Consider the following 55,390-nt stretch of genomic DNA (forward strand, 5'->3'; position numbering starts at 1 on the left):
ACCGATCGCCCCGCCAGCGCGAGGTAGATGGCTTCTCGCGTCGATTGTGTGTGCGATGGATGCCCGCATTCGTGGTGGTGCATGTGTGCGTACTCGTGTAACGCGAGTTCACGGGCCATTGCGCTCGTGGCGGCCTGACGGGAGATCGTCAGCTTATGGGCGTCGTCGCTGTGGCTGACGCGGGTGCGCTCGTCAGGGTCCTCCCGGACCCGGACAGTCACTGGTCGTTTCAGGTCGTGTTCCGTCGAGAAGAGGTCCCTCGCTCCGAGAAACGGTTCGGCTGGCCCACCCTGCACGTGCACGTCCATGTGTCACTATCTCACGGGGCGAAGCGCTATTAATGCACGGGTGGGGGCAGCGTTCGCACGCAGCGCTCAGGACTCGAACGCCGCGAAACCGCGCTCTAGATCGGCCCGGAGGTCCTCGACGTCCTCGATCCCCACCGAAAGGCGGATGAGTGTATCGGAGATGCCGAGGTCGTCCCGCGCCGCCGGTGAGAGCGGTTCGTGTGTCATCGCCGCCGGAAGCTCCGCCAGGCTTTCGACACCGCCGAGGCTGACTGCCAGCGTCACTGTCTCTAACGCTTCGAGAAAACGCTTGGCGTCGGCCATCTCTCCAGCCAGTTCGAACGAGAGCACGCCGCCAAAGCCCTGCATCTGCTCGCGAGCGAGGTCGTGCTGCGGGTGGCTCTCTAACCCCGGGTAGTGGACTGTCTCGACGCGCTCGTGGTCCTCGAGGTACTGCGCGAGGGACATGGCGTTGTTCTCGTGGCGAGTCATCCGGACACCCAGCGTCTTGATGCCCCGCGAGATAAGGTAGCTATCGAACGGGGCAAGCATATTCCCGAGGGCGATCTGCTGACGGAACTCTACCCGTTCGGCGACCTCGGGGTCGTCGGTAATCAGCGCGCCGCCGACGGCATCGCTGTGGCCGTTGAGGTACTTCGTTGTGCTGTGGACCACGAGGTCCGCACCGAGCGACAGCGGTTGCTGGAAGTACGGACTCGCGAAGGTGTTGTCGACCCCGACCGTCGCGTCGTAGTCGGCGGCGACGGCCGCAATCGCGTCGATGTCACAGAGTCTGATACCCGGGTTCGTCGGGGTCTCGACCCAGACTAGCTCTGTTGCCGGTGTCATCGCGGCCGCTACAGCGTCGACATCGGTCGCGTCGACGAACTCCACGTCGACACCGAGCTGGTCCCGGAACAGCGTTTCAAACATTCGTCGCGTGCCCGCGTAGAGGTCGTCAAACGCAACGACGTGATCGCCCGGCTCGACCAGTGAGAGCACCGCTGTTGCGACGGCTGCCGTCCCCGAACTGAAGGCATAGGCCCGCTCTCCGCCTTCGAGCGCGGCTAACTCCTGTTCGAGGCCGTGTCGTGTCGGGTTCGACAGCCGCGAGTAGAGGAATTCTCCCTCCCCGGGGTCGATGTCCTCTAGAGACAGGTCCGTGTCGAGCCCGGCCAGTTCGTAAGTCGAGGAGAGGTGTATCGGGAGCGTGACGTCCCCTGCTGCTGACGTCGTCTCGGTATCGACTGCGATCGTGTCGAGGTGTGGACGCCGAGTCATACGCTTCCGTCTGCTGGCTGGCGCTAATACCTTTGCAATCATTACTCATTCGACTGCAAATAATTATAATCGCTGAGCATACGCCTTTAGCTATCCATCGGTCGGAATGCCAGACCATGCCACGCGAACGGCCGGATTTCGAGCGGTCACGGCCGTAGTGAAACACTATCCTTTTGACCCTGCTGTTGATAGAAAGCTGTATAATGGGCCGACGTAAGAAAATCGTCCAAGAATGTGAGACACTGATGGACGATCCGGAGCACATCCGGAACATCGCCATCGCTGCTCACGTCGATCACGGAAAGACGACGCTGACAGACAATCTGCTGGCCGGTGCCGGCATGATTTCCGACGACACTGCCGGCGAACAGCTGGCGATGGACACCGAGGAAGACGAACAGGAACGTGGGATCACCATCGACGCGGCTAACGTTTCGATGACCCACGAGTACGAGGACCAGAACCACCTCATCAACCTCATCGACACCCCTGGCCACGTCGACTTCGGTGGCGACGTGACCCGCGCAATGCGTGCCGTCGACGGCGCGCTGGTGGTCGTCGACGCCGTCGAGGGCGCGATGCCCCAGACCGAGACGGTGCTCCGGCAGGCGCTCCGCGAGGGCGTCAAGCCGACGCTGTTCATCAACAAGGTCGACCGCCTCATCTCCGAACTCCAGGAAGGGCCCGAGGAGATGCAGAAGCGCCTGCTCGCGGTCATTCAGGATGTCAACGACCTCATCCGCGGCATGACCGAGGAGATGGACGACATCGAGGACTGGACGGTCTCCGTCGAGGAAGGGACCGTCGGCTTCGGCTCCGCGCTGTACAAGTGGGGCGTCTCGATGCCGTCGATGCAGCGTACCGGCATGGACTTCGGCGAAATCATGGAGCTTGAGCGCAACGATAACCGCCAGGAACTCCACGAACGCACGCCGCTGTCCGACGTGGTGCTCGACATGGTGTGTGAACACTTCCCCAACCCTGTCGACGCCCAGCCGATGCGCGTTCCGCGTATCTGGCGTGGTGACGCCGAATCCCAGCTCGCCGATGACATGCGACTGGTCAACGAGGACGGCGAAGTCGTCCTGATGGTTACCGACATCGGTGTCGACCCTCACGCCGGCGAAATCGCCGCCGGCCGTGTCTTCTCCGGCACGCTGGAGAAGGGCCAGGAACTGTACGTTTCCGGGACTGCGGGCAAGAACCGCATCCAGAGCGTCGGCATCTACATGGGTGGCGAGCGCGAGGAAGTCGACCGCGTCCCCGCCGGGAACATCGCCGCCGTCACGGGCCTCAAGGACGCCATCGCTGGCTCCACTGTCTCCAGCGAGGAGATGACGCCGTTCGAGTCCATCGAGCACATCTCGGAGCCGGTCATCACGAAGTCCGTCGAGGCACAGAACATGGACGACCTGCCGAAGCTCATCGAGACGCTCCAGCAGGTCGCCAAGGAAGACCCGACCATTCAGGTCGAAATTAACGAAGACACCGGCGAGCACCTCATCTCCGGTCAGGGTGAACTCCACCTGGAAGTCATCGGCCAGCGTATCGAGCGCAACCAAGGTATCCCGATCAACACCGGTGAGCCGATTGTTGTCTACCGCGAGGCCCCGCAGGAAGACAGCCGCGAAGTCGAAGGTCGGTCGCCGAACAACCACAACCGCTTCTACATCAGCATCGAGCCGCTCGGCGAGGACATCGTCGAGACGATCAAGATGGGCGAGGCGTCGATGGACATGCCAGAACTGGAGCGCCGTGAAGCGCTGCAGGAGGCCGGCATGGACAAGGACGACTCCCAGAACATCGAGCACATCCACGGGACCAACATCCTGCTTGATGAGACGAAGGGTATCCAGCACCTCAACGAGACGATGGAGCTCGTCATCGAAGGTCTCGAAGAGGCCCTCGACGACGGTCCGCTCGCGTCCGAGCCGGTACAGGGGTCGCTCATCCGTCTCCACGACGCCCGCCTCCACGAGGACGCCATCCACCGTGGTCCGGCCCAGGTCATCCCGGCCGTCCGCGAGGCTGTGCACAACTCCCTCATCGACGCCAGTATCAAGCTGCTGGAGCCGATTCAGCAGGTCCGCATCGACGTGCCCAACGACCACATGGGCGCTGCGAGCGGCGAGATTCAGGGCCGCCGTGGCCGCGTCGACGACATGTACCAGGAAGGCGACCTGATGGTCGTCGAAGGCGTCGCGCCGGTCGACGAGATGATCGGCTTCTCCTCCGACATCCGCTCCGCGACCGAGGGCCGTGCCTCTTGGAACACCGAGAACGCCGGCTTCCAGGTCCTTGCCGACAACCTCCAGCCTGACAAGATCAGCGAGATCCGCGAGCGCAAGGGGATGAAGCAGGAACTGAACCCGGCTATCGACTACTTCTAAGTACCTTTTTACCTCACCCCCTCTCCTCGCGCGCTTTGTGAGCGCGCTGCGGGGAGCGGGTTCGTAAAAATCTACGCTAAAAACGACCTCCGAGTCGCGTTCTGCGAACGCGCTCGGAGTGAAACCACGCTCGCTCCGCTCGCGCGGTATGCGTGTCCGCTCCGCCTCGTCTGATTTCACTGCGTCTGTACTCGTTTTCGGCTATTCCGCTTCTGCCTGCGCCCGCAATCGGTCGATTCGGTTCCCCAGCGGCGGCGATCTCGAGAACGGGTTCGCGAGTCGTCGTCGGGACGGTTCAATGCCGTGGACGTCGGCGTACCGTTCGAGAGCGTCCGCGACGGTCTCCGGGCCAACGCGCTCGGCCGCGTAGTCGTCGGCTGCCCGGACGCCGCGGCGAGTGACCCACAGGCTTGCGATGGCGAGTCCGAGACTCACGCCGACGAGAGGCCACAGCGGGCCGATATCGGCCAGTGCCACAAACAGCGGGACGACTGTAATAAGCAGCCCCACCATGACCCGGGCAAGCACTCGGGCGTTCTGGCGGCCGGCCTGAACCGCAAGGAGAGCCGCTGCCGTTTCGTCGTCGAACATGTCGAGGAATGTGCTCGTCACGAACAGGCGACGATACCCAGAAACGCCGCGAACGGTCAGGTTCGCAGTCCTCTCTTGTTCGGTGTCGAAAATTCGAACGTCTCGGACAGTAAGTCCCGCACCCTCTTGGAGTCGCTCTAATGTCTCCGCTGTCGGTTCATCCGGTCTATCGACCGACCGAATTAGCGGGATGAACCACGGGGAGACGGCCTGTACGGTGACAAGGAAAACGGTAACGAGCGCCAGCAGCCCGACTGACGACAGTCCGAGTTCAATGGGAACCACGGCGACAGTCACCAACGCAGTGATTCCGAGGACGTACCGTCCCATTCGGATGACCGCACGGCCAGTTGAGAGTTTGATGTCCCGAACGTTGCGGACGCCCGGGACAGTTGGCGCGTAGGCGGCCAGCCAGATGATGCCGGCGGCGAGCAACTCGGTGAACGTCGCCAGCACTGCTCCAACGACTCCGGTCCGTCCGCCGGGAACCAAGTGGCCGAGTCCGAGCGACAGAAAGACGACCCACGACAGCAGTGCGAACGGGAGCAAAACGCAGAGATATAGCTGCCGATATCTGGTGACCGGATTCGAGAGGCGCCGTACGACTGCGCTTCCGAGTGCGCCGAGGACGATTCCAATGACGGCGAGGACACCGACGAGGAACACCGCCGTCCCTATCGCTATCGGTGATGACTGGAGGGCGTACACATACGACACGCTTCACCGGTGAGGAAAAAACGTAGCGTTCCCCTGCCAGTGATTGTCTCGACGGAGGCAGGCCCCACGCTTAGGTCGTCCGGCGTCGAACGGCCAGATATGAGCGACCGCCTGCATCAGATTGTGGACCTTCTTGTGGCTGCTGTCATCGCCGGCACGTCGACGTTCATCTGGAGTTTCGTTCTGCCGACGGGGCTAGCGCTGACGCTTGCGGGAATGTTCGCGGCGATGTACTACTTCTCACGTAACCCCTGGGGGTCGCCCCGCGGCGAGGCGTACAACGAGTGGATCGACGATCTGTACGAGCGGTTTCTGCCCTGAGACCAAACGAACGGTTTCTTATACGTGCCCCTGCTGAGTCATCCACAATGAGCCGAGATACTCAGGAGGTGAGCGGGCGATGAGCGACTCGACCGACGAGGTACGGTCCTACACAGTTCGGCTGGAACTGGTCGACGAACCGGGCGAACTGTTGCGGGCGCTCGAGCCCATCGCCACAAGCGGCGGGAACCTCCTCTCTATCTTCCACGAACGGGGGAACGTGACCCCGCGGGGCCACATCCCCGTGGAGGTCGATCTGGAGGCGACCCCCGAGCGGTTCGACGGGATCGTCGACGCACTCCGGGACGCGGGCATCAACGTTATTCAGGCCGGGGCCGAGCAGTACAGCGAGGCGCTGACGATTATTCTCACCGGCCACCTCGTCAACACTGACCTTTCCGACACACTCTCGCGGATCCACGAATCCACAGACGCGACCGTGACCGACCTCTCGCTGTCGGCACCGGGGGGAACGGACGATGCCTCCAGCGCGCGCATCCGACTGGCGACCGAGGAGGGAGCGGTCGACGAGGCGATGCGGTCCATCCGTACCGTGGCCGACGAGAAGGGGCTCCACGTCATCGAACCCCTCGCTGCGGGAGGTGACGCATGAGGCTCGCCGTCATCGGAGCCGGTGCCGTCGGCTCCGCCGTCGTCGAACTGGCGAGCGACCACGGCCATTCGGTTACTGCGTTTGCCGATTCCAGCAGCGCCGTCATCGATAGCGCCGGTATCGACACTGCTGCGGTCCTCGACCGGAAGCGAACCGACGGTGTCGTCGGGAGCGACGCACCCGAGGACGCGCTTTCGGCCGAGTACGACGTGCTCGTCGAGGCGACGCCGACGACGCTCGGCGACGCCGAACCGGGCTTTAGCCACGTCCAAGCCGCCCTCGAACGGGACCGCCACGCCGTGCTGGCGAACAAAGGCCCGGTCGCCGAACGGTACGCGGACGTTCGCGCGCTGGAACGCGAAAGCGAGGGATCCGTGCTGTTCGAGGCGACCGTCGGCGGCGCGATGCCGATTCTCTCGACTATCGACGACTTCGACCCGAGCCACATCACCGCCGTTCGCGGCGTGCTCAACGGCACGGCGAACTTCATCCTCTCGCGGATGGCGACCGAGGGTCTGGATTACGAACACGTCCTCGCGGAAGCACAGGATCTGGGCGTCGCCGAAGCCGACCCGACCTTCGACGTGGACGGGACCGACGCAGCGCTGAAAGGCGTAATCATCGCGAACGTCCTGTCAGACGACGAAACGGAGTACACGCTCGACGATGCCGAGGTCGAGGGAATTCAAGAAATCTCTGGCAGCGCGCTCGAACTCGCCCGGGCGGACGGCCGGACTGTCCGACTCATCGCTGAGGTCGTCGAGGGCTCTGTCCGTGTCGGCCCGCGACTTGTGCCGGACAATGCGCCGCTCGCTGTCTCTGGAACCCGGAACATTGCCCAACTGGAGACCGAGCACGCCGGCCAGCTCAATATTTCCGGTCGCGGCGCTGGCGGTCCGGAGACGGCGAGCGCGGTGCTTGCCGATATCGGCCGGCTGTAACAGGACAGCAGGATTTCTAACGCGGCCGCGTCGTTTCTCGCATTCGCTGCCTTTCCCACCCACCAGTTCCGTTTGTCACTCCGAAAGACATTGATCCGGTTGTGACTGCCGGTATCAGCAACCTCTCAGACCAAGTCATCGGGTGTCACACTACCATGGCATGGCGTGCCGAATCGCAAGAAAGCGACGGGCTGACGCTTACACGCTTTCGAAATCGTTTTATGAACCACCAGCTAATAAACCCGATACAGCGCCTCTGCGCGTGAGAGATAACAATGAGCGACGAACAACACCAGAACCTGGCCATCATCGGTCACGTCGACCACGGGAAAAGCACGCTCGTCGGCCGACTCCTGTACGAGACAGGATCGGTACCGGAGCACGTCATCGAACAGCACAAGGAAGAAGCCGAAGAGAAGGGCAAGGGCGGATTCGAGTTCGCCTACGTCATGGACAACCTCGCCGAAGAGCGTGAGCGTGGTGTCACCATCGACATCGCCCATCAGGAATTCAGCACTGACGCCTACGATTTCACCATCGTGGACTGTCCTGGTCACCGCGACTTCGTGAAGAACATGATTACCGGCGCGTCCCAGGCCGACAACGCCGTCCTGGTCGTCGCCGCCGACGACGGTGTCCAGCCGCAGACCCAGGAGCACGTGTTCCTGGCCCGCACCCTGGGCATCGGCGAGCTCGTCGTCGGTGTCAACAAGATGGACCTCGTCGACTACGGCGAGTCTGAGTACAAGCAGGTCGTCGAAGAGGTCAAGGATCTCCTCACTCAGGTCCGCTTCGACCCTGACAACGCCAAGTTCATTCCGCTCTCGGCGTTCGAAGGCGACAATGTCGCCGAGGAGTCCGAGAACACGGACTGGTACGACGGCGAAATCCTGCTGGAAGCACTCAACAACCTGCCAGCTCCGGAGCCGCCGACGGACGCGCCGCTCCGACTGCCGATTCAGGACGTCTACACCATCTCTGGTATCGGTACGGTCCCGGTTGGCCGTGTCGAGACGGGTATCCTGAACACCGGCGACAACGTCAGCTTCCAGCCGTCTGACGTCTCCGGTGAAGTGAAGACTGTCGAGATGCACCACGAGGAAGTCCCGAAGGCCGAGCCCGGTGACAACGTCGGGTTCAACGTCCGCGGCGTCGGCAAGGACGACATTCGACGCGGTGACGTCTGTGGTCCGGCTGACGACCCGCCATCGGTCGCCGAGACCTTCCAGGCCCAGATTGTCGTGATGCAGCACCCGTCCGTCATCACCGAGGGGTACACGCCGGTCTTCCACGCTCACACGGCACAGGTCGCCTGTACCGTCGAGTCCATCGACAAGAAGATCGACCCGTCCTCCGGTGAGGTCGCCGAGGAGAACCCCGACTTCATCCAGAACGGGGACGCTGCCGTCGTGACGGTCCGCCCACAGAAGCCGCTCAGCATCGAGCCGTCCTCCGAGATTCCGGAGCTCGGCTCCTTCGCTATCCGCGACATGGGTCAGACCATCGCCGCCGGCAAAGTCCTCAGCGTCAACGAGCGATAACGTATGTCCCAGCAGGCACGCGTTCGGCTCGCGGGCACAAGCCCCGAGGACCTCGACGACATCTGCGCCGACGTGCGGGAGATCGCGAACAAGACCGGTGTCGAACTCTCCGGTCCGGTTCCACTCCCAACCAAGACGCTGGAGGTTCCCAGCCGCAAGTCCCCCGACGGTGAGGGGACTGCGACGTGGGAACACTGGGAGATGCGCGTCCACAAGCGGCTCATCGATATCGACGCCGACGAACGGGCACTGCGCCAGTTGATGCGCATCCAGGTTCCCAACGACGTCTCCATCGAGATCGTCCTCGAGGACTAATCTCCGGGGGCTGTCGCTTCGCGACAGCGTCGGTGTGCCACCCGTCCGAACCGCTGGCCGGGACAGTGTGAATCGCTATCGAAGGCCGCTCTCACGCGCAGGGTTTTTATAACTCCGCGTTCGAGTGGCAGACCACGCGGGCTCGTAGATCAGTGGCAGATCGCTTCCTTCGCAAGGAAGAGGCCCCGGGTTCAAATCCCGGCGAGTCCATAGCGGTATCTCGTCCTGTCGAACTATCCCGAAAAGCGACTGCTACGCGCTTCTACTGCAATATTACTCGCAGACCCATCTGCGTATAAACTCAAAATCAAATCGAACCACGAACGGTTACGCATCATCTGGGGTGCAGTCTTGCGATTTCGCGAAGGAATTGGCCGATTCCCGAACGGGGGTGGTTTCCCTTGAGTAACCGACTTGTCGGGAGCACAACTATCGAGAAGTCGAACTGCCAGCACTGCGGGGCACACGTTTCGCGTGACTTCCGGCGGACCTTCGGCGACGGCGATGATATCGCTCATCGCTGTCCAGCCTGCGACTGTATGCCCCGTATCTCGCGGGGAACTGCAGCTGGGAAAGAACTCGACTATCCCGATCCGGAAGACCAGCCACAGCGGAATCAGGGCGGTCGAGTGGAAGCCCGGACTGACGGGGGTGAGAGTCTGTGAGTCCACAGTCTTCGCTCTTCGATTACGAACCAGACCTGTCGCCGCTGACTGACGCCGAGCGAGAGGTGTACGAGGCCGTGGGCATGGGCCAGTATGGGCCACGGGAGTACGCCCGCAAGACTGGCCGTTCACCCGGTACAGTGGNGCTGACTGACGCCGAGCGAGAGGTGTACGAGGCCGTGGGCATGGGCCAGTATGGGCCACGGGAGTACGCCCGCAAGACTGGCCGTTCACCCGGTACAGTGGGCAACCTCCTCGGTCGTGCTCGCGAGAAACTGGAGGTGGTTCCGGCGTGACTGGATTCGTTCGCGCCTCAGAACTGTACGATGTCGAAGCGGGTGAACCCCTTCAGTTCGACTGGACGAATCTCAAACCACTTTCGGAGAGTCAAGCCGAGGTCGAGCGGGCGGTGGCCGCCGTCAAGACCGACGGGGGGCGATGCGAACGATAGGGCTGGCCCCTCACGAACTCCACGCCAATCTCCTGTTCAATAGCGACGGCCTTGCGCCGTTTTTCGCACTGGACAGTGAGGTCAAGGCTGGTGAGGGGTCAAAGAGCAGCGAGTTTCTGCAGGATGGCGAGCGGTGGGTCGTTCGCCTCTCCTATCAGGACAGCAATATCGTTCACCCCGGCGAGCGGACGCCACAGGGAACGGACTGGCAGCTGCAGAATATGCGTGAGTACCGGCTCAAGGTCGCCCGCCATCCAGATGAGGATTCGGTCGGCCAGCAGGATTTCGTCGCCCACGCTGCGCCACGCTGGCCCGGGATGCAAGGCGAGCGTGATGATGGAAGCCGTGTCGAGATTCCTGTTCCAGACGGGTTCGGCGAGGGTGTGAACGTCCGCGTGAAAGGCTCGAATATCGAATTCCACCGATATCCCGAGCTACTGCAGCGGGCGGCCATTGAGGTCGGCGTCACCGGCCGGTACTTCGAGGAGCCACATCCCTACAGCAACGTGCAGGACGCAGAGAAGTACGCCCGGGTTCATCGGGACGCCAGTGGGCCAGTCCATGCTCGCGATGGGCCGATTGCGGCGATGGGTCACCTCCTGGAGTCGGACCGCCGTGGCTATCGGAAGATCGTCCAGAACGATGACGATGAGCGCGGCCGGAACCTGCCAGGATACTACCACACGGCCACACTCGGCCCGAAGCGGATTCGAGAGGCATTCCCCGACCACCACCTCCCCAAGGAGGTGAAACACTACTACGCCCGTGAGGCGCTGTCTGTGCCCGATGATCATCCGCTATCGCACCCGAAAGTCGGTTCATCTTTGCAAGCATCGCTGCTGGATGATGATGAGACTGTCCGGTGGCGCGACCTGGAGACGCTGGAACGAGAGTTAGATCAGACTGTGCTGTCGGTCCTGGCCGATGCCGGTATCGATATCGCACCGACGGGTTCCGGCCCATTCGTCGAAGATTCATACTTTGAGCCGAAGGTGAACCACTCCGGCCCCGAGCCGGTCGGGCTGGACCTGACCCGAGTCGAGCAGAAACAGGAGAGTGTTGTTGTGCGCCACCTTTCAGATGGGCTCTCGCCGGTACAGTGGGAAGCCTTGGAGATGTTGGTAGCAGACGGTGGGCAGGTTGCTCCGGCGGATATCGCAGACGAGTACGGCCGTCATGTCGAAAGTGTCCGGCGGGCGCTTCGAGAGATGGAAGACTTGGTGATATCGGACTATGCCGACGTGTCGCTCCGGTCGGAGTACGTCGCGGAGATGGTTCACGAAGCTGTTGACGAGGCGCGTGAAGCCACTCGCCGTGCTGTTGACACCGCGGCGAAGGCCGCCGAAGCTGCCGAGCGTGGGCTGGAGAACACGATGAGCGCGTTCATCGCATGGGCCGCTCGCCACGGTGTTGATGTGAACGACGCTCGCGAGGCTCAGATGACCCTGCGGTTCGGGGAGATCGAGAAGCACGGGAAGGCGATTCGCGAAGGCTTCCGGGTATGGAAAGACGCAGGAATGCCCGAAGAGCGCTACCGGCAGGCCCGGGTGCAGCTCGCGGACGGCTCGCGAGGGACGGCCTGGCGCTGGCTCGCCACCGGGTAGCGGCCCGCCTGCTGAGAGGCATCACTGTCCAGCACCACGAAAGTACCACTTGCTTTGCCGATTTCTCCCCCTGCCCGGCACGGTCGCCGATGTGATCGAGGGTCGACCGGGCCAATGGCCCGGCCGTCGTCCGAACGGAATCAAACCCGGGGGGTTGTGATTCCGTTTAGAGGTGTGGCTAAGGCCACATCATCAAAATACACCGCATTACTCTTTCGACCACTCAACGAGTAAAGGGATGATCAAATTCCATCTGCGGACGGTGAGTTCAGTGGGACTTCATCTATAAAATATGGGACACGAGTTGATAGGAATGTACGACTTCGTTTGACCCCATCCATAGAACGAATCCTGTCAGTTATATTATCCAAATGATCGATCGATTTGAAGTTTAGTTCTATCGCTATATCTGCCCAATTAAAACCGAGTCCAGAGAGTATATAAGGAACATATAATGGATTCTCGGTTTGTAGATTATCAACGACGTCGTCATATCTCCCACGTTCGGTTGAAATACCGAAGAATGCTCGATACCACCCATCGGTCAAACCTGGATCAATTCGTACCGAGAATTTTCGGATCACCTCCTTATCTATAAGATAGTCAATAGCTTTTGCCACCTCATCTGGTGAGCTAATCATATCTATTTTATCTGAAAGGTCACTTGGCCGGTTCCGGAATGACGCATCTGACTGGAGTTCATTAAGAACAATTCTCTGAAGATCGTTTAAATCGACTGTACGACGATCACGCTGTTCTCCCTTCTTAAAATCAGATCCCCGCCATCTAATCCATTGCTGAATAGTGAATGTTTCCATAGAATAGAACTTAGAGTCTATATCTGGTTTACCAGAGCCCCTATCTGGTTGAATAAAGACATTTGTAGAAAACCGATCAACTTCGGGACCACTTTTGCTTATTTTCCTGATAATCACATCATAATCACCTAATGTGATCATTGCCACTTGACTTCCTTCCCACTGACCAATCTTTTTCAATCCTTCGTCAATTATGCCATCATAATTCCTCTCGAGGTCGACCAAATGGTACGAGGGAACCGAGTATCCTACCCTAGCTGGATCAACAACGGCGATTTCTGAGCCAACTTTCCCCTCTTCACGCAGTTCATTGATTTTGTGTTCTACTTCAGTGGGCGTAGCATCAATTGACCCAGCAATGTCGTCTGAGGTTTGGGTAGAATCTGTATAGAGTTGCTCAATCACTCGGTCCTCTATTGTATTAGTGTTTGACATAGTCACACATGGCACTGATATCATCTGTAACTATAAATATGTATTGCAGAAATGCATTGTAGATATACAATTCAGATAAGTATAATATCAACATTCAACCTATCAACATTCAACCTATCAACTTCATCGGCTACTTCTTCGGTTACGTTTGACGTCACTATAGTAAACCTATCAATAGGGGTTTCGTCTATTCTATCCGCTGTCTGTCTGATGTTTGCTATCGTGTCTGTATTTATGTCTTCAATAACAGTGATGCCAACTTTTTCACCCTGACTGGTAGCCCCGACAAAATCCATTTCAACTTTGTATCCCTCCGGTCGATACGCTTCATTCTCCTTTCGGATTTCATATGATGAATCAATATTCCGATTTAATTCTAATGTTTTCATCAACTCTTTTTTCGAAATGTTTTCTCCCTTTTCTCTCAGATTTCTCTTGCTTTCCCGAATGTCTCGATATGTTTGATACTTTTCCAACACATATATGATTAAAATAATTCCAATAAAAAATAGCAATATAAAAACAACCTCTTGTTGCAGATTTTCTGGAACTCCTATTTGTATAATGGTTAATACAGTTACACTAAAAAGTGAGAGAAAATATAAAACCGGTAACACAAACTCATTCAATTTGGTTACTTTGCTGCTTCCCAAACTGTACTGTATAGTAAGAAAACCGATCTTGAGTACCAGAAATACTCCGGATATTGCCGCAAGGGCAGCAAGGTATCGTACGGGTGTTTTATTAGGAATTGTATTTATCGGATAGTTTGTGATATACCACCCGAGAGCTCCAATCGCGAATAAAACTTGAACAGACTCAACCCGCCGTCTACTTCCTGCTTGCCTAACATATTCAAAATAATCTTGTATAATATCTGAATCTGATGCTTTATCGTCACCCTTCTCAGATTGAGTCATGATCTTAGTATATGTAGAGTAGTATACCTTATGTTGTTCAGGGTCTGGCCATAGTGTCAGGCTGAATCAAAAATCATATTTATTTTTATTTTACTTTGTTCTGATCTGCGATGCTCACCACCGCCGTGCCAATCTAATGGAGGCAGCCGAGAGGAATGTCGCATTTTCCATTTTAACACTTCCACACCTAGCCCACGTACTCTATACACCCCGAAAATATACCACCCATTTACTGTCCGTAACTTCTTGTGGTACCGGTCGTAGATTTTGAATGTTCCAGGCCGTCCATCAGCGTGTCGGTGCATCGCGGCCTTAATTTCGACAGGTGTTCCATCCGGTCGCTTCGCGTCGTGCCAGCTGCACCGATCTAATTCGAGGTTGTACCGCTCGGCGGCTTTGCGCTCGACGAGCGTTCCGTAGTGATTCGCCTTATGACTTCGACTCATTCGCGCACCTCGTGTGCGTCATATATAGATACTCCTCCGGGCTGTTTTCGGTCGTTGCCCATGGCTCGCGCGTGCTCGCACCGCGAGCGCACGCCATGGGCCATTAGCAGGGCTACGTCGGGGGGTTGTTTGTTGTTGGGTTGCTCGAATTCCATCGCTGTCATGCGGTTAGATCCGTCACTTCACCAACCACGTTCCGGTGCTTTCCATCGTCCTGATACTCGTTCCAACGCTGGCGGACCCATTCGGCGCTGTACGGCACGAAATCGGCAATTTCGTGGTTTGGTCTGTCCGGCTCAGACTCCTTGGCGGTGATGACTGTGTAGATCGCGAGCTTCCGAGAGAGGTCTTCCGGGTCCACCTCGTCACCGTCATCCTCGCCGCTCGACCACGACCACGTCGTCGGTTCCTTGTCGTCGTAGCGCCAGTCCGTCTCGGGAATACCAGATACGGAGAAGATCGGGTTGACGCCCTTCCGGTTCCGCACGTCTTCGTAGAAGGTCGCTTCTTTCAGCCCCTCTTTGTGGACACAGACACCGAGTTCCCGAACCAGCGGGTGGACGTCCCGGCCGTCGTGACCGATGATGATGAGCGAACCGCCGTACTTGCGGATCTTGTACGTGAGCGGTCCAAGTTTCGTCTTCGTCTCGTAGCCGTCCGACCCACTCCCACCGGCGTTGCTGCTGGCCTCGTCGAAGATGAACAGTTTCGGGACCTGCTCGTTGTGCATGGGATCGCCGTCCTGTTTCAGCCACTCGTTCAGCGCGCCGTAGTTCGCAAGCCAGCCATCCCGACGGTCGCCGTCCGAATCGGTCCACTCGTCGGTCTCTTCGAGCGTGCGGATGTTCGAGGCCACCAGCGCGTCCGAAGAGTGTTGTTCCTTCCAGAGTTGTCCGAGTAGACAGGCGAAGTTCGACTTCCCTGTACCGGGTTCGGCCCACTCGTAGAACATCGGTGCGGGGCCAGTCATCTGTGCCCGGAGTTGGTCGATAGCCTTGATACCGGAGATATCGGCCCGCTGGCCGGCGTCTCCAGTGAAATGCTTGAGTGACTGCATATCGCCGTTGGCCATGGCCCGCCGTGCCGTTTCGGTTCCCTCGATGCGGACGATCTCCCGAACGTGAGAGAGATCCTTCGCTTGACCTGGCATCTTCTCCGGCCGGTCACAGTGTCGCGGGTCGTAGTGAGTTTCAAGAATCGAGAGGTAGCGGGATAGCTTCTCATCGCGGACGATTCCGGCGTGCTGGTGTACCTCGTCAGGATTGCGCTGGCCGTAGCCGTCCTGATACTCGCGGAACTGTGCGGGCGTGTAGAGATCACTGTCGTCAGTCATCGTTTAGTCGTGGCTCCTGTGATTGCTGATCGGCCGGTTCGTTCTGCCCATAGCCCACAGCGGCGTCTGCGGTGGGATCGGGCGCGTCGGTGAGGTCGTGAATCGTGGGTGCGTCTTCGGGGTCTTCGCCGTCTTCGATGAGGTCGCCGAAGGTCTCTTTCGCCGCTGTTTTCTGAATCATCTGACCGCGTTCGTTGGCTTCGGCGTCAGCAGTGACGAGTTTCTTTTGTAGCTCGACACTGCCACGACTCCACCGGCCGCGGATCGCGGCGAGTTCCTCGGCGCGGTCGATGAGCCAGCCGTGAATGTCCTGCATCTGCTTCTTGCTGGTCATCAACTGCGTATCCTGACAGCCTTCGAGCCAGACGCCTTCGACGCGGAGCTGGTCGATATCTTCCAGATACTCGTATTCGCGGACGGCCCATGCACTGCCGCCGTTGACAGGGTACGGGTCGGGGCCGTCGATTTCTTTCTCGCGCCAGAGTTCGGGCGGGACGTAGTACTTCTCGGTTGTATCGTCGACGGCGTTGATGTGATGGACTTCGACCCAGTTACGACGACGGAGCCAGCGGGCGATTTTCGCACCGACGAGATAGCAGGGAATCGCCAGCACGAGCCAGCCGACGGCCACCGCGGGAATCCACGTCGGCAGGGTCGGTAGTTGGGGCTGGTAGTAGGCGAACAGCACGACCGCGCCGACGAGCATCCCGCTGACGAGTAGCTTGTACTCGGCCAGCAGATAGGTGAAGCGGTCGCGGTTGTCCGCGAAGGTGGGCGCGGGCATTTACGCCACCTCCGGCCGCCCATTCTCGCTACGGATCACATTGTAACCGGCGATGATCATCCAGACGAACGCGACACCGGCCCCGGCGAGCCACGCCTGCAACGACGACAGCGCACGGAGTATGTCGAGTCCATCACCAGAGGGCTGCTGTACGATCTCGGCGTACAGTGGGGTGTTCTCGGTGGAGATGGCGACACCAACGTAGCCGTCCTTCTCAGTGACGGGAATCTCGACAGTGGCGGTGTCATCAGAGCGCATGGCGACGGTGCGAACGGGAATCTTCCTGCCTTCTTGGAAGCGGCCGGCGTCGGAGATTGTCACGGTCTGGACCGCGCTCGACTGAAGGGTGATCCGAGCGATACCCTCGTTCGGCAGGTACTCCGAACCGACTATCTTAGTTTGTCCGTCGATGCGGGTGGTGTCGGTGGCGTTGGCTGTGGGCTGTGGGCTGGATGTTTCGGCGGGGAGGTTCCCCGCAGACTGTGCGGCGGTCGGGGCGCTGACGCAGCCGAGGCTGACCACGAGCAGCGCGGCGAAGAAAAGTGAGCGCATGGGTGATTAGTCCTGAAGCACGACGATACCGAGCAGCGTGCCGATGACAGCCAGCGCCACAACAGGGCTGACACTGCCGCCACCGAGCAGGCCACCGCCGGCAGACTGTTTCATGGCCTTCTCACGGGCTTCGATCTGTGCGCGGCGGTACGCTAGATCCTCGTACTGCTGTTTCAGTTCGGTGACGTTGCTCGTCTCGTAGGTGGTTTTCTGGATAGTGACATTCTGGACGTTCTCACCGTTTGTCGTGGTGATTCTGTCGATGGTGAACGTCCCATCTAATTCTACGACTCGGTCGCTGGTGACGACGTACTGCGTGCCGCCAATCTTACTCGTGTTGTAGGTCGTTCCGTTCTCGAACTGGCCGCTGGCAGGGTTCTCCTGACTGAATAGGACACCTTCGTACTGCGTCCCGGATTCAGTAGTGACATTGAAGCTCCCGATCTGGTCGAAGTTCTCAGGGGAGTTCGTGCCGAGTAAGGTGAGCTGTGCGGCGGTCCAGCCTTGGAAGTCGTCGCCCGCGGACTGCTGGTTTGCCAGCACGTAGGGGTCAACGAGGTCGCTACTGTTGATTTCGCCGTTCTGGTACTCTGTGTACGTGTTTGAAGCCAGTGTCTCCATATCTGACTTCACTGTACTGGACTCGGACTGAATCTGTTGCCAGCGGGTGTTGTAGTCGTCAGCGGTTGGGGTCAGCAGTTGGTCGTAGTTCGAGTTCGGTGCAGGAACAATAACCCCCTTGACATCACCGGACCCAGCCTCTCCCTGAACACCAGTTGTGGGGTTGTAATAGGTATCGCTCCCATCGCTGATACCGCGCTGTGCGACAGTGATGGAGTCTCCGTTTTGGAGTGTCACCGTCGTCGTGCTGCCGAACATCCGGTAATATCTGTCCTGGCCGTTGTCGTTGACATAGTAGACCGTCGCCACTGAACTCCCGACAGACTCGTTTGCAGCTATCTCTGAGAGGCGTTGCTGATTATACACTGAGCGGGACCAGTCGTTGAGTAAGGCCCGCTCGTAGGTGGCGTAGTACTCCGCGACAGCCTCTTTGGCGGAAGTGGTGGCCGCGGTTTGTGAAGATCCGTTGTTGAGTGCCCGGATATAGGCGTTCTTGCCTTTGACGCGGGCGACGGTCTTGGCATCGGCCAGATTGTTGTCAATCGTCGTTAGCTGGTTCTCAGTGGCTGAAAGGTCGTTCTGAGCAGAGCCGTAGATATCAATCTGCAACTGTTCGGCATCAGTTTCGGTAGTATCCACGGTCCCAGTGTCTGGCAGGCCGGTTCTGTCCAGTTGGACAATAGAGGGCATGACTGCTTCCCCGATTTGCTCACTCATGTCGTAAGTGAATCCCGGGTCTCCACCCGTGTCTCCAAGGAATTTGCCGTTATCACCCGGTGTCCATGCGGCGGTTGGTCCGCCCTTGCTGAATGATACCGGCCCATCAGCGCCCTCGACCTTCACCGTGAACGACTCATACGCACCTGCATTTCGGAAGTGGGCGCTGTTGTGAGAGCCGCTAACGGTCTTTTTGAGAATCGCCGTGTTGTTTCCAGCGGGCGATTCGTCGGTAATGACGGTGATAGTCGTCTCTGACGAGACATCGAACAGGTCAACCTTGATCTTGTGCGGGCCTGTCTCGAAGGTTTTCGTCACTGGCCCGCTGTCGGTGGCCGTTTCGGTCGACTGTGCCAGCGCGGGACCGACGGCCCCGACGACGGTGGAACAGACGATGAGGGCGGCGAGCAGGACCGAACGGGCGCGGGTCACTGTTGACGCCCTCCGTCAGTTTCGACTTGATCGACGCTGGTACGAACGTCTTGATCGTCAGCGCCAGCTGCGGTGTCTCGTTCTTTGACGTGGTGCGCCCCGATCACACCGGCCGCGACAATGGCCGGAACGACGACGGGGAAGGGATCACCGACGACAGCTGAGGCAATCGTGGAGGCAGAGACGCCGATAGTGCCCACAAGCCCATAGCTGAGAATACGGTCCATTGGATTCACCCCAAGTAGCTGATGACGTAGTAGCCGGCGGCCTCGACGGCGACGACAGTGAGACCGATAGCAGCCGAGCCGACCACGATATCCTGCGCACCGAGGATGTTCAGCCCGGTGAATAGGACGATGACAAGCGTCCCGAGCGCGAGGTAGGTTTCGACAGTGGCCGATCCTTTGGCGATTTCGACGAGATCGGTATCGAGCTGGTAGTTCTTGTTCCGACTCTCGTTGACGCGATTGGTGGCGTAGGCCATCGCCAGGGCGGCGAGCGACAACAAAAATGCGAGGTCAATGCTCGTACTCTGAACCGTGAACACGGACGCGCCGAGGTCGTAGCCGAGCATACTGATCGAAGCGATACCGTTGGTGACGAATGCGCTGGCGGTGAAAATCACACCGGCCAGAGCGTCTTCGATGTCTATCTTTCCGAACATGGGTTGTACCGGCCGTGAGTACGACCGTATTCCGGCCGTGCAGTCTGCTGGCTAGAAAGCACCGAATCGCGGTATTCCCGGGACTCAGTAAATTTTAGTATCGGGACTGCACCGCCGGTGGCATGGAGATGCGAAAACTCTCCCCGGCAGGTGGCTGTGTGACCGTCTCAATACCGATAGATGATCTCCGCGAGCGCGGTGTCGTCGACGAGGATGGCGAGTTGGTGGGCAACCACTGGGCGAAGGTCGAGAGTCTTGATCAGGACGACGAGGGCGACTACCGGTTAGAGTTGGTCAGCCCATGATGCGAGCCCGACCCCGTGGGGTTCGAGCCAGATGTAACGCCAATCCTCAATGTATGCACCTGTGGGCTGTGGGCCGTGGGCTACGGTGCATAGAATCAGGGCGGTCGGGACAGGGGTTCGGCACGATCACACCAACGATCCGACCCCTCTTTATCAAGAACCACCCTGTCGCTCACTCCAAAACGACGCGAACCAACCCCTGGTACATACACTCGTTTAAACAATGACCCGACGCACCAGTCTTAAGATCACTGACGAACGGCAACGACTACTGGATAAGGCAAGTGCGATTGTCGCAAGTGACCAGCACGACGACCCGCCGATGTCCGATGTACTGGATGCGGCGCTGACGCATCTTGTCGAGAGTGAGGAAAATATCCAGAACGCGCGTGAGGAGCTAGACCCCGAGACAATCCAACACTTCAACACAACCGTTCTTGGACTTCGCTACCGGACGAGTGTCAAGAGTAGGTGGCGATAGTATTTCTTGGCCATAGTCCAAATATTCACCAGAATTACCAGATTATATACATACATCGCTAAAGTTACATTTTAAGAGTCTATTCTTTTACCGTCAGATTAATTTCAATCCAAAGTGACGAACACGTATGAAGGCAGGAAAAATTTCTCTGGTTGATTCGGATACAGAATCATTAGAATCATTTCATAAAACATACCCCACAGACAAGGGATCACCATTCGATGAAATCGCGGAGTCATTGGATGTGAGAGAAGAGATTCCCTTGCCTGGCGACCGTACCGGCTACTCAGGTCGTGCTGCTGTTGAGCAAATAGAAAGCAAAGAAAAGTTGGAGATAACTGAAGATGGTTCTATTTCTGTGGGTGAAACTCTAGAAAAGCAAGTTGCATACACAGAATTCATTTTTGTCCCAGATTCGTTTTTGGCTGTAGATAGTTCTGCTGGTGAATTTTTGGACCCACTATTAAATAGACACACGCAGCACACAAGCTTCCCTGCTAAGATTAATCTTGATTCTGTATTAAAGAACTCTGGCGAGCCGAACGTCTGGAAGATCGGATTCGAAGATCGGGGAGAGGAAGCAGAGAATGGTGTTGTCCACGGAGTAAACCTACTAAATGACCCTGAATTTGGCGACCTGCTGGGCGTTTCCTCAAAAAATCAGTTGGGGCTTGAACTGCAGATTAACGACGACATGGCAAATGTGTTTGTCGCCAAAAGTGGATATGTCGAAATATATCAACCCGAACACTTTGACACAAAAGAATATATCCAATACGTTGAAGAGTACATTCTTCCAAGCTCTGAAATACAGTAGACAAGACACCTAATACCGAAAGTAATAATATATACCATATAAACTAGTCTGTCATGGTAACTTCATGCGCGGTTTACAATATAACTAGAGATATTGATATTGATGACGTTTACTCTCGTTTCACGAGCGGCGGAGCGTCATACAACCGACCTCCATCTCATGTTGATGATCCCCTGTTAACCGACGTATCAAACGTACAAAGGACTTCTGAGGGGATAGAATGCACTGTCAGGTACGATATTGAGGATACTGTCCCCGTGCGGGAAGGCGAAGATCCGTGGATTGACACTCTAAAAACAACGACAGTACGTATATCTGAGAACAATTTTATTTTGAACAAATTCGACAGCAAGACGAAGGCCGCACGTGAAGTGGGCCGTGTTTTGGAGATCGGCACTGATGGATATGACCCAGTTGAATTTTCTTCTGCGACTATACTCGGCGTCGTCGCTGAAGACAGTGAAGGAACAAATCAGGAGACCTGGAAAAACCCGACAGAACACGCTGACACAGCTACACTCTATGGGGATATTAGCGACTCAGCACTAGCAGCTGATTTCGATACAGATGGACGACCATCTTGGGTCAGATTCGAATCTAGTCAATATCCTCAGCGCGAAGTAGGTATCTCTTCCAACAAAGATAGCGTTGTATTTGTCGGTGATTGGGACTTTCCGGAGATGGAGAGCTATATCTCTAATGTCGTCATTCCGAACAATAGCTAACTAAACTGACTGCAATCCCTATCGCCTATAACTCCACGGAAATCTTCAATTGCTTTCTCAATTTTATGTGGTGATATATTCCCTACCCTGAAATTACTACGGAAGATCTCCAAACGATAGCTATCCTTTCTTACTCTTACCACTTCGTCTGAAATCACATCATCGAAACGGCAGGTTAAGCTCAACTCACCCTTGTTGTCCCACAACGATTCAAATTTTGCATCAAATTCGGACTTTATAGATAGCAGCATCGAGAGGTTTCTAACTTCTCCATCTGGCCGTATATTCTCACTCTCAATCTTCAGGCGTATTCTGTCCGACTGCCTCTGTTCCACGGGTTCAATGTCTTCCGCGTGGTCATTGGCCCCGATCTGATTTACCGAAAATTCACCATCAAACTCATAATTCCTTCTATAGAATTCGAATTCTACTTTACTGACACGGCGATTAACGATTTCACAGTTCTGCAGTTTTTCGAAAATCAAATCTAAAAGGCGGCTGGATGCCACGGACTCGTCTAACGTGTACGTTGACGTGAGCATGACTGATGCTACATCTGGAGTATCAGTAGCATCGATTTTCTTGGAGATATCCGGGTGAGAGAGTCCCATAAGTGTGCGAAATACCTGTTTCAGCCTATTCTTATAATCCGTGCAACCCTAGTAACTCTTGTGATTGACTCAGCATGAAACTGTTGTTTCAATTTAATGAACGGAGTGTGTTATCCATCTCTTCAGCGTAAGTCATGGCAGCCTCCTTGCAGTCCTCAATTTCCTGTAATGTGCTATGGTATGCTTGTAAGTCACCGCTTTCGTACAAATCCCATAGTGTTTCTGCCCAGTCTTCGTGATCCGACTCCTCCTCCCAATATCTGATTGTTTCAATTCTCAAAGATTCTGCACCTGCAGATCGAGCCAATGCTTCAATTTCGGTAATCAGGTGTCGTTCATTATCTGCTGCTTCAAAAGCTTGCCATGTGTCTATCAACCATTGGTCAAAATCACCTTGTTCTCCGACCATGTGTGGATGATGATTAGGGCCTGGTTGTTCATGGACTTCTCTAAGAAACAGTACATCGTTGCCATCGACTTCACCGTCTGGAAGCCTTGTGATAAAACGATCCGCTAATCGAATCCGCTTCCGTTCTGCTGTTTCAAGATTATCTAATGCTGTAGTGTAGTTATCGGCTGCTCCTTTTAGAACCCTTGGCGCTCTGTCTTTTGTTGCCTCTGGAATCTCTTCCCACTCTGAATGTCTCTCTTGGTACTCATTCGGAAGATTACCCTCTGCAGCAGCTGCTGTTTCATCCATGAGTGGTCTGGTAAGCTCGTTATAATTCCACTCTTTCCTGCCTCGCCACTTCTTTCTAACATATTTTACTCCCTTACCAGCCCATCTAAGCACTCCCATAGTTAACGAATCTTCAACCTGTATAATGACGTTTCCGCCTCCGTAATCTGGTCTTTAAATCTGATTTCAGCATTGACCCCTTTCGCCATCTTCTCTATCGAGAAACCGCCGTTGACCACCTATCCCGAGCGTAGGAACCAGAGATTCAGTTACCAGCTGACTTACGTCCCTGATTTGAACTATGGTCTATACGTTCGATCCACCTCCCAATTCAACCTCCCACCGGAAGATTTCAGTTTGGCTTCCTCCATCACGGGCATACGCAACGAGTTCAGCACCCTCTGGAAGGGGGTTGAGTGTATTTGACGAAGTTCCAGAAGCAATGACTTCCGTTTCACCGCTTGCAATTCGCTCTACCTCCTCACCCTGATACTTGATTATAATTGAGTCCGCTGCACCCCACGTATTTACTCCGGCTTCAACATAGTATCCCTCACCACTCTGTGACCGCTGGGAATAGAATGCAATCTCGGGGCCTGGAGTTGAAACCGGCTCAGGCGATTTAATTTCAATAGAGTCATCTGAGCCAGATGTTGGCGTAGCGGTCTGGACCGTACTCTGTGATGCGGGTGTATCTGTCGATGGTTGTGGGCTACCAGAAGTAGTAGGAAATACATCTGCAATAACTAATCCCCCCACTGCCAGCCCGGCACCCAGGGACATGGCAATCCCGAAGCCGATTACATAAACAGTTCGACGTTTCACAGACAGGACAACGAGAAATAAGAACTTGAAACTATTCGTTGTCTCACGGTTTTGAATCGAACCTTTCGCAACAGCCCATATAACAGCCAACAATCAAATCACCGTAATCATCTGCCTTCACAGCAGAACTCCGCCATGCGAGCATGGCGAATCACTTGATTTCTCCCGGAAGTGTCGCACCAGTTTATATCCCTGTCTGTTCTCACCCTCACCCAAGATGATCGCAGACCCCGCTGTCTTCGATGATGAACACCTCCCGCGTCGCCTCCTCCATCGAGAAGCCGCCGTTGACCACTTATCTCGTGCGTGGGAACCGGCACTTGGTGGCGATCAAGCCCACGACGTACTGATACACGGCCCACCAGGCGTAGGGAAGACAGCGCTGACCCGACATTCTCTACGGAAGCTCACTGGACACGCCGATGTTCAAACGGCCCATGTTCGTTGTCTTGGCAAAACGACCGCCGGTGTAGTCCGCTCAGTTCTTCACGATCTCCCCGGCAGCGACCCATCGGTGAACGTCCCTCGCGAAGATCTGTGTATCCAACTGCAGGAGCGCGTCACCAGTCCGGTGATCGTTGTCCTCGACGAGGCTGACGGCCTCCCGTCCACTGACGCACTCGACCGGCTGGTGGATGTCGAAAATCTGTCTGTCGTCGTTATCTGCCACGATCCTGATGAATGGCTATCCCGACTCGACGGGAGACTGCGGCGGCAGCTGTCATTCGCGGAGTTTGGATTGGACCGCTACCATGTCGACGAACTGGCGGACATTCTTGAAGCACGGGCGAACCTTGGGCTACCGTCGGAATCGGTCACCCGCGAGCAGTTGGAGACAATAGCTGATGAGGTGGCCGGTGTTGCACGGAACGGTATACAGGCACTTCGACAGGCCGCACTTCGGGCGGAAGAGTTGCAACATGATCGAATCACCAACGAGGATGTGAGTGAGTCGTTCGAGCGGGCGAAGCGACATATCCGCGAGCTGAATCTGGATTCCCTACCGTTCCATCACCAGGTGCTCTACGAACTGATCCGCATGGGCGATGGGCTGGGGGCAGGTGAGCTACATGACCGGTACGACGCCGTCGCCGACCGCGCGTACCGTGGGCGCGAGCAGACGCCGATCTCGGAGCGAGGCCGGCGGACGAAGTTATCCAAACTGGAAGAGTACGATCTGATTGAGGTGGAGGGAGAGAATCGGCATCGGGTGTATCAAGTTTGTGATGACGATGTTGGCGCACTTGATGATCTGAACTGGACATTCGAAAATAGTCCTTGCAGAAGATTATGATTCGAGACCTTGATTCTGGGAAGAGACAGTGCAGGTGAATTAATGACAGCTCAGCGTCGTAAACTCATTATGTGCTCCGAAAATGACGGAAAGTCTCAAAGAGAACTTCAACGTGCCCATGATGAAGTAGAGAGACACATCAAACATGGTCATGAAAGGATAGTCGGTTGGTATATTGACAATCATGAAGTCGGCCAAGGAACTGAGCAAAACGAAATCTGCAGAGATGAAGTGGAGCGATTAATCGATGATTATGAACAACCACCCCATCAATCTATTATAAATAAAAGCATTCTATTCTTGGAAAAGGCTTTAGACCGATATGAGGATGATAATACGGTAAAACTTGGATATGAAGAAACGCTGACTCCTGATCTATACTACCTTTATTTATCTATTGGGACTGAGATTCTAATGAACGGGATCATTCTCAAAACGCGGCCTGAGTTCTTTAGGGAAACATACCTGAAGCACAACCGATCTTTAGGTCTTGGTGCTATCCTTTGTGATACGCATCAAGGTAAGCAAGTCAAAAATGAATTACGAGATCACCTATTCGCTGAACTGAGTGAGGAACAGCAGAACCTAATTGATGATACTCTTGCACTAATTCATCTCCAGCGGAACAACTTGGTCCACCTTGGATATCACACGTTCAGTCAACCCAAAAATTGGGAGGCTTTCCATCATGTCCTTGCTTATCTGGTATCGGAGTTTACTGACCAGAACTCAGTAGCACAGCGGCTTATTGAACACGGAGATCTTGAATTGATAGATACCGAAGGATACAGTCTGTTACCTGTAGATCACTGATAACTCTGCTATCAGTCGAAAACTCCCGGAAGTATAGCACCTTTTTAACCTGTTTCTTCCCCTCGGTCCAAAGTGTATGGAAGAAACAATGGAAGTCTACACTGGTGAGGAGGTGACCGTTGAACACATCAAAGCCCTCGGAGATGGTGGTGCACGCTTCGACATCACCGCTGAAGATGGCCGAAAGTGGCGGATTGACCTGACCCGAGATGGTGACACAGAGATCGTGACGAGCTGGCGCGACGACAAGTTAGCGGATCTCGAATTACCGGAGTGGGCCGGTGATGTGACGGCACGACTCGCGAGGGTCTAAGAGAATGTCAGTCGGTGTCTTCGACAGGATCGAGTTTGCTTGCGTCGAGTTCCTCGTCGAGGAACGCACGCCCATCATTGGTCAGTCGGTAGAGACCGCGCCCGATCTTCTCGACCAGACCGTATCGAGTAAGCTCAGAGAGTCGATCACGTGCATAATTGGCAGCGGCTATGTCGAAAGTATCATCGAGAGCTTGGGGAGTCATGTTCCCTTCATCTCGAATCGTCTCCAGAATGGCTTCGTCAGTCTGAGTCATCCAATCAGCACGCTGCCTGGGCACATCAAGCGGTGTGGCTGTGGAACTCATAGGTGTATCGGTGCATTAGACATCTATTTGCAATCACTTGTATCTCAGCGTAGTAGCACAGATTAATCTGTGTAATTCACAGAAAACTATTTCAGTAGAGGCGTTATACAGGTGAAGTGACCCGCCCATCGGACCAGAAAGGTCCGGCGTGCTGGCACACGCCGGGTGGGTCGTTTCCCGTTTGAGGCTTAGACGACCCATGAAGTACGAGAGCAAGCGGGCTATTGAAAGTAGCCCAACGACCAGCAGTATAGCCAGTCGACCAGCCTGCGGAGACCGGTCCGTCCCGTCTGGAGGTGCACGTGCGTGAGCGACCGCGTCATCGAAGACGTGGACAAGTGCGAGACGGACGGCTGTGAGGAGTTCTGCTACCCCGGCCAGTCACACTGCCTGGGTTGTCATCGAAAGCGAAGCCGGGGGAGAGCATGAGCGAGGATCTGATGGATCTCTCGCCGGAGGACGGTATCGAGCGGTTCCTCCGACACCGTGAGCCGTCCGTCCGCGAGAGTACGATGCGGAACGCAAAGACGCGGCTCCGGTTCTTCAGAGAGTGGTGCGAAGAACGGGATATTGAGAACCTGAACAACCTCACCGGCCGCGACTTAGCTGATTTCGTGGCCTGGCGACGAGGTGACATCGCGGCGCTAACTCTTCAAAAGCAACTCTCGACGATTCGTGAGGCACTACGTTACTGGGCCGACATCGAGGGCGTTGACGATGGGCTGGCCGAGAAGGTCCACGCACCCGAGCTGCCCGACGGGGCTGAGAGTCGTGAAGTCCACCTGAGCGCAGACCGGGCACACCGCATACTCGAATATCTTCACGAGTATCGATACGCGAGTCGGGATCACGTCGTTTTCCTGATTCTGTGGAAGACGGCGATGCGCCGGTCTGCCTTGCGGTCATTGGATGTTGACGATCTCCGTCCCGACGACTACGCGCTGGTGCTTGAGCATCGAATCGATGAGGGAACGAAACTCAAGAACGGTGAAGACGGCGAGCGGTGGGTCTACCTCGGCCCAAGCGATTACCAGGTCGTCGACGACTATCTCGACAACCCCGACCGCTACGAGCGAACCGACGATTACGGCCGCGAGCCACTCGTCACCTCGATGCACGGCCGACCCGCGGGTGATACCATCTACAAGTGGGTAAACAAGCTCACCCAGCCGTGCGTTCTTGGAGGGTGTCCCCACGATGCTGATCCGTCGGACCCGTCGACCTGCGAGGCATTGGGAGCGCGTGCGGCCCACAGCAAATGCCCGTCTTCCCGGTCACCCCACGGACTCCGGCGTGGCAGTATCACCTACCACCTGAATAGCGACGTGTCTCCGGAGATCGTCAGCGAGCGATGCGATGTATCGCTCGAAGTGCTGTATGAGCACTACGACGTTCGGACGAATCAGGAGAAAATGGCGGTTCGAAAGAAGCAACTGGAGCGAATCTAACATGACCGTTACCAAACACAACCTCCCGTCGTCGTGTAAATTTCAGACTACTACCCGGCGAGTCCATAACAATTTTGGACATTTCCGAAGGACCTATTTTCGACGGTTTCAGCCACCAACTAACATGTTTCACAAAGAGTTTTCTGAAAACTACCGCGACTTTTGAGTGAATTACTTACTGTGCGGGATTCACCCCGTCGCCGTCTGCGACTCTGGCGAAGGAAAACGGGGGTGTTTGCTCATGAGACGAGCCGAGCGCAGCTGGCAGCCGAGCGACGACCCAGCAGCCAGCGACAAGCGGCGAAAATTGAGGCAATTCCATGATAATCCTCCTCATTGCGGCATTAGCAGCGGCGGCAGCCTATTTCAGCCAGCAATGGGCTTCCCGCATCACACCGTGCTAGATTAGGTCCACTTTTTGAATATAGCGGATTAATCTATCAAGATATTAGATAAGGGAGAAAATCTCCCAGCAACTATCGGTACTATTAAATTGGATTTACAAGCCTAATGATGTAGATGTTGTCAAGAGACAGAGTGCAAGAGTTGCTCGCCCTCTTTGTAATTATATCGGGCCTCCTTATTTGGGCTTTCAGATTAGCACAAAGCCCGTTACCCGAACTCACAGGCGATCCACATAATATCATGCAACGATCAATGACCGTAGCACAAACAGGTAACATTTTTGCGACTGTTGACCCGCCATTCCGTTATATCCCTGTAGCTACGCTTTTCGAGTTGTTTGGTATAACCACTGTTGGCGATCAAGCTGCATATATAACACATTTGTATTCGACGACGACCACGTATGTCATCATACCAGCAACACTCTATTTGCTTGTTCGATTAACCGTTGGCAGGAAGACAGCATTGCTCACGCTGCTTGGTGTCGTGTCGTGGCGTGTTTTCGGTATCGGTCTTAATGCCTACGTAGATGGTTATTGGATGTATGATTACACAATTCCGCTGATTTTTCTGACTATTTATTTTGGCCACAAATGTGTCTCTGGGCAGTCGCCGCGATCCTCAGTCAAACTCGCTGTTGGAACGGGTATTGGCATTGGAAGTGTTGGATTAAATGAATATATTTTGGGAGCTTATACTGCTGCAATCATTACGGTCTTATTCATATACCATCGGAAGTACTTAGAGCTGGCAACATCAGGGACTATCGGATCGTTGATGGCATCCTCTCTTATTTTCATGACAGATTATGCTAAAGATTTTATACTTTCTTCGGGAGGTAATAGGTTAGAATTGCTTCCAGTGTCTTTGGTAGTGCCTAATGCGATTTCTATCTTGACCACACCAGCCTATCTATTTCCGGTATTCCTCACTTTCCTCGCTGTTTTGCTGTATTACTGGAATCAGTCGACACCGACCGATACAAACGTGTTGGTCATTTCGTGCAGTGTTCTGGCGGTTGCATGGCTGTCACAATTTATTCTTGCCACAGGCTGGTTCGCGTTATTGGCGCAGTACACCGGACAATACCTTGTCTTGACGCTTCTAATGCATCAAATGGTAAAAGGCGCAGAATTGTTTAATATTATTTAGAAGTCCTTCTCAGTGGAAGTCAGGTCAGCCTTGCACCAGCGAAATTGGTTCCATGACTGCTTAGTCGGAACGGATCAGCAACTTTCACGCCTCTATAGAAATAAATCGTGTATTCTATTGCATCCGTGTCCGGTTCTCCATTTCGACCCGGATACATTCGCCCCAATTTTCCCGCCTGACACCCCGAAATCACTCCAAGATTCTAGGATATTGACCGCAAATCAGAATTCACGGACACCGGATGAACTTAGAGAACTACGACGACCAAACGGGATGAAAGCATGGCTCTCCGAACAAGAGGTTCGGCAGCTACTCGACAAGTTCGACGACACTGAGAAGGGGATAGCGGTCTCGCTCGATGTGCTGTATCAGCACTACGACGCCCGAACCGAGCGCGAGAAGATGGACGTACGAACTGACCACCTACCAGAGGAGTAACCGACCAATGTTCAGAAAATACCCAAAACCACACGACGGCACCATAGATAACCTGCCCGGCGAGTCCATAACAATTCTTCTACAGTAGAACACACCAGATTAGCGACAGCACTGCGCCTGAATGACAGTTATCGACGCAGAGATGGGGCATGAGAGTCTTGCACCGATTTCATACAGTTGCTGTCTCGGATACTCGGCCCTCTCAGCACACCTGGCGTGGTAATCTGGTATTTTTTCGCAGGAATACTCTCTCCAAGACTCAGCTATCGGAACGACCGCTTTCGGTCTAAGGTTCTCACCGTGCAGAATATGGTGGAAACAACTGACTATCTGGAGTCGCGACTCATTGCTCCCCGTTCCGTCGATAGCCGAGCCAGCCAAGCAACAGCGATAGCGAGACGACAACGGCAGTGAGATCGAATCCGGGGCCGGAGCTATCCGTTGTTGTCGTCTGCGTCTCTGAGGCGAATGTCGATGTGACAGTCCCAGCGTCCGAAGCTGTGGTCTCTGTGCCAGTCTGCGTTGTGGTGTCGGTCACAGTGGTCGACGCTGTCGAATCTGGTGTCGATGAGACAGTCGCAGTTGTTGTGCCACTTATCGTCTCGTTTCCAGTTGTGTTCATCGTCCCGTTCGTGGTGCTGTTGGCCGTTCGAACGGTCACGTTACCCACATTGGTTGTGTTGAGCTTCACGGCGTGGACACCGGATGAGTTGAACCGGACCGTGAGGTTCACCTGACGCTGTTCACCCTCCGGGATTTCGAGGCTTGCGTTCGTCCCCGTCACTGTTCCGTTATCATAGACACGCGCCTCGAACGTCCCGCCGTCGTCGCCATCATTCTCGATGGTTCCGGACACCATGACTGACTGTCTAGGCGCGACCGATGTTCTGTTGAGCGACGTGTTTACGACCGAGAATGATGGTTCAGTGGGGGAGATAGCACCGCCTCCACCCCCACCGCCCCCACCGCCGTTGTTATCATCATCGTCGTTATCGCTGTTGTCATCATCGCTATCATTGCTATCGCTGTCGTTGCTGCCGTTAGAACCGTCGGTCTCGTTTCCTGCTCCATCGTCAGTATTGGTCGCTGTTTCCGTAGCCGTTGGCGTGTCCGTTTCCGATGGTGTCGCCGTGTCTGTTGAGGTCGATGAACCAGCGTCGACGCGTAGCTCAATACTGTTGTAGGCTTCGGGTGTGACAGTCTCGCCGTCGCTGTCAGACAGTTTCGTGTCCGCGTCGACGAAGTCAAGCTGTGTGGACCCAGACGCATTTTCCGGGACTGTGAACGTGATTTTGGCGAGAACAGGGGCGTCCGTCTCCCCGGACCGAAGCTGATTGAACGCAACCCAGCCGGCCTCGTTGTTCACGTTTGTGACGGGGTCGTCGAAGTCGTCGCTGCCGGCAACGCTGTCGATCTCCGCGACAGTTGGGTCGAACGTGACATTGGTCTGGTAGCCACGCACTGCCGTTGCGTTGGCCCAGACCTGCACGGTGACTGTTTCACCGGGAGCAACGGCGAGGCCGTCGCCGGACGCTCCCGAGACGGTGGTACCGACCGAAATCGCGCTTGCTGACCCCGGTGCTATGGCAGCGACCGCCACCGGGAGCGTGCCGACTACGACTGTCAGGGCAACGGCGATAACAAGCGTTCGGCTGGCTCTCATTGGTTATCCCCTGCCAAGTTCCGGGCGGCAACGGCATCGCCGATGTCGACGTCGCCGTCGCCGTCGACGTCTGCTGCGTCCCGGTCAACGTTGACGTCTTCGCCGGCAATCGACCGCTGGAGTCGGCCTACGTCGTCAGTGTCGACGTCACCGTCGCCGTCGACATCACCGGCCACCGTTTCGCTTGGAGTGTAGCTGACAGTCAGCGTCGGTGGGATGGCGCTGTCGGCGCTCTGGATGTCCCAGTCGTCGTTCCCGAGCGGGCGAAACACCCATCCGGCGTTCTGTGCGCCGTTTGCCCACGCCTGCACGCTCGTCGTCACATCAATCGAAGTCTCATCCGTCTCTACCGTGCCGGTTCGTGTGACCGCCTCGGCAACGGCCTGGGAACCATCTGCCTGGATGCCACCGTCGAACGACGCCCACGTCGAATCGGCGCTCCACTCCGTTCGCAGTCGATGGACCGCTGCGCCATCCCCCCCGTCCGACGTTTCAAGCGCTACAGTGGCCTGTTTCACGTCTGACCCGGGCGGTATCTGCCCGCCGTCTGTCCCGATGATACCGTCAAAACGGAGGAGAACCTGCGTGGTACTGCCCGACCCCTCCGGATCGCTGCTGTCGATAGACAGTGTCTCGGCGGTGCCGTAGCTCGCCTCCGGTTCGGCGGCGCGTATCTCCGTGTCAGTCGTCCCGCTGTAGCCGTCCGTCCCCTGCTGGAACGTGACAGTCGGTATGTCTGGCGTGTCCGGTGTCGCCGTCGGTGTCGGCGTCCCGGGTGACGACGAACTGAACCGAGCGTCGAAGTCGAGGTCGAATCCGAACTGCGAGTCGTCGTCGGTCTGTTCCTCATCCGTGCTCGGCGAGTACGTCCGGACCTGGATCCGATCCGGTTCGTCAGAACCGTCCCCCGGACGGAACTCGATGCAGCGAAGCAGGCCGTGCCCGCCGTCGTCTCGGAACTGGTAGTTCGCGAGCAGTTCGTACACCGACGAGCCGGCGTTGTTTGTCGACACCTGATGGGCCTCCCCGCCGCTCTTGCCAGTCCCATCGTGCCAGTGACCACAGAGAACCATGAATATCTGGCCGTTCGGTGAGACGAGGTCTTCCCAGACAGTCTGACCCGTATTACCGATCTCGCTCGCTTCCTGCAACTTCCGGGTCCGTCGTTGTGGTTCGTCGCGGAGATACGAGTGCGTCGTGAGTATCGTCGCCCGGTCCGGATACTGGTCGAGGACACTCTGTGCCCAGCCCAGCGTTGTCGATGGGTCGTCTACGGTTCCCGGTGGCTCCCACTCTAAAGCGAGATGCAGGAAGTCGTAGCCACCGGCCGAAAACAGCTGGTAGGTGCTGAGGTTGTCTCGACCTTCGTCGCCGTTAGTCGGGCCCGCCCCGCCGAACCAGTCCCGTCCCTCGTACCGCGACGGGCCGAAGTACTCCCGGTACTTGGCAACAGAGGAATTCCGGTCCCATAGTGTCGCGTAGTCGTGATTACCCGTCACGGTGGCGTAGGGGACCACTCCGTCGAGCGTGGCCATGGCTTCGTCCATGTACTCCCACTCCGCGTCGTCGTCGCCGTGATCGACCACATCACCTTCGTGGCTGACGAATGCGATGTTTTCGGCGTCCGCGTTGTCAGCGATCCACTGCGTCTGGTCCTTGCCGTAGGGCGTTCCCTCTTTGGCATACACCTGCGTGTCCGGCAGTGCAACGACTGTCCAGTAGTCCGACTGCTGGCCGGTACTGGCGGTGGTTCCCAGCGCGGTGAGGCCCACGCCAGTACCGGCGGCTTTGAGTACCCGTCGTCTGGTCGTGGTGGCCAGCCGTTCGGATCTGTCGCTACTGTCCATACTCACACCCGGAACAGGTCCTGTGGTGAGTCTGGGCGCAACCCCATCGCTTTGTGATCCACCTGTTGTCTCGCCAGCCACGATAATACTGTTGCGTCTGCCACCGGTCGGTGGCCTCGGCATATGATCGATACATTGCTAGGCTCTCGGACACAGACCCGTTCGCCGAACGGCGATTAGTTATTGATCGGTTACTGCGAGTATGCTGTTGTTTTTCCGCGCTATCGTTACAGGGACTCTTCGTCACAACTATCCACTGACTCACAGCCAGGGGGCTCACCGTCACTCTCGGTTTCACTCCGTTTTCACGACGCACATACGATACTCGGCTCAGTCCATCGCCTGTATCACACGCGAGGAGTCAAGCGATTCGACGGCCTCGACGATGGCGGTGTCGAGGTTGTGGTCGCCCCAGTCCCGTTTCCGGGGGATGTGTGCGCGGTAGGTCGCAACGTCGTCGAACAGCTCCCGGAACGTCGCTCGCTCCTGTTCGACGACCGCATCCAGAGCGGCAACCATCGAGCCGTCGTCGACGAGCGAATCGTAGGCGTGGAAGTACTCCCTGAGCCGTCCATCCCACTCGAAATTACAGATCGACGACGTGGCCGACATCGCGGTGTTGGTCGAGATGCCTTCTACAGTGATTGTATCCAGATTCGGTGCGGCCTGAAGGAAAACGACGGAATCGACAGTCGACCGCTCGACATATTCCGCGCACGGATACAGGTCCGAGATATTCGTGAACTCCCGGCTATCGTCGCCGAGAAACGTCTCGTTCAGGAAGTTGAGCGCTGTTTCCGGGAACGAACCTGTTCTGTCGACTCGCTCGTCGATAAATCCGTGGAGTTCACTGCGCAGCCGGTCCAGTTCCGTGTCGTGCTGTCGCTTTATTTCGGGGAACGACTCAATATTGAACGACTGGAGGTTCACACCGAGCGGGTAGCCGACAGCCGTGCCGTCCGCGCCGACCCAGAGCCGATCGTCGGAGAGGAAGTCCGCACCCTCGCGCAACAGCGACAGCAGGGTGTTGGTCTTGCCGGCTCCGCGCCAGGCCGGAAACAGCGTCGTCCGGCCGTCGAGTCGCACGCCCGAGGCGTGTATCAGTGCCTGCTGTCGCGCAGCCCGCTGCTGTCGGATGTAGAACTCGACCGGATAGATGGAGTAAAACGGCTCGAAGCCGTGTGTCACTCGGATGTGCTGCCAGCCCGGCGTCACCGCCATGAAGTCCGCCCCGTTTCGGATGACGAACTCGTCGCCAGTCCAGGCGTAATGGTCGTCAGGGTTCCCGAGAACGATCTCCGCGTGGACCTCGTCTGTCGTCTCCTCGATGACGATGTCGGGATCGTTGACAGGTGTGTCGGTCTCGAACTGATCGTACATCTTCTGGTACTGCCAGCTCGTCCGACCGCCAGCCCCGAGAACCGTTACGACAACGTCGCCAAAGAAGTCGTACGAGCGTTGGTTCATAGCCACCCCGATAGATGCTGGCCCGGTATCGGGCCGAGATAGACAATCATCTGACTCATCGTTCTCGTCTGTACGCGGTTACTGCATATTGTTATATATGCGACAATATGCCACGGCTCACTACTAACGAATGATTAGTGCTTGAAAGCAATATATACAGTCCGAGACGATGCATGATACCAAACGCTGGAGTCCAGCCGTCACACGGGATATCTTCGGGTAAGGCTGGGTTATGAACGATTTAGCCGCTTAAAAGAACTGAAACAGATCGTCCCGCTGGACCTCGTGGAGGTGGTGTCGGACGGCTTCGTTCAGTGGCTCGGTGGAGCCACGCTTTGCGCTGATCGGTGCGATAGTTTCCTGCCACTGCTGCCACGGCGGATGCAGACCGAGGCGGTCACAGAGTTCATTCAGGCGTTCATCCTCGTCGTCGACCTTGTCCATCTTGTTGACAGCGACGACCGGTTCGACGCCGACCTCCCGGAGGAAATGAAACATCTCCACGTCGTGGGGGATCTCGTCGGGGCCGGAGTGACGGTCAATGATATCGATAACCGACTTGCCGTCCACGACGAGGATACCGACGAGAATCTGCTCGGCGTTCCGCTCAATGTACTGGACCACGTCGGTCTTGATTTCCTCGCGGACGTCTTCGGGGACGCCTTTCATGTACCCGAAGCCGGGGAGGTCACTGATAACGAAGTCGGCGCTGGCCCAGTCGAAGTGGTTGGGCGAACGCGTGACACCGGGTCGCTGGCCTGTGTCGAACGTGTGGCCCGTTATCTCGCGCATCAACGTCGATTTCCCGACGTTTGACCGACCGACGAGCACCACCTCGGCGTCCCGGTCCGGTCGTGACTCGAACATACCCCGTGTACTCCGCCAGCGGGGAAAAGCGCGTCCGTTTCGCGGGGACCGACTGTTTCGTGATTCACGATCACATTTCAATCCAGTTCTGCACCCGCGACCCGCTAACTAGCCGCTTTTTTACCCTCGCGGGTCCCACCCGGAGCCGTGCGGCTGGTACAGATACTGATTCCGACCGGGAAGCGTGATGCCGTGTTAGGTGTGTTAGCCGACGAGGGCATCGACTACGTGCTCACCGACGAGACGAGCGGTCGGGAGTTCACCGCTGTCGTCACCTTTCCAGTCCCGACAAACGCGCTCGAACCAGTCCTCGAAGAGTTACGGGATGTCGGCATCAACGACGACGGCTACACGGTCGTCGTGGACGCGAACACTGTCATCTCCAGCCAGTTCGACAAGCTAGAAGAGAAGTACGCCGAGGAGGAAGACGAAGACCGCATCGCCCGGGAAGAACTCACATCGAAGGCAAACGATCTCGCGCCCTCGATGTCGAACTACGCGCTGATGACCGTCATCAGCGCGATTATCGCGACTGCGGGGCTCCTGCTCGATTCGCCGGCCGTCGTCGTCGGCTCGATGGTCATCGCACCGCTCATCGGCCCGGCGATGACCGCCAACGTCGGCACCGTTGTCGACGACCACGAGATGTTCGCACAGGGCATCAAACTTCAGGCCATCGGGCTCGGACTCGCCGTGGCGAGCGCGACTGCCTTCGCCCTGCTCGTCCGGCACGCCAACGTCATCCCGCCGCTCGCTGACGTGACCTCGGTCGGCCAGATACGTGAGCGGATCGCCCCCGACTTCCTCTCACTGATCGTCGCACTCGGCGCTGGCGCGGCCGGCGTCGTCAGCCTCACCAGCGGCGTCTCGACGGCACTGGTCGGCGTCATGATTGCCGTCGCACTCATCCCGCCGGCGGCTACGGTCGGCATCGGCATAGCCTGGGGCCAGCCGCTCGTCAGCCTCGGGTCTGCCGTGCTTCTGCTAGTGAACGTTCTCTCGATCAACCTCGCAGTCCTCGTCGGACTCTGGTACCAGGGCTACCGCCCGGAACACTGGTTTCAGGAGAGCGACGCGCGATCGGCGACTCTCAAACGCATCGGCGTTCTCGTCCTGTCGATACTCGTCCTGTCGGCGTTTCTGGGCGGCGTCACCTTCGACTCCTACCAGCAGGCGACGACGGAGTCGGACATCCGCGAGGGCATCGAGGGAAGCGTCAGCCCGCCTGCCAGCGTGCTGTCGGTCGAAGTCGAGTCCACCAACACCGCGATCTTCCAACAGCCCCGCCGCGTCGTTGTCACCGTCGGCCTGCCGCCGGATGCGACGCGGCCGACGCTCGTAGACCGACTGGACGCGATAGCCGACGAACAGGCCGGCCGGAACGTCACGACGGAAGTCCACTACGTCACTATCGAACGCAGCGATTAACGCTCAAAACCGACTTTGAGCGTTCGACGGCATAAATACCGCGGGGTGTGTCGGAGATGATATGGTATCACGACCACTCGCAATCGCTGGTGTGCTGACATTGCTCGTCGCCGGTGGCGTTGGATTCGCACTCGCGGATACTGGAACCGTCGCACCGTCGACGAATTCGACCGTGAGCGTCAACGCCGATGCGACCGTCGAACGCGCGCCCGACCGTGCAACTGTCACCGTCGCCGCCGTGGGCCGCGGTGAGACCGCCGAAGCGGCGCGCAACAACCTCAGCGGCGATGCCGACGCGATTACGTCGGCGCTGGAAGCCGAGGGCGCAGACGTGACTTCCTCGCGGTTCCAGATCCGCCCCGAGTACGAGGAGAGTAGAGAGGGCCGCGAACAGGTTGGCTACGTGGCTATCCACACCGTCGAGGCCGAAACGAGCAACGTTTCAACTGCCGGGAAACTCATCGATGCCGCGGTCGATGCCGGCGCAGACCGCGTCGAGGGCGTGCGCTATTCGCTGAGTGAGGAGACAAGGCAGGACGCCCGCGAAGAAGCCCTGACGACCGCCATGGACAACGCCCGAACGGACGCCGAAGTCGTCGCCGCTGCGGAGGATCGAGCTGTCGGTGACGCTGTCACGGTCCAGACCAGCGACCACGGTCGCCCCGTCGTGTACGCGGAAGCAATGGCGTCCGATGCCGGCGGACGGACGAACATCCAGCCCGGCGACGTCACCGTCGACGCCTCGGTTAGTGTCACGTACGAACTAGAATAAGCCGTTCTTACTCACCACTGCGGTTCCTTTTCGTGTTTTCAAACGGCCGCTTGGTAATGGCTGCAGTCCTTCTGCGAGTGTCCACAGTCCTCGCGACGGCGACCGCAGTCCTCGCGGGTCGCTACGCTCCCCGCTCGGGGTCTACGAGACGCCTTCCGTTGGTCGGCGTCTCGCTACTCGTCAAACGGCAGTTCGAGTTCGTAGTCCACCGCGTCGATAGCGGCCTGCAACACGCCGTCGACGTTGTCGTCTTCAGTGACGCTCATGTAGTGGTCAGCCTCGACATCAGTCGAGAGGTCGCTCTTGTTCGCGATGGTCAGCACCGGCACGTCGAAGCGCGCTTCGATGGCGTTTCGCAGTTCCAGCTGGTCCGCGAGCGGATAGCCACACTCGCCACTTGGGTCGATGAACACGAGGACCGCGTCGGCGAGGTGTTCGAGCGCACTCACGGCCTGTGACTCGATTTCGTTACGGTCCTCCGGTGGGCGGTCAAGCAGGCCGGGCGTGTCGACGAGCTGGTAGCGGATGCGCTGGTCCTCGAAGTGGCCGACACGGATCTGCGTCGTCGTGAACGGATACGAGGCGATCTCGTTGTCGGCCCGCGTGACGCGGTTGACGAACGACGACTTGCCGACGTTGGGGTAGCCGGCGACGACGATGGCCGGCTCGTCCGGGCGGATGTCGGGAATGTCTTTGAGGGCGTTGTGCGCGGTCGAGACGGCGGCGAGGTCGTCTTCGACTTCCTCGACGACGTCGGCGATACGGGCGAAGGCCTGCTTGCGGAGCTTCCGGGCGGTGTCGATGTCGCCGCGGGCGACGCGGCTCTCGTACTCCTGACGGATCTCGACGACCTTGTCGGCGGCCCACGAGATCTCCGAAAGGTGCTGTTTCAGCGCGTCGATACCGGGGTCGTCATCCGCGGGGTAGGCCTCGCCGACAACGGCGTCGGCGAGTTCGACGTAGAAGGGATCGAGGTCGTCAATCGTCGGCCACGCGGTCACCACGTTCTCCATGTTGTCGGAGGCGATGTTCGACGCCGTCATCAGCATCGACTGCTGGGCTTCGTTCCCGTCCTTGGCCCCGCCGGCGCGTGACGCCCGCGAGAAGGCTTTGTCCACGAGCTCCTCGGCGGTAGGCGTCGTCGGCAGACCCTCGAAGGGATGGCTCATAGGTCCCGTTGACGGCCGGAGCGTAAAAGCGCGTTCAATCGCGCCCCAAACTGTTGCGAGTCACGTTTTTGACCATCCCGGTCACAGTTCCGGTATGGCACAGATTGACGCCGGCGAGATTCTCCCCAACGACCACGTCCAGCAGATGGCCGCCGAGGGACGGGTCACCCAGATGCACCGCGGCCACCAGTATGCTGACGAGGGTGATACCTTCGAGATAGACGGTACCAAGTTCGAGGTGACAGACGTAACACACCGGACGCTTGGCGACATGACTGACGAGGACGCACAGCGAGAGGGGTCAGAGGACCTCGCTGCGTACAAGGAACGAATGAAAAAGGTTCACGGCAGCTTCGAGTGGGACGACGACAGCGAGGTCGTCCGGCACCGATTCACGCCCATCGACGAGTGAGACGACGACAGCGAGGTCGTCCGGCACCGATTCACGCCCATCGACGAGTGAGACGACATCGTCTGATGACGGTCGGCGACTGAATCGACGGCCGAGCAGACTGCCACCGTACCGCAGACAACCCTTATCAACTCCGGTAACTCTCAGTAACTACATGACAGAGACGATGGCGAAGTCGAAAGCAGACGACCCGGAGCGGGCGCATCTCGCGGACGTTGAGGACGGCTGTGGCTGTACCGAAATCTGGGAGCACATGAGTGAAGCCCGCGACGAAGACGACGACTGAGCGCCCTATTCCTCCGATACCACGTCGACGCCGGTAAACTCGAAGCGTGCGCCGCCGGCATCGCTTTCAGTGAGCGTAACCGTCCAACCATGTGCAGTGGCGATCTGTGAGACAATCGAGAGCCCGAACCCGGTGCCGTCAGTCGTCGTCGAGTAGCCGCTTTGGAACACCGTCTCCCGGTCGGATTCGGGGATGCCCGAGCCGTCATCCGAGACGGCGAACCCGCCCGGAATCGCACTCATCGTTATTGTCACGCCCGGACCGTCGTAGTCGCTGGCACCGCCAGACTGCATCTGCTCGTCCGTGGCGCTGTGTTCGATGGCGTTTCGGATCAGGTTCTCCAGCAACTGCTTGAGCCGCGTCGCATCTGCCTGTATCTTGCGGTCGGTGTCGACCACCAGCGCTGCGTCGCCGGTGTCGACGACCTCCCAGCAGTCCTCGACTGCCGTTCCTAGTGCCACCGTTTCCATCTCGGTGATGCTGTCGCCGGTCCGGGCCAGCAACAGGAGGTCGTCTATCAACGCCTGCATCCGGTCGAGTGCCTGCTCTATCGCAGCGATGTTGTCGTCGTCACACTCCTCTTTCAACGCACCCAGCCGACCGATAGCGACGTTCAGAGGGTTGCGAAGGTCGTGACTGACGACTGTTGCGAACTGTTCCAGACGGTCGTTTTGTGTCGACAGTTCCTGCTCACGGTCACGGAGCTGTTTGTCGCGCTCGACGGCGGCGAGGGCCGCCTCCATGTTTGCCGCGAGGACCCGTCCAGCGACGATGTCTGCTTCGTTGAAAGCGTCGACAGTCGCCGATGCAGCGATGAGAAGGCCATGTTCCCCCAGTGGCAGATATAGCTCGCTGCGTATCGGCGTCTCGGGGTTCTGCACGTCCTCTTCCAGCCGCACGTCTGGAACTGCAGTCGCCTCGCCACGTTCGTACACCCGCCAGGCGATGCTATCGCCCTGCTCGAACGTTGGGATATCACCGACCAACTCCCGAGCCGACGCGGTCGCGGCGACGGGTTCTAACTGCCCGTCATCGTTGATGAGGTGGACGGCGTTTGCGTCGAGTCCGATAATCTCCGCGGCGGCGTTGACACCGATACCGGCGACTTCGTTGTGGACTTCGGCGGCCATCAAGTGCCGGGTGGCCTCGTGTAGCGCTTCGAGTCGATGCTCGCGCTCGTCGGTATCGCTTCGGTCGCTGATGACCGACACTGTGCCGTCGTCGCCGTCCCAGGTCACGTCACACGCTGTGATGCTGGCTTGGACGCTGTTGCCGGCCAGCGTTCGTATCATCCGTCTGACCTGGCCAGCCGTCCGGTCGTCCTCGACGACGCGTTCGACGGTCTCGACTCCGGCGTCAGCCGTCGGTTCGACGAGGTCAGTCAGCGGCCGGTCGTGGAGTTCGTCGCTGTCGGCGGCACTGAACAGATCAACTGCCGCCGGGTTCGCGTACACGACGGTGTCGGCGACGCTGACGAGGACCGCATCGCTCGTTGCGTCGAGAATCTGTTTCGTCCGTGTCTGTGCGGCGTCGGCTGTTGCTTTCGCTCTGACTCGTTCGACTGTGTTTCGGATTCGCTGCGCGAGTACGGCGTACTGCTGGGATCCATGTCCTTTTTGAATATAGTCAGTGACGCCGGCCGAGACTGCCTCGCTCGCGAGCGACTCGCTCCCCTGGCTTGTAAACAGCAGAAACGGCATGTCCGGGTCTCTGGCGCGGACTGTTTCCAGAAACTCCAGCCCGTCGATACCGGGCATGTCGTAGTCGCTGACGATACAGTCTACGTCGTGCTCATCCAGATACGACAGCCCGTCCGCAGCGCTCGTGACACCGGTGGCGTCGATCGCCTCGTCGTTGCGTTCGAGATGTGTCGCGATGAGGTCGGCGTACGATGGTTCGTCGTCGACACAGAGGACTGTAACGCCCGACACCACATGGCCCATACCTCCTGATATGAACTGTGTCCGTGTCAATCTATCGTGCCCCCTCCTGGTGACGGGTCGCCTTACCGCCGCTTGGCCAGTTCTGTACGCAAATCGTCGACATCCATCTCCTTCATCGACAGCAGAACGAGCAGGTGATAGACGATGTCGGCCGATTCGTGTGCCAACTCCTCGGTATCGTCGTCCTTGGCCGCAAGAATCAGTTCCGTGGTCTCCTCGCCGAGTTTCTCCAGCACGGCATTTTCGCCCTTCTCGTGGGTGAACAGCGACGCAGTATAGGAGTCCTCGGGCAGGTTCGCCTTGCGGTCCTCGATGACAGCGAACAGTTCGTCGATGACGTCACCGGTGTCGTCGCTCATAGCCGCCGTTCGGTCAGCGGGGCCTTCAGGCCGTCGCTACGACTCCACCGAGTCGAAAAAGGCCAGATCGTGGATGCGCGGGTCCTCGGTCAGTTCGGGGTGGAACGACGTGCCGACGACCGGTCCATCACGGACGGCCACCGGGCGGTCGTCCCACGTCGCCAGCACTTCGACATCCTCGCCCACGTAGTCGATGACCGGTGCGCGGATGAACACCGCCGGGAACGAGTCGTCGAGCCCGGTCACGTCAAGCGGGGCCTCGAAGCTGTCCTTCTGTCGCCCGAATGCGTTGCGTTCGACGGAGACGTCGATGACGTTCAGCGTGTCGACGCGGTCGTCCTGTGCATCGGTCGCGCTGACGATGAGCCCGGCACACGTCGCCAGCACCGGCTTGCCGGCCTCGACATGAGATTCGATTTCCTCTGCGATGCCTTCCCGGTGGATAAGCCGCGAAATCGTGGTCGATTCCCCGCCCGGTAGCAACAGGACATCGCAGTCCGGGACCAGCCCTGCTTCGCGTATCTCGACGACCTCCGCAGTCCGGTCGTGGGCCGTTGCTGCCCGCTCGATTGCGTCCCCGTGTTCAGAGACATCGCCCTGAACCGCGAGTACACCCGCGCGTAGCGTCATATATCCCTGTTGGTGACCCCGTGCGAAAAGCCTCTCGTCTCCTGCAAGTGTCCGTTCTGGCAGGGACTGTCCTGACTGAATACAGTGACAGCCATACCGCCGCCCAGTGCTCGCTCGGTCATAACCGAACCAAACGGTTAGGTGAGGCGGACTGTAGACGTGGCACATGGGAAAGCGACGGCAGGACCCGGTCGAGGTAAACGCGGACGGGTCTGCTGACCTCTACGAGATATCGACTTGGGAGCCCCGGTCGACGCTGGACCGGTTCGCCCACTGGCTCTACCACATCGGAATACGGACGCTGCGGTATCTGGTCATCCTTGCGGCCATTCTGATTCTCCTCTTGCAGGTGGCGTTCGGGAGCCTCGGCGCACTCAGCGACCAGCCGCTGTTTGCCGGGATAGCAATTCTCTCTGCTGTGCCGGCGTTTGGTCTCGCGGCCTACATCTACTACGCTGATGTGACCACGGAGGAACCGCTGACGCTGCTCGTGGGGACGTTCCTTCTGGGCGTGCTGTTTGCCGGCTTTGCCGGTATTCTCAACGGCCGCTTGGGCGAGCCGGTGCAGGCTATCGGCTCCGGATTCGGTCTGGTCCCGTTCCTCGGTCAGGTGTTCGTTTTCTTCCTCATCGTCGGTCCCGTCGAGGAGACAGTGAAGTTGCTGGCGGTGCGCCTGTACGCCTTCCGTGACAATCGCTTCGACGCCGTCGTCGACGGTGCAGTGTACGGTGCTGCCGCCGGCCTTGGCTTTGCGACCATTGAAAACGCGTTGTATATCACCCAAAACGCCGAGATGGCTACGGGGACGGTTGAGTTACTCGCGGCCAGTAGTGACATCACCGCGGTCAGAGCACTCGCAGGACCGGGACACGTCATCTACTCGGCCTTCGCCGGCTACTACCTCGGTCTGGCGAAGTTCAACCCCGATGATGCCGGCCCAATCGTGCTGAAGGGACTGCTCATCGCTTCGCTCATCCACGCCGTCTACAACACGCTGGCCGGCCCAGTTACCGCCATCGTGGCCACGATATACAACGTCGACTTCCTCGTTGCGTTCTTCGGATTCGTCATCGTGTACGACTCGTTCTTCGGCCTGCTGTTGCTGAAGAAAGTTCACACCTACCGGCGGGCCTACAAGCGCGCTCACGAGGACCCGGACGAGACTGCGCTTCGGCCGGAACAGACCGAGTTCGACCCTTAAACCAGCTGTTCGACGTATTTCGCGACTACGTCGACCTCCAGATGTACCGGATCGCCGACCGACTTCTCCGACAGCGTTGTCTCAGCGTACGTCGTCGGGATGATCGCCACGTCGAACTCCTCGGAGCGCCGGTCGGCAATAGTCAGGCTGATGCCGTCGACCGTTATCGATCCTTTCTGGACTAGATAGTCCCGATGGTCCTCGGGCAGAGAGAACGTGAACGTCCAGTCCTCGCCTTCCTGCTCGATACCGACGATTTCGGCCGTCGTATCGACGTGGCCCTGTACGATGTGGCCGTCGAATCGGCCGTCAGCGGGCATCGCCCGCTCGAGGTTCACCTGATCACCACCTGCAAGATCGTCGAAGAACGTCCGGGCAAGGGTTTCCTGAGCGAGAAATACCTCGAACCACTCGCCGTCGGCTGCCTTCTCGACAGTGAGACAGACGCCGCTGACGCTGATCGACTGGCCGTGGTCGAGTCCCTCGAACGGCGCGCCGATCCGCATCCGACGCCCGCCCTCGTCGTCAATAACCGCCTGCACCTCGCCGGTCGTCTCGACGATTCCGGTGAACATATGCCAGATACGGCGCGGCTGGCGGAAAGCACTTCGCTTCCCGGAGACGTAATATAGACTCGGAACCGAGTAATTGTTTACACCAATATTGCAGAAGGAATTTATCCTCGCCGCTGGTAACGCGGTGTATGGCAGCCACGCCCGACGCTGACCACGACTGGACTGGCCGTCACGCACGGACGGAGCCAACCGAAGCCGGGCGAATCGTCGAGGTGCCCGACGAACTAATTGAGGACTGGGACCTGCGACACGCCGAGACGAAAGGCCGCAGTTAACGCTGTAGCACTTCGACGCCGACCAGTTCCGCGCCGGTCAGTGCCCGGATGTAGGCCCCTCCCGCGATAGAGACGTGGCCGAACTCGTCCTCTTCCATTCCGTACATCTCGATAGCTCGCGAAGTGTCGCCGCCGCCGACGACGGAGAAGCAGTCGGTGTCGGCGATGGCTTCGAGCACGCCGGCGGTCCCGACCGAGAACCGCTCGTCCTCGAACATCCCCAGCGCGCCCTTCACGAAGACGGCCTCGGAGTCGCGGATGATCGGTGAGTACTCCATGACCGTCTCGCTCCCAACGTCGAGGTAGGAGACGCGCTTCTCCTCGATGTCGTCGACAGCCTGCTCGGCGCGGTCGCCGTCGTCTTCGTAGGCCAGATCGACTGCGAGCGTGATCTGGTCGCGGTGGTCTTCGAGCATGGATTCGATCTTTTCGCTGTTTTCCTCCCACTGCTCGTCGTAGAGGTTCGCGTCGTCGATGTCGTAGCCGACCGGGTAGCCAGCGGCCCGCAGGAACAGTTCGCCCGCGATGCCGCCGAGCAGGAAGTCGTCGACCTTCTCGTCGAGGTGAGTCATCACGTCGATGACGTCGGTGGCCTTCGTCCCGCCGACGACCATCGTCACCTGCCCGTCGAACTCCTTCTCGGCGATGGCGGTGTTGGCCTCGTACTCGGTTTCCATCACGCGGCCGGCGTAGGCGTCCATCACCAGCGGGAAGCCCACGAGCGAGGCGTGCGAGCGGTGGGCCGCGGAGTAGGCGTCGTTGATGTAGGCGTCGAACTCCCCGGCCAGCGTCTGGACGAACTCCGTCTGTGACTTGATTTCGGGGTCTTCCTCGGGCAGTTCGTCGTCGCACATCCGCGTGTTCTCCAGCACGAGTACGTCGCCGCTGTCGAGGTCAGCGATGTCGTGAATCGCCTGTGGCCCGTAGGTCTCGTCGACGAAGTCCACATCGTGGTCGATGTGGTCGGCAAGGATATCTGCGTGTTGTTCGAGCGAAACGAAATCATCGCGGCCCGGGCGGCCCTGGTGGGCCAGCACTGCGATCTCGAACCCGCGGTCGACGAGTTCGCTGATCGTCTCCGCGTGGCGGTCGAACCGTCGATTGTCCTGTACGGTGCCGTCTTCGACCGGTGAGTTGAGGTCGAGACGGACGAGAACGCGCTGTCCGTCGTCAAGATCATCGAGCGTCTGGAAAGTCATCATTCGAGAGGACACCTGCCGGCCGCTTAACGGTTTCCGAGTCCGAACAGCGAGTGGCCTGCTGGGGGAGTAGCACCGGTATCTACTCTGGTTGCCAACGCAAAAGTGAGGGTGGGAGAGGGGTGGGGTGGGGTGGGGAGTTGGTGGGGACACTTGCGCCGTACACAGCCGACGCCGGGACACGGCGCGCCGGCTGCGAACACGGGCTTGTGCCGACACACAGAGCCGACCAGTAGTTAGGTACTGGCTCGGGCTCTCTGTGTATGGTGTCTTTAGTGAATAATAATTATAAACTTTACTGGCGCTGCAAACCGTTTCGGCTCTTACTCGGTGATGTACTCGGCAACGTCGAGCATCCGGTTCGAGAAGCCGTACTCGTTGTCGTACCACGTGAGGATCTTCGTCATCCCGGAGACGACGTTCGTCGACTGCAGGTCGACCTGTGTGGAGTACGGGTCTCCGAGGATGTCGGAGGAGACGACATCGTCGCTCGTGACGCCCAGCACGCCTTCGAGTTCGCCAGCGGCGGCCTCCTCGAAGGCGGCGTTGACGTCGCTTTCCGTCACGTCGTCGTCGAGGTCGACGACGAACTCGGTGATGGAGCCGTTCGGAACCGGGACGCGGATGGCCATCCCGTCCAGTTTGCCCTCAAGTTCCGGCAGGACCTCGGTGGCTGCCTGCGCGGCACCGGTCGAGGTCGGGATGATGTTTTCGGCGGCCGCGCGGCGACGGCGGGGCTTGCCGTTCGGGCCGTCCATCAGGTTCTGAGAGCCGGTGTAGGCGTGGACCGTCGTCAGCTGGCCGGCGTTGATGCCGAACTCCTCGTCGAGGACCTTCGCGACCGGTGTGATGGAGTTGGTCGTACAGGAGGCGTTCGAGACGACGTCTTCGCCGTCGTACTCGTCGTGGTTGACGCCGTAGACGAGCTGCTTGACCGGCTCGTCGCCCTTCGGCGGCGCGGAGATGAGGACCTTGTCGGCCCCGGCGTCGAGGTGCTGGCTCGCGTCCTCCTTGGTGCGGAAGATGCCGGTCGCTTCGAAGGCGACATCCACATCGAGGTCTTCCCACGGGAGCTGTGTGGGGTCGGTTTCGTGGAAGATGCCCGCCTCGAAGTCGGTTCCCTCGACCGTGAGGACGCCGTCGTCGACGTTGGCACCTTCGAGTTCGCCCATGACAGTGTCGTACTGGGCGAAGTAATCGATCTCCGAATCGTCCATCACGTCGTTGATGCCGACGACCTCGACGTTGTCGTTGTGTAACGATGCGCGGAATACGTTGCGGCCGATACGGCCGAAGCCGTTGAGGCCGACGCGGACTGGCTCACTCATTGGTGTCTAGAGAGGCAGTCGGTCAGTGTAAAGTGTTTTCGGATTTGTTGTAAATTTGTGTTTGTTTATGCGTGTTCGAGCTCGAATGATTAATAGTGAGGGTGCTAGCCCGACTGAGGGTGCCCCCTCGACAGTGTCAGCTAACAGGGACTAGGTTCGTCCGAAGGCTTTTGAAACGGACGGACGTACTGGTCTATAGGAATGAGACGCGATGACAGTGACGACCCGTTCGACGAGTTCTTCCGGGAAATAGAGCGGATGATGGACGAGATGATGGGGGCCGAAGGCGACGTCCACATCGACCGGGACACCGGTGGCGGCGGGGCCGATCTCCACGTCGACGTTCACGAAACTGACGAAGAGATCCGGGTCGTCGCCGACGTTCCGGGTGTCGACAAGGACGCGATCGACCTCAAGTGCGACGGCACTGTCCTCACGATCAACGCCGAAAGTCCAGAGCGCGAGTACCACGAGCGACTGACCCTGCCGACCCGCGTCGACGAACACTCCGCCGCCGCGACGTACAACAACGGCATCCTCGAAGTCACCTTCGACTCCGAAGAGGACTCCGCGGACATCGAACTGTAGCGCGCACAGTACACCGTCTGTTTTTTAAACCGAAAACAGCGCACTCGCTTCGCTACTGCTCCGCCGTTTGCCGTATCAACGCCGCCAGGTCGTCCCAGAAGCCGTCCTCGTACTTCGTCGCCGAGTCGATCGTCGGGCGGGCGTTCGTCTCGTTGACTACTGCACGGTCATCGGTTACCAGCAGGTCGACGCCGAGGTACGGAATCGCCAGCTCGTCGGCCGCGTCTTCGGCTAGTTCCCGCGGCGCTGCTGGCAGTGCCTGCCCTTCAGCCTCGGCCCCGCGGTGGACGTTGTGCTTCCATCGGCCCTGTTCGCGGCTCGCTTCGGGGAGGCGGCGCTCGACCGCCCCGACGTACTCGCCGTCGACGATCATCACGCGGTAGTCGGCGGCGTCGGCGATGTACTCCTGCACGAGAAACGACTGGTCGCCGACCGCGCGGTAGTCGTGGACCAGATCGAGGTAGTCGACGATGCCGAGAAACGAATCCAGATCGTGGGCCTTGGCCACGCCGACGCCGCGGGTCGTCGAGTTCGGCTTCACGACCACGGGCGGGTCGAACCGCTCGAAAGCCGCCGTTAGCTCGGCCTCGCTCGCCGGGTTCGACACGACGACGGTCTCGGGAACTGGAACGCCTGCCCGGCCGAGACGCGCCAGTACGTCGGCCTTGTTCCGCGAACGGAGAATGGCCTCGCGGTCGTTGACCCACGGCACGTCTAGCATGGCATCGACGACCGCACCTTCCATAATTCGCGAGGGGTAGACGAAGCCCACGTCGTACTCGCTGAAGGGACTCTCGTCGAGTGGGAGCGTCCGCTCGGCTGTCTCGACGTGGCCCACCTCGATATCGCGGGCCGCCAGCGGGGCCTGCATCCGCTCGAAGGTCTCGGCGTTCGTGGCGACGGCCAGCCTGTGCATGGCGTTTCGTTGTCGTGGAGGAATAAAACACGCTCGCAGCCCCACAGTCGAAGCCCCGTCGCCCGCCGCCCTCCGGCCACTACAACCCACAGAATATCGGGTAGTGTGGATGAATATACGACTATATTCGAAATTGTCAGACAAATATTAAGTATATTGGGTAAAATAGGCCACACATGTACGACGACCTCCTCTTTCCGACCGATGGGAGTGACGGCGCAGACGAGGCGCTCGCACACGCGCTCAAACTGGCGGAGACGCACGACGCGACGATTCACGTGCTCTCTGTCGTCGACTCGACGTATCTCGGGAGTGCCGCGGCAGAAGCAACGACCATCGAATCGCTACAGGAACAGACTGAACAAGTCATCGACGAGACTGTCGACGAGATCACCGACCACGGCGCGGCCGTTGTCGCCGAGCACCGAATGGGCGACCCATACGAGGAGATTATCGACTACGCAGCGGCTGCGGGTGTTGATATGATCGTCATGGGAACCCACGGCCGGAGCGGTCTGGATCGGTTTCTACTGGGGAGCGTCACCGAGAAGGTCGTTCGGACGGCGGACGTGCCGGTGTTGACGGTCCAGTTGTCCGGCGACACGTAGCGGGCAACCGGTAGCAGCGCCAGTCACCAGTGTGGTGTGGCGGGCCGTTCTGCTGAGTCACTCGCCGCTACGACTTCGTCGGAGCACCCACAGTACGAGGAGCGCGCCCTCAACCCGGGCGGCGCTGTACACCCACGGGCGGAGGTTGATCTCGCCACCATCTGTCGTTGCGAGCCCCATCCAGAAGTCGACGACTTTCCGGGGCCGGAGCAGTTCGAGGACGCCGAGGGCCAGGAGTGCGAGTCGGAGTACCATACGAGGAAGTACGTGGGACGGGTGCAAGAGTATTGTGGGTACTGGTAACATGAAACAAAGAAGTGGCTACGACTGCGCTGTCTAGCGACTGGGACGTTACTCGGTACTTTTCGGAGCGGCGCGGAAAAACGAAGTCGGGACGGTTGCTCCGCCGTCCAAACGGTGAGCGAACGCCGCTGTCCGATTTACTCGATCAGCCGCTTTTCGCCGTACTCTGCGAACGGTGAGAAGGCGCTGCTGATTGACTTACGCGATCAGCAGTTCTTCGCCCCGCTCGACCTTGATGCGGCAAGAGGGCGTGATCTTGTTGTAGGCACGGCGGAACGCTTCCTTGACGTGTTCCGCGTCTTCGACGTTGCAGTAGGCGGTGAACAGCTGTTCGCCGGCCTGAACGCGGGCGGCGGTGCCGACGATCTTCCCGAAGGCGGCACGCATCCCGTCGGAGACACGGTCGGCCCCGGCACCGGTCGCCTGCTTGTTCTCGCGCAGGACCTGGTGGGGGAACTTCCGCAGCGTCATCTTGTAGTCACCCTCTTCGCCGATCTCCTTGATCAGGTGGCGGTTGGCCGACAAGCGGGAGGCCTCCAGCGAGCCGTGACGGAGCTGGACGGTCTCCTCGACGATGAGGCTGATCTGGACGGGGTAATCGTCGGCGTCCTTCTGTTTACGGCCCATCTTGTGCTGTGCGATCTTCGACCCGGGAATGCCTGTGATGTATTCGCGTCGGGTGTACGCGGGCTTGTCGATGTCCCGGTACATTGAGGCGGGTTTGTCCGACATAGGTACTCTTGGAGAATACGTCGCCGAGCGGCCCAATAAGGGCTTCGAACCCGCCCGGCGGCGTGTCGCGGTGTCCCATACACCGGCCCGCGACCGCGAGCGGCCCCAGACTGACCGTTGCTGGGGCACCTGCTCTCGGTAGTATCGGGAAACGGTGTTGTTCCGGTAACACCGCTGTCACCGCGCTCTTTTAGGCTTTGCACGCGTACGACTGTTACCATGAATATGCTCGTCGACGGCGAGTGGCGGACCGACGCGTACGAAACGACAGACGATGACGGGGCGTTCGACCGGCAGGACACGACCTTCCGTGACCGGGTCGAGGACGACCCCGACGCGCGGTTCCAGCCCGAGGCCGGCCGGTACCACCTGTATGCCTGTCGCGCCTGCCCGTGGGCCCACCGGATTCTGGTCGCCCGGAAGCTGCTGGGACTCGAAGACGCCATCACCGTCGACTACGTCGACCCGTTCCGCGGCGAGGACGGCTGGCAGTTTACTCCTGAGAAAGACGGTTGCACCCCGGATACGGTCAACGGATCTGACTACCTTCGTGAAGTCTACGTCGCGGCCGACCCCGACGCGACCTGCCGCGTGACGGTTCCGGTGCTGTGGGACAAACAGGAGGAGACAATCGTCAACAACGAGTCAGAGGAGATCCTCCGGATGCTCGATACTGAGTTCGACGACGTGGCCGACAACGACGTCGACCTCTACCCCGAGGGGTATCAGGACGAGGTCGACCGCATCATCGACGACATCTACGAGCCCATCAACAACGGCGTCTACCGCTGTGGCTTCGCGAACAGCCAGTCGGCCTACGACGGGGCCGTCGAGGAGCTGTTCGACGCGCTGGACCACTGGGACGCTGTCCTCGAAGATCAGCGCTTCCTCGCTGGCGACCGCCTGACTGAGGCGGATATCTGTCTGTTCACGACGCTCGTGCGCTTCGACGAAGTGTACCACACCCACTTCATGTGCAACCACAAGCTCATCCGCGAGTACGACAACCTCTGGCCGTACCTCCGGGACCTCTACCAGCTCCCCGGTGTCGCCGAGACGGTGAACATGGACCACATCACGGAGCATTACTACACCACCCACCCCGACGTGAGCCCGAAGCGCATCGTCCCGATGGGCCCCGATCCCGACTTCGAGGCTGCCCACGACCGCGACGAACTGCCGGGCGAGCTCCCCGAAACGCTACTTCCGACGGCGTAACCGGGCAGTTTCGCGGCCGGATATCGAACGCTGAGCCGACGCTATTCCTTTTATACACCCAGTTCTCACCTGTGGTCAATGAGTCGGGTAGATGGGCGAAGTCGGGCCGTGAGCCCAGTCATCGGCGTCGTCATCCTCGTCGGAATTGCTGCAATTCTCGCGGCCACCGTCGGCGTGTTCGCGCTCGGTTTCAGCGAGCAGCGACCCACGCAGGCACCGCAGGTCGCTATCGTGGCCGACTACAACGAGCGGACCACCGGTAACGGGGAGTATCTGAACCTCAGTTTCAGCAGTGGTGAAACCGTCTACAGGGACAACCTCACAGTTGTCGTCTCCGGTGCCAAGCGAGCTGACGGCAGCGACGTGACGCTCGACACCGATCCGATACAGGCACAGGCTTCGACGCGGATCACGTCGGGGACACAGATCACGATACATCAGGGACAGTTCACTGGGAGCGGCGCACCGCTGGACCTGAGCGACGCGACGCTTCGACTCGTCTGGAACCCCGTGGACGATCCGGAGTCGGAAACGTACGTCATCTACCGCTGGCCGGACCCGAGCCAGCGTAACTGAGTCACCCGGATATCGTTGACGAGACGAGGCCAGTCACTCAGGAGATGAGAGCGTGACCTCGTCGGTTTCGTAGTCCTCGATGAACGATCCGGGGCCGCCCAGCGAGACAGTCCGGTCGCCGATGTCGACGACCAGCGTGTGTTCGATGGGGTAGGAGTTGGTCTCCGGCTCGACGAGGCCCTGTTTCGTCTCGACGACGGTCCCCTCGATGGTTGTGGTGTCGTCGTCGGCCTGTACCGCCCGTACATCCGCGGAGACGTGGATGTCGTGGCCGGCGCGCAGGTGCAGCGTCGCCTGGAGGACGGCGTGGCGGAAATCGTGGTAGGTGGCCGGGAGCGAGGCCGGGTCGGTGACGGTCTCCTCGGTGGCCATCAGCCAGTAGTTCCCGAGGAACGACCCCGACAGCACGGGGACGAGCTGTTGCTGGACGAAAGCAATAGCACGCTGGTCGGAGTTGGTGCGTGTCACCATTTCGGTTGGAGAGACGAGACCGAACTGGGCGTCGACGGTAAGCATTATCGGCATCGGCTGGTCCCACGACCGGACCACAGAAGCCAGTCCGCTCACGTCGTCAGGCCGCAGGCCGTCGGCGCTGCTGACGACAAGCATCGCGAGGACGCCACGGTCGACAGCCGCGGCCAGTTCCTCAGCGATTTCGGGGAGGTACTGCTGTGGCACCGACAGCATGATCTCGCGTTCCGCATTTCTGATGTACTCCGTGAGTCGCTTGATGACTGTCACCCGCGACTTGATGACGTCGAACTGCTGGGGTTCCCGCGCACTCGACGAGTATCGGGAATCGAGCGCCCCGCTCATCTCTTCGAGCCGGTCGGTCAGGGCGTCGATGACCTGCTCGGGCGGCCGGGCGCGTATCGTCGTGGGCACGACGTGGTCGTTGACCTCGATGAACCCGCGATCTTCGAGCGATTCACTGATGCTGTAGACGTACCGTTTGGAGACGCCGGTGTCGTCGGCGATTTCGCTGGCCGTGGCCTCGCCGCTGCCGAGAATCGACAGGTACGTGTCGACTTCCTTCTCGGACAGGCCCAGTTGCCCCAGCCTGTCCCTGAGAGTCGAATCGTCCATCTGTTCACATCTGGTAACGGCGGCGGATAATTGTGTTTCGGTGCTGTATGGCCCGCCAACACCCCCGAAGCCGCCGCAACGGAACCGTATCGTCGACTAGCCCACCACCGTTGTTCACAAGAATGAAAAACTATTACACCATATTTTATATTCCCCGCAGTGGTGTCTCTCACCAATGACGCTCCGGACGGCACTCAACGACTTCAAGCGGACGCGGGACCGCCGCCACCAGTTCCCGGGTGAACTCCGCTCTACGACGGGTAGTTTCTCCGGACTCGACAGCCGCTTGGTGCATGTCGACAACGACGGCTCGCTGCGGGACTACTCCTATCCGCTGTGTGGGCTCACGGGGATCGACCGCTCGCGGTTCGGTATCGACACGGGTTCGACGACGTGGTTCAGCACCGACGCCGACCAGCGGTATCGCGGTGACGCAGGCGTCGTTGAGACCATCCACGACTGCGGCGATTGGGCCGTCGTCCAGACGGACTGTACTATCGAGCAGGCTCACGTCACCCGGTTCGAACTTCGTGGCGACGCACCCGCCGACGTGTCGCTTCGGGCGTTCGTCGATTTCGCACCCGACGGGCGGGACGGCCGACAGAGCCTGCTGATGCACGGAAACACCGTCGAGGCCTACCACCGGTCCGAACACGACTTCGTCGGTGTCTCTACCGAACTCGACGCCGTTCAGGGCCAAATCCCCGAGCGGTTCCCCGAACTCGTCCACGACGACCCGGTCTCGTTCCCCCGGGCAACTGGGGAGCGCCGGTACGAGGACACGACGCTGACTGGTGGTGTCCTGCTGTCCGCACCCTTCGTCGACGGGGGCGTCACACTGGCGACGCTGCTGACAGACACGAACGATATTGGCCGTGACGCGGCGCTGTCGACCATTGACCGGCTGGTGAGCGATCATTACACCTCGGAGACGTTGCTCGAAGCAGGTCAGGCACAGCGGCGGTGGAGCGTCCCCGCGGACACGCCGAGTCGCGAAAGCGTCGTGGCCGACCTCCGCGTCCTCTCGCTGCTTTCGGCCACGAACGGTGCCAGAATCGCTGCACCGGACTTCGACCCGTACTACGTCACCTCCGGCGGCTACGGCTACACGTGGTTCCGCGACGACGCCGAGATTTCGGCATTCCTGCTCGAAGCCGACGGGACGTTCGACCTCGGACTCGATTCGTGGCACCAGCGCTCCGCCGAATTCTACTGTCGCACGCAGCAACCGGACGGGAGCTGGCCACACCGCGTCTGGCCCGGCGACGAGACGCTCGCGCCGGGCTGGGCGAACGCCCGGCTCGAAAGCGGCTCGGACGCGGACTACCAGGCCGACCAGACCGCGAGTGTCACCAGCTTCCTCGCGACGTACCTCCGGACCGGCGACCCGGCCGACCCGGAGTGTATCGAAGCCACGCTCGGGCGCGCCGTCGAGAGCATCGACGACACGCTGGCCGACGACGGCCTCCCCATTGCCTGTCAGAACGCCTGGGAGAACATGCGGGGCCGGTTCACGCACACCGCTGCGACTTTCCTGCACGCCTACGCGGCCGTCGCCCGCGCGCCCGTCTGTGCCACGCTCCGAGACCACGCCCGGTCACAGGCCGAGACGGTGCTGTCGTCGCTGGACGCGCTGTGGACCGGTGACCGCTACGCTCTCCGCGAACACGACGGGGCCATCGACGACCGACTGGACTCCGCGACGCTGGCCCTCCCCGCCGCCTGTCGCGTCGCCACCGAGGCCATCGACCTGCCCGCGGAGACCCGTGATCGGCTCTCTACCCACGTCGAGACGACACTCGACGGGCTGGAACGGGATACCGGCGACATCCGCGGCCTCGTCCGCTTCGAGGGCGACGACTGGCGGTGTGGCTCACAGGACCGCGAGAA

General features: G+C 58.7%; 64 protein-coding genes, 1 tRNA gene and 1 pseudogene (2 of these 66 cut by a window edge). 34 read left to right on the forward strand and 32 right to left on the reverse strand.

Going from position 1 to position 55,390, the window contains the following annotated elements; genetic code table 11:
• Both C443_RS13905 and C443_RS13910 read right to left on the reverse strand, forming a co-directional pair.
• Positions 1-308: the 5' end (the start) of a DUF5781 family protein gene (locus C443_RS13905; RefSeq protein WP_005537143.1), read on the reverse strand. Its footprint begins 484 nt before the window's first position; 308 of the gene's 792 nt are visible here — the first part of the coding sequence; it begins with the start codon at positions 306-308; the stop codon falls past the left edge of the window.
• Positions 309-374: 66 nt separating this feature from the next.
• Entirely contained in the window at positions 375-1,568 is a 1,194-nt protein-coding gene (locus C443_RS13910) for a trans-sulfuration enzyme family protein (RefSeq protein ID WP_005537144.1), read from the reverse strand.
• Positions 1,569-1,771: 203 nt separating this feature from the next.
• Between C443_RS13910 and C443_RS13915 the strand changes: the two genes are divergently transcribed.
• On the forward strand, positions 1,772-3,958 hold the full coding sequence (locus C443_RS13915; RefSeq protein ID WP_005537145.1) for an elongation factor EF-2: 2,187 nt from the start codon (positions 1,772-1,774) through the stop codon (positions 3,956-3,958).
• Between the two features lie 201 nt (positions 3,959-4,159).
• On the opposite strand, the gene C443_RS13920 is transcribed toward C443_RS13915, so the two are convergent.
• On the reverse strand, positions 4,160-5,257 hold the full coding sequence (locus C443_RS13920) for a peptidase (RefSeq protein ID WP_311241318.1): 1,098 nt from the start codon (positions 5,255-5,257) through the stop codon (positions 4,160-4,162).
• Between the two features lie 108 nt (positions 5,258-5,365).
• Between C443_RS13920 and C443_RS13925 the strand changes: the two genes are divergently transcribed.
• The 11 genes and pseudogenes from C443_RS13925 to C443_RS13970 all read left to right on the forward strand — a co-directional run bounded on the left by C443_RS13925 (position 5,366) and on the right by C443_RS13970 (position 11,717).
• Positions 5,366-5,587, forward strand: a complete 222-nt coding sequence (locus tag C443_RS13925; protein ID WP_005537150.1) for a hypothetical protein — start codon at positions 5,366-5,368, stop codon at positions 5,585-5,587.
• 79 nt (positions 5,588-5,666) lie between these two features.
• Positions 5,667-6,200: a hypothetical protein gene (locus C443_RS13930; RefSeq protein WP_005537151.1), complete on the forward strand. Its 534-nt coding sequence runs from the start codon at positions 5,667-5,669 to the stop codon at positions 6,198-6,200.
• Positions 6,197-7,141 carry a homoserine dehydrogenase gene (locus C443_RS13935; protein WP_005537152.1) on the forward strand — a complete coding sequence of 315 codons (945 nt, stop codon included), beginning with the start codon at positions 6,197-6,199 and terminating at the stop codon, positions 7,139-7,141. Before C443_RS13930 ends, C443_RS13935 begins: the two co-directional genes overlap by 4 nt.
• Positions 7,142-7,416: 275 nt before the next feature.
• Positions 7,417-8,682, forward strand: coding sequence for a translation elongation factor EF-1 subunit alpha (gene tuf, locus C443_RS13940; protein ID WP_005537153.1), 1,266 nt, complete (start codon positions 7,417-7,419; stop codon positions 8,680-8,682).
• A 3-nt stretch (positions 8,683-8,685) separates the two neighbouring features.
• On the forward strand, positions 8,686-8,997 hold the full coding sequence (gene rpsJ, locus C443_RS13945) for a 30S ribosomal protein S10 (RefSeq protein ID WP_004590697.1): 312 nt from the start codon (positions 8,686-8,688) through the stop codon (positions 8,995-8,997).
• Between the two features lie 138 nt (positions 8,998-9,135).
• Positions 9,136-9,207, forward strand: a tRNA-Ala gene (locus C443_RS13950).
• A gap of 191 nt (positions 9,208-9,398) precedes the next feature.
• Positions 9,399-9,662: a DUF7563 family protein gene (locus tag C443_RS13955; RefSeq protein ID WP_049944064.1), complete on the forward strand. Its 264-nt coding sequence runs from the start codon at positions 9,399-9,401 to the stop codon at positions 9,660-9,662.
• Positions 9,659-9,793, forward strand: a pseudogene (locus tag C443_RS22390) (sigma-70 family RNA polymerase sigma factor); the annotation flags it as partial. The gene C443_RS13955 and the pseudogene C443_RS22390, both read left to right, overlap by 4 nt.
• Positions 9,794-9,802: 9 nt before the next feature.
• Entirely contained in the window at positions 9,803-9,958 is a 156-nt protein-coding gene (locus C443_RS22395; protein WP_049944082.1) for a sigma factor-like helix-turn-helix DNA-binding protein, read from the forward strand.
• Positions 9,955-10,113, forward strand: coding sequence for a hypothetical protein (locus tag C443_RS21780; protein WP_005537157.1), 159 nt, complete (start codon positions 9,955-9,957; stop codon positions 10,111-10,113). Before C443_RS22395 ends, C443_RS21780 begins: the two co-directional genes overlap by 4 nt.
• On the forward strand, positions 10,101-11,717 hold the full coding sequence (locus tag C443_RS13970) for a DUF7845 domain-containing protein (protein WP_005537158.1): 1,617 nt from the start codon (positions 10,101-10,103) through the stop codon (positions 11,715-11,717). The genes C443_RS21780 and C443_RS13970 overlap by 13 nt, the downstream gene beginning before the upstream one ends.
• Positions 11,718-11,959: 242 nt before the next feature.
• Here the strand turns inward: C443_RS13970 and C443_RS21225 are convergent, their stop codons facing one another.
• The 9 genes from C443_RS21225 to C443_RS14005 form a co-directional block, all read right to left on the reverse strand.
• Positions 11,960-12,976: an Lrp/AsnC family transcriptional regulator gene (locus C443_RS21225; RefSeq protein WP_160163356.1), complete on the reverse strand. Its 1,017-nt coding sequence runs from the start codon at positions 12,974-12,976 to the stop codon at positions 11,960-11,962.
• Between the two features lie 65 nt (positions 12,977-13,041).
• Positions 13,042-13,890, reverse strand: coding sequence for a hypothetical protein (locus C443_RS21230; protein ID WP_005537160.1), 849 nt, complete (start codon positions 13,888-13,890; stop codon positions 13,042-13,044).
• Between the two features lie 56 nt (positions 13,891-13,946).
• Positions 13,947-14,336: a hypothetical protein gene (locus C443_RS22400; protein ID WP_080505484.1), complete on the reverse strand. Its 390-nt coding sequence runs from the start codon at positions 14,334-14,336 to the stop codon at positions 13,947-13,949.
• A gap of 160 nt (positions 14,337-14,496) precedes the next feature.
• Complete coding sequence (locus C443_RS13980) at positions 14,497-15,669, reverse strand: hypothetical protein (RefSeq protein WP_005537161.1); 1,173 nt, start codon at positions 15,667-15,669, stop codon at positions 14,497-14,499.
• Complete coding sequence (locus tag C443_RS13985) at positions 15,662-16,453, reverse strand: hypothetical protein (RefSeq protein WP_005537163.1); 792 nt, start codon at positions 16,451-16,453, stop codon at positions 15,662-15,664. The genes C443_RS13980 and C443_RS13985 overlap by 8 nt, the downstream gene beginning before the upstream one ends.
• A complete protein-coding gene (locus C443_RS13990; RefSeq protein ID WP_005537165.1) occupies positions 16,454-17,005 on the reverse strand; it encodes a hypothetical protein in 552 nt (183 codons plus the stop codon).
• Between the two features lie 6 nt (positions 17,006-17,011).
• The gene (locus C443_RS21785) at positions 17,012-18,775 is read right to left on the reverse strand and encodes a hypothetical protein (protein ID WP_005537167.1); all 1,764 of its coding nucleotides are present in this window, start codon (positions 18,773-18,775) and stop codon (positions 17,012-17,014) included.
• Positions 18,772-19,002, reverse strand: coding sequence for a hypothetical protein (locus tag C443_RS14000; protein WP_005537169.1), 231 nt, complete (start codon positions 19,000-19,002; stop codon positions 18,772-18,774). The genes C443_RS21785 and C443_RS14000 overlap by 4 nt, the downstream gene beginning before the upstream one ends.
• A 5-nt stretch (positions 19,003-19,007) precedes the next feature.
• On the reverse strand, positions 19,008-19,439 hold the full coding sequence (locus C443_RS14005) for a hypothetical protein (protein WP_005537170.1): 432 nt from the start codon (positions 19,437-19,439) through the stop codon (positions 19,008-19,010).
• Positions 19,440-19,561: 122 nt separating this feature from the next.
• Here C443_RS14005 and C443_RS14010 point away from each other — a divergent pair, with 122 nt between their 5' ends.
• The 4 genes from C443_RS14010 (at position 19,562) to C443_RS21240 (ending at position 21,767) form a co-directional block, all read left to right on the forward strand.
• The gene (locus tag C443_RS14010) at positions 19,562-19,744 is read left to right on the forward strand and encodes a hypothetical protein (protein ID WP_005537171.1); all 183 of its coding nucleotides are present in this window, start codon (positions 19,562-19,564) and stop codon (positions 19,742-19,744) included.
• Positions 19,745-19,967: 223 nt separating this feature from the next.
• Positions 19,968-20,225: a DUF7386 family protein gene (locus C443_RS14015; protein WP_005537172.1), complete on the forward strand. Its 258-nt coding sequence runs from the start codon at positions 19,968-19,970 to the stop codon at positions 20,223-20,225.
• A gap of 127 nt (positions 20,226-20,352) precedes the next feature.
• Complete coding sequence (locus tag C443_RS14020; RefSeq protein WP_005537173.1) at positions 20,353-21,042, forward strand: hypothetical protein; 690 nt, start codon at positions 20,353-20,355, stop codon at positions 21,040-21,042.
• A gap of 53 nt (positions 21,043-21,095) precedes the next feature.
• Entirely contained in the window at positions 21,096-21,767 is a 672-nt protein-coding gene (locus C443_RS21240; RefSeq protein WP_152423044.1) for a hypothetical protein, read from the forward strand.
• On the opposite strand, the gene C443_RS14025 is transcribed toward C443_RS21240, so the two are convergent.
• The 3 genes from C443_RS14025 to C443_RS21250 form a co-directional block, all read right to left on the reverse strand.
• On the reverse strand, positions 21,764-22,378 hold the full coding sequence (locus C443_RS14025) for a hypothetical protein (RefSeq protein WP_152423045.1): 615 nt from the start codon (positions 22,376-22,378) through the stop codon (positions 21,764-21,766). The two genes, C443_RS21240 and C443_RS14025, sit on opposite strands and share 4 nt — an antisense overlap.
• A gap of 88 nt (positions 22,379-22,466) precedes the next feature.
• Positions 22,467-23,177, reverse strand: coding sequence for a hypothetical protein (locus tag C443_RS21245; RefSeq protein WP_152423046.1), 711 nt, complete (start codon positions 23,175-23,177; stop codon positions 22,467-22,469).
• Between the two features lie 186 nt (positions 23,178-23,363).
• On the reverse strand, positions 23,364-23,882 hold the full coding sequence (locus C443_RS21250) for a hypothetical protein (protein WP_160163357.1): 519 nt from the start codon (positions 23,880-23,882) through the stop codon (positions 23,364-23,366).
• Between the two features lie 217 nt (positions 23,883-24,099).
• On the opposite strand from C443_RS21250, the gene C443_RS14030 reads away from it, so the two are divergent.
• The 3 genes from C443_RS14030 to C443_RS14040 all read left to right on the forward strand — a co-directional run bounded on the left by C443_RS14030 (position 24,100) and on the right by C443_RS14040 (position 26,302).
• A complete protein-coding gene (locus tag C443_RS14030) occupies positions 24,100-25,176 on the forward strand; it encodes a Cdc6/Cdc18 family protein (RefSeq protein WP_049944066.1) in 1,077 nt (358 codons plus the stop codon).
• A gap of 42 nt (positions 25,177-25,218) precedes the next feature.
• Entirely contained in the window at positions 25,219-25,989 is a 771-nt protein-coding gene (locus tag C443_RS21255; protein WP_152423048.1) for a hypothetical protein, read from the forward strand.
• A gap of 76 nt (positions 25,990-26,065) precedes the next feature.
• Positions 26,066-26,302 (forward strand): hypothetical protein, encoded by a 237-nt coding sequence (locus tag C443_RS14040; RefSeq protein WP_005537177.1) that lies wholly within the window; start codon positions 26,066-26,068, stop codon positions 26,300-26,302.
• A gap of 7 nt (positions 26,303-26,309) precedes the next feature.
• Here C443_RS14040 and C443_RS14045 read toward each other — a convergent pair whose 3' ends face one another.
• Positions 26,310-26,558, reverse strand: coding sequence for a type IV toxin-antitoxin system AbiEi family antitoxin domain-containing protein (locus C443_RS14045; protein WP_005537179.1), 249 nt, complete (start codon positions 26,556-26,558; stop codon positions 26,310-26,312).
• A 357-nt stretch (positions 26,559-26,915) separates the two neighbouring features.
• On the opposite strand from C443_RS14045, the gene C443_RS22170 reads away from it, so the two are divergent.
• Positions 26,916-27,038: a hypothetical protein gene (locus tag C443_RS22170; RefSeq protein ID WP_311241317.1), complete on the forward strand. Its 123-nt coding sequence runs from the start codon at positions 26,916-26,918 to the stop codon at positions 27,036-27,038.
• Positions 27,035-28,057 carry a tyrosine-type recombinase/integrase gene (locus C443_RS14050; protein WP_005537181.1) on the forward strand — a complete coding sequence of 341 codons (1,023 nt, stop codon included), beginning with the start codon at positions 27,035-27,037 and terminating at the stop codon, positions 28,055-28,057. The genes C443_RS22170 and C443_RS14050 overlap by 4 nt, the downstream gene beginning before the upstream one ends.
• 175 nt (positions 28,058-28,232) lie before the next feature.
• Here the strand turns inward: C443_RS14050 and C443_RS21495 are convergent, their stop codons facing one another.
• Complete coding sequence (locus C443_RS21495; protein ID WP_160163358.1) at positions 28,233-28,379, reverse strand: hypothetical protein; 147 nt, start codon at positions 28,377-28,379, stop codon at positions 28,233-28,235.
• 215 nt (positions 28,380-28,594) lie between these two features.
• On the opposite strand from C443_RS21495, the gene C443_RS14055 reads away from it, so the two are divergent.
• Both C443_RS14055 and C443_RS21500 read left to right on the forward strand, forming a co-directional pair.
• Positions 28,595-29,614, forward strand: coding sequence for a hypothetical protein (locus C443_RS14055; protein WP_152423049.1), 1,020 nt, complete (start codon positions 28,595-28,597; stop codon positions 29,612-29,614).
• 273 nt (positions 29,615-29,887) lie between these two features.
• Positions 29,888-30,052: a hypothetical protein gene (locus tag C443_RS21500; protein ID WP_005537183.1), complete on the forward strand. Its 165-nt coding sequence runs from the start codon at positions 29,888-29,890 to the stop codon at positions 30,050-30,052.
• Positions 30,053-30,395: 343 nt separating this feature from the next.
• Here the strand turns inward: C443_RS21500 and C443_RS14060 are convergent, their stop codons facing one another.
• The 4 genes from C443_RS14060 to engB all read right to left on the reverse strand — a co-directional run bounded on the left by C443_RS14060 (position 30,396) and on the right by engB (position 35,896).
• Positions 30,396-31,715, reverse strand: coding sequence for a cohesin domain-containing protein (locus C443_RS14060; RefSeq protein ID WP_005537184.1), 1,320 nt, complete (start codon positions 31,713-31,715; stop codon positions 30,396-30,398).
• Complete coding sequence (locus tag C443_RS14065; RefSeq protein WP_005537185.1) at positions 31,712-33,562, reverse strand: DNRLRE domain-containing protein; 1,851 nt, start codon at positions 33,560-33,562, stop codon at positions 31,712-31,714. The genes C443_RS14060 and C443_RS14065 overlap by 4 nt, the downstream gene beginning before the upstream one ends.
• 330 nt (positions 33,563-33,892) lie before the next feature.
• Entirely contained in the window at positions 33,893-35,029 is a 1,137-nt protein-coding gene (locus C443_RS14070) for a hypothetical protein (protein WP_005537186.1), read from the reverse strand.
• Positions 35,030-35,278: 249 nt separating this feature from the next.
• Positions 35,279-35,896 (reverse strand): GTP-binding protein EngB, encoded by a 618-nt coding sequence (gene engB, locus C443_RS14075; RefSeq protein WP_005537187.1) that lies wholly within the window; start codon positions 35,894-35,896, stop codon positions 35,279-35,281.
• 147 nt (positions 35,897-36,043) lie between these two features.
• Between engB and C443_RS14080 the strand changes: the two genes are divergently transcribed.
• A complete protein-coding gene (locus tag C443_RS14080; RefSeq protein ID WP_005537188.1) occupies positions 36,044-37,324 on the forward strand; it encodes a TIGR00341 family protein in 1,281 nt (426 codons plus the stop codon).
• 61 nt (positions 37,325-37,385) lie between these two features.
• Positions 37,386-38,096: an SIMPL domain-containing protein gene (locus C443_RS14085; protein WP_005537190.1), complete on the forward strand. Its 711-nt coding sequence runs from the start codon at positions 37,386-37,388 to the stop codon at positions 38,094-38,096.
• Between the two features lie 173 nt (positions 38,097-38,269).
• Here the strand turns inward: C443_RS14085 and C443_RS14090 are convergent, their stop codons facing one another.
• Positions 38,270-39,265, reverse strand: a complete 996-nt coding sequence (locus C443_RS14090) for an NOG1 family protein (protein ID WP_005537191.1) — start codon at positions 39,263-39,265, stop codon at positions 38,270-38,272.
• A gap of 94 nt (positions 39,266-39,359) precedes the next feature.
• Between C443_RS14090 and C443_RS14095 the strand changes: the two genes are divergently transcribed.
• Positions 39,360-39,677, forward strand: coding sequence for an ASCH domain-containing protein (locus tag C443_RS14095; protein ID WP_005537192.1), 318 nt, complete (start codon positions 39,360-39,362; stop codon positions 39,675-39,677).
• 154 nt (positions 39,678-39,831) lie between these two features.
• Positions 39,832-39,963: a hypothetical protein gene (locus C443_RS22175; RefSeq protein ID WP_005537193.1), complete on the forward strand. Its 132-nt coding sequence runs from the start codon at positions 39,832-39,834 to the stop codon at positions 39,961-39,963.
• 5 nt (positions 39,964-39,968) lie between these two features.
• Here C443_RS22175 and C443_RS14100 read toward each other — a convergent pair whose 3' ends face one another.
• The 3 genes from C443_RS14100 to pdxT form a co-directional block, all read right to left on the reverse strand.
• A complete protein-coding gene (locus tag C443_RS14100) occupies positions 39,969-41,906 on the reverse strand; it encodes a response regulator (protein ID WP_005537194.1) in 1,938 nt (645 codons plus the stop codon).
• Between the two features lie 62 nt (positions 41,907-41,968).
• A complete protein-coding gene (gene hisE, locus C443_RS14105; protein ID WP_005537195.1) occupies positions 41,969-42,265 on the reverse strand; it encodes a phosphoribosyl-ATP diphosphatase in 297 nt (98 codons plus the stop codon).
• Between the two features lie 36 nt (positions 42,266-42,301).
• Positions 42,302-42,895, reverse strand: coding sequence for a pyridoxal 5'-phosphate synthase glutaminase subunit PdxT (gene pdxT / locus C443_RS14110; RefSeq protein WP_005537196.1), 594 nt, complete (start codon positions 42,893-42,895; stop codon positions 42,302-42,304).
• A gap of 166 nt (positions 42,896-43,061) precedes the next feature.
• Here pdxT and C443_RS14115 point away from each other — a divergent pair, with 166 nt between their 5' ends.
• A complete protein-coding gene (locus C443_RS14115) occupies positions 43,062-44,096 on the forward strand; it encodes a PrsW family intramembrane metalloprotease (protein WP_005537197.1) in 1,035 nt (344 codons plus the stop codon).
• Here C443_RS14115 and C443_RS14120 read toward each other — a convergent pair.
• Positions 44,093-44,671, reverse strand: coding sequence for a riboflavin synthase (locus C443_RS14120; protein ID WP_005537199.1), 579 nt, complete (start codon positions 44,669-44,671; stop codon positions 44,093-44,095). The two genes, C443_RS14115 and C443_RS14120, sit on opposite strands and share 4 nt — an antisense overlap.
• Before the next feature lie 128 nt (positions 44,672-44,799).
• Between C443_RS14120 and C443_RS21790 the strand changes: the two genes are divergently transcribed.
• Positions 44,800-44,946: a hypothetical protein gene (locus C443_RS21790; protein WP_005537200.1), complete on the forward strand. Its 147-nt coding sequence runs from the start codon at positions 44,800-44,802 to the stop codon at positions 44,944-44,946.
• Here the strand turns inward: C443_RS21790 and C443_RS14125 are convergent.
• Both C443_RS14125 and gap read right to left on the reverse strand, forming a co-directional pair.
• Positions 44,943-46,145, reverse strand: a complete 1,203-nt coding sequence (locus tag C443_RS14125) for a phosphoglycerate kinase (RefSeq protein WP_188852574.1) — start codon at positions 46,143-46,145, stop codon at positions 44,943-44,945. The genes C443_RS21790 and C443_RS14125 overlap by 4 nt on opposite strands.
• A 323-nt stretch (positions 46,146-46,468) precedes the next feature.
• Positions 46,469-47,473, reverse strand: a complete 1,005-nt coding sequence (gene gap, locus C443_RS14130; RefSeq protein ID WP_005537202.1) for a type I glyceraldehyde-3-phosphate dehydrogenase — start codon at positions 47,471-47,473, stop codon at positions 46,469-46,471.
• 201 nt (positions 47,474-47,674) lie between these two features.
• On the opposite strand from gap, the gene C443_RS14135 reads away from it, so the two are divergent.
• Positions 47,675-48,061, forward strand: coding sequence for an Hsp20/alpha crystallin family protein (locus C443_RS14135; RefSeq protein WP_005537203.1), 387 nt, complete (start codon positions 47,675-47,677; stop codon positions 48,059-48,061).
• 52 nt (positions 48,062-48,113) lie between these two features.
• Here the strand turns inward: C443_RS14135 and C443_RS14140 are convergent, their stop codons facing one another.
• Positions 48,114-48,977 (reverse strand): ATP-grasp domain-containing protein, encoded by an 864-nt coding sequence (locus C443_RS14140; RefSeq protein WP_005537204.1) that lies wholly within the window; start codon positions 48,975-48,977, stop codon positions 48,114-48,116.
• A 176-nt stretch (positions 48,978-49,153) separates the two neighbouring features.
• Between C443_RS14140 and C443_RS14145 the strand changes: the two genes are divergently transcribed.
• Positions 49,154-49,585, forward strand: a complete 432-nt coding sequence (locus tag C443_RS14145) for a universal stress protein (RefSeq protein WP_005537205.1) — start codon at positions 49,154-49,156, stop codon at positions 49,583-49,585.
• A 57-nt stretch (positions 49,586-49,642) separates the two neighbouring features.
• Here the strand turns inward: C443_RS14145 and C443_RS14150 are convergent, their stop codons facing one another.
• Both C443_RS14150 and C443_RS14155 read right to left on the reverse strand, forming a co-directional pair.
• Positions 49,643-49,840: a hypothetical protein gene (locus C443_RS14150; protein WP_005537206.1), complete on the reverse strand. Its 198-nt coding sequence runs from the start codon at positions 49,838-49,840 to the stop codon at positions 49,643-49,645.
• A 246-nt stretch (positions 49,841-50,086) separates the two neighbouring features.
• Entirely contained in the window at positions 50,087-50,620 is a 534-nt protein-coding gene (locus C443_RS14155) for a 50S ribosomal protein L16 (RefSeq protein ID WP_004515406.1), read from the reverse strand.
• A 219-nt stretch (positions 50,621-50,839) separates the two neighbouring features.
• On the opposite strand from C443_RS14155, the gene C443_RS14160 reads away from it, so the two are divergent.
• Positions 50,840-51,838, forward strand: coding sequence for a glutathione S-transferase family protein (locus tag C443_RS14160; RefSeq protein ID WP_005537208.1), 999 nt, complete (start codon positions 50,840-50,842; stop codon positions 51,836-51,838).
• A gap of 108 nt (positions 51,839-51,946) precedes the next feature.
• Positions 51,947-52,414 carry a type IV pilin gene (locus tag C443_RS14165; protein ID WP_005537210.1) on the forward strand — a complete coding sequence of 156 codons (468 nt, stop codon included), beginning with the start codon at positions 51,947-51,949 and terminating at the stop codon, positions 52,412-52,414.
• 33 nt (positions 52,415-52,447) lie between these two features.
• Here the strand turns inward: C443_RS14165 and C443_RS14170 are convergent, their stop codons facing one another.
• The gene (locus C443_RS14170) at positions 52,448-53,500 is read right to left on the reverse strand and encodes a TrmB family transcriptional regulator (protein WP_005537212.1); all 1,053 of its coding nucleotides are present in this window, start codon (positions 53,498-53,500) and stop codon (positions 52,448-52,450) included.
• A 175-nt stretch (positions 53,501-53,675) separates the two neighbouring features.
• Here C443_RS14170 and C443_RS14175 point away from each other — a divergent pair, with 175 nt between their 5' ends.
• Positions 53,676-55,390: the 5' portion of a glycoside hydrolase family 15 protein gene (locus tag C443_RS14175; RefSeq protein WP_005537213.1), read on the forward strand. The gene runs 304 nt beyond the window's last position; 1,715 of the gene's 2,019 nt are visible here — the first part of the coding sequence; its start codon is at positions 53,676-53,678; its stop codon lies off the right edge, out of view.

Source organism: Haloarcula argentinensis DSM 12282, from assembly GCA_000336895.1.
Taxonomy (GTDB): domain Archaea; phylum Halobacteriota; class Halobacteria; order Halobacteriales; family Haloarculaceae; genus Haloarcula; species Haloarcula argentinensis.

Excerpts from the sequence above, each read along its gene's own strand:
- C443_RS13910 (WP_005537144.1), bottom strand. The coding sequence starts at position 1,568 with ATGACTCGGCGTCCACACCTCGACACGATCGCAGTCGATACCGAGACG.
- C443_RS13915 (WP_005537145.1), top strand. The coding sequence starts at position 1,772 with ATGGGCCGACGTAAGAAAATCGTCCAAGAATGTGAGACACTGATGGAC.
- C443_RS13925 (WP_005537150.1), top strand. The coding sequence starts at position 5,366 with ATGAGCGACCGCCTGCATCAGATTGTGGACCTTCTTGTGGCTGCTGTC.
- C443_RS13930 (WP_005537151.1), top strand. The coding sequence starts at position 5,667 with ATGAGCGACTCGACCGACGAGGTACGGTCCTACACAGTTCGGCTGGAA.
- C443_RS13935 (WP_005537152.1), top strand. The coding sequence starts at position 6,197 with ATGAGGCTCGCCGTCATCGGAGCCGGTGCCGTCGGCTCCGCCGTCGTC.
- tuf (WP_005537153.1), top strand. The coding sequence starts at position 7,417 with ATGAGCGACGAACAACACCAGAACCTGGCCATCATCGGTCACGTCGAC.
- rpsJ (WP_004590697.1), top strand. The coding sequence starts at position 8,686 with ATGTCCCAGCAGGCACGCGTTCGGCTCGCGGGCACAAGCCCCGAGGAC.
- C443_RS13970 (WP_005537158.1), top strand. The coding sequence starts at position 10,101 with ATGCGAACGATAGGGCTGGCCCCTCACGAACTCCACGCCAATCTCCTG.
- C443_RS21230 (WP_005537160.1), bottom strand. The coding sequence starts at position 13,890 with ATGACTCAATCTGAGAAGGGTGACGATAAAGCATCAGATTCAGATATT.
- C443_RS22400 (WP_080505484.1), bottom strand. The coding sequence starts at position 14,336 with ATGAGTCGAAGTCATAAGGCGAATCACTACGGAACGCTCGTCGAGCGC.
- C443_RS13980 (WP_005537161.1), bottom strand. The coding sequence starts at position 15,669 with ATGACTGACGACAGTGATCTCTACACGCCCGCACAGTTCCGCGAGTAT.
- C443_RS13985 (WP_005537163.1), bottom strand. The coding sequence starts at position 16,453 with ATGCCCGCGCCCACCTTCGCGGACAACCGCGACCGCTTCACCTATCTG.
- C443_RS13990 (WP_005537165.1), bottom strand. The coding sequence starts at position 17,005 with ATGCGCTCACTTTTCTTCGCCGCGCTGCTCGTGGTCAGCCTCGGCTGC.
- C443_RS14000 (WP_005537169.1), bottom strand. The coding sequence starts at position 19,002 with ATGGACCGTATTCTCAGCTATGGGCTTGTGGGCACTATCGGCGTCTCT.
- C443_RS14005 (WP_005537170.1), bottom strand. The coding sequence starts at position 19,439 with ATGTTCGGAAAGATAGACATCGAAGACGCTCTGGCCGGTGTGATTTTC.
- C443_RS14010 (WP_005537171.1), top strand. The coding sequence starts at position 19,562 with ATGGAGATGCGAAAACTCTCCCCGGCAGGTGGCTGTGTGACCGTCTCA.
- C443_RS14015 (WP_005537172.1), top strand. The coding sequence starts at position 19,968 with ATGACCCGACGCACCAGTCTTAAGATCACTGACGAACGGCAACGACTA.
- C443_RS14020 (WP_005537173.1), top strand. The coding sequence starts at position 20,353 with ATGAAGGCAGGAAAAATTTCTCTGGTTGATTCGGATACAGAATCATTA.
- C443_RS21240 (WP_152423044.1), top strand. The coding sequence starts at position 21,096 with ATGGTAACTTCATGCGCGGTTTACAATATAACTAGAGATATTGATATT.
- C443_RS14025 (WP_152423045.1), bottom strand. The coding sequence starts at position 22,378 with ATGGGACTCTCTCACCCGGATATCTCCAAGAAAATCGATGCTACTGAT.
- C443_RS21245 (WP_152423046.1), bottom strand. The coding sequence starts at position 23,177 with ATGGGAGTGCTTAGATGGGCTGGTAAGGGAGTAAAATATGTTAGAAAG.
- C443_RS14030 (WP_049944066.1), top strand. The coding sequence starts at position 24,100 with ATGATCGCAGACCCCGCTGTCTTCGATGATGAACACCTCCCGCGTCGC.
- C443_RS21255 (WP_152423048.1), top strand. The coding sequence starts at position 25,219 with ATGACAGCTCAGCGTCGTAAACTCATTATGTGCTCCGAAAATGACGGA.
- C443_RS14040 (WP_005537177.1), top strand. The coding sequence starts at position 26,066 with ATGGAAGAAACAATGGAAGTCTACACTGGTGAGGAGGTGACCGTTGAA.
- C443_RS14045 (WP_005537179.1), bottom strand. The coding sequence starts at position 26,558 with ATGACTCAGACTGACGAAGCCATTCTGGAGACGATTCGAGATGAAGGG.
- C443_RS14050 (WP_005537181.1), top strand. The coding sequence starts at position 27,035 with ATGAGCGAGGATCTGATGGATCTCTCGCCGGAGGACGGTATCGAGCGG.
- C443_RS21495 (WP_160163358.1), bottom strand. The coding sequence starts at position 28,379 with ATGGAATTGCCTCAATTTTCGCCGCTTGTCGCTGGCTGCTGGGTCGTC.
- C443_RS21500 (WP_005537183.1), top strand. The coding sequence starts at position 29,888 with ATGAAAGCATGGCTCTCCGAACAAGAGGTTCGGCAGCTACTCGACAAG.
- C443_RS14060 (WP_005537184.1), bottom strand. The coding sequence starts at position 31,715 with ATGAGAGCCAGCCGAACGCTTGTTATCGCCGTTGCCCTGACAGTCGTA.
- C443_RS14065 (WP_005537185.1), bottom strand. The coding sequence starts at position 33,562 with ATGGACAGTAGCGACAGATCCGAACGGCTGGCCACCACGACCAGACGA.
- C443_RS14070 (WP_005537186.1), bottom strand. The coding sequence starts at position 35,029 with ATGAACCAACGCTCGTACGACTTCTTTGGCGACGTTGTCGTAACGGTT.
- engB (WP_005537187.1), bottom strand. The coding sequence starts at position 35,896 with ATGTTCGAGTCACGACCGGACCGGGACGCCGAGGTGGTGCTCGTCGGT.
- C443_RS14085 (WP_005537190.1), top strand. The coding sequence starts at position 37,386 with ATGGTATCACGACCACTCGCAATCGCTGGTGTGCTGACATTGCTCGTC.
- C443_RS14090 (WP_005537191.1), bottom strand. The coding sequence starts at position 39,265 with ATGAGCCATCCCTTCGAGGGTCTGCCGACGACGCCTACCGCCGAGGAG.
- C443_RS14095 (WP_005537192.1), top strand. The coding sequence starts at position 39,360 with ATGGCACAGATTGACGCCGGCGAGATTCTCCCCAACGACCACGTCCAG.
- C443_RS22175 (WP_005537193.1), top strand. The coding sequence starts at position 39,832 with ATGACAGAGACGATGGCGAAGTCGAAAGCAGACGACCCGGAGCGGGCG.
- C443_RS14100 (WP_005537194.1), bottom strand. The coding sequence starts at position 41,906 with ATGGGCCATGTGGTGTCGGGCGTTACAGTCCTCTGTGTCGACGACGAA.
- hisE (WP_005537195.1), bottom strand. The coding sequence starts at position 42,265 with ATGAGCGACGACACCGGTGACGTCATCGACGAACTGTTCGCTGTCATC.
- pdxT (WP_005537196.1), bottom strand. The coding sequence starts at position 42,895 with ATGACGCTACGCGCGGGTGTACTCGCGGTTCAGGGCGATGTCTCTGAA.
- C443_RS14115 (WP_005537197.1), top strand. The coding sequence starts at position 43,062 with ATGGGAAAGCGACGGCAGGACCCGGTCGAGGTAAACGCGGACGGGTCT.
- C443_RS14120 (WP_005537199.1), bottom strand. The coding sequence starts at position 44,671 with ATGTTCACCGGAATCGTCGAGACGACCGGCGAGGTGCAGGCGGTTATT.
- C443_RS21790 (WP_005537200.1), top strand. The coding sequence starts at position 44,800 with ATGGCAGCCACGCCCGACGCTGACCACGACTGGACTGGCCGTCACGCA.
- C443_RS14125 (WP_188852574.1), bottom strand. The coding sequence starts at position 46,145 with ATGACTTTCCAGACGCTCGATGATCTTGACGACGGACAGCGCGTTCTC.
- gap (WP_005537202.1), bottom strand. The coding sequence starts at position 47,473 with ATGAGTGAGCCAGTCCGCGTCGGCCTCAACGGCTTCGGCCGTATCGGC.
- C443_RS14135 (WP_005537203.1), top strand. The coding sequence starts at position 47,675 with ATGAGACGCGATGACAGTGACGACCCGTTCGACGAGTTCTTCCGGGAA.
- C443_RS14140 (WP_005537204.1), bottom strand. The coding sequence starts at position 48,977 with ATGCACAGGCTGGCCGTCGCCACGAACGCCGAGACCTTCGAGCGGATG.
- C443_RS14145 (WP_005537205.1), top strand. The coding sequence starts at position 49,154 with ATGTACGACGACCTCCTCTTTCCGACCGATGGGAGTGACGGCGCAGAC.
- C443_RS14150 (WP_005537206.1), bottom strand. The coding sequence starts at position 49,840 with ATGGTACTCCGACTCGCACTCCTGGCCCTCGGCGTCCTCGAACTGCTC.
- C443_RS14155 (WP_004515406.1), bottom strand. The coding sequence starts at position 50,620 with ATGTCGGACAAACCCGCCTCAATGTACCGGGACATCGACAAGCCCGCG.
- C443_RS14160 (WP_005537208.1), top strand. The coding sequence starts at position 50,840 with ATGAATATGCTCGTCGACGGCGAGTGGCGGACCGACGCGTACGAAACG.
- C443_RS14170 (WP_005537212.1), bottom strand. The coding sequence starts at position 53,500 with ATGGACGATTCGACTCTCAGGGACAGGCTGGGGCAACTGGGCCTGTCC.